Source organism: Streptomyces sp. AC555_RSS877 (assembly GCF_019049245.1).
Classification (GTDB): domain Bacteria; phylum Actinomycetota; class Actinomycetes; order Streptomycetales; family Streptomycetaceae; genus Streptomyces.
The window spans coordinates 1-57,158 of record NZ_JAGMUK010000044.1; the positions used below are offsets into that span (position 1 = coordinate 1).

A 57,158-nucleotide genomic window follows, 5' to 3' on the forward strand; every position below is an offset into this window, starting at 1 on the left:
GTGATGCTCAACGCCCTGCGCGAGACCCACGCCGCCGAGGCCGCCATCAACCAGGCCGTCAGCACCCTGCGCACCGCGCTGGGCACCGCCTGACGGCCGCTGGTTGTTCCGGACGGAACCAGGGGCGCGCCCGCACGGGCCGTGAGGGGCGGGTCTCGGTGGCGTGCCGGGTGCGGGTGCGTGGGGGCTGGTCGCGCAGTTCCCCGCGCCCCTGAGGTCGGCTCGGCGGGCTCGGCACGCCCGGCCACGTCATCGCCCAGTCGTACACCGACCCGGGTGCGGTGGGCGTACGCCCGCACAGTGATCCGTCACCAACGTGGCAGCCTGAGCTCGTACTCCGGCTGGAACCGCCGCATGTAGCCGGTGTCGTCCCGCGTACGCACGCCGGAGTCCACGTACAGCCGGTGCAGCCGGTCGAGGGCGTCGTGGTCGAGTTCCACGCCGAGACCGGCCCCGGTCGGCACCTCGACCGCGCCGTCGCGCAGCTCCAGCGCACCCGGGACGACCACGTCGTCGGCCGAGTTCCACGGGTAGTGCGTGTCGCAGGAGTGGTCGAGGTTCGGGATGGCCGCGGCCACATGGGTCATCGCGGCGAGGCTGATGCCCAGGTGCGAGTTGGAGTGCATGGACAGGGCGAGCCCGAACGCCTCGCAGAGCGCGGCCAGTTCACGGGTGCGGCGCAGCCCGCCCCAGTAGTGGTGGTCGGTGAGCAGGACCTGGATCGCGTTCTGCTCGACCGCCGGCTTCAGGTGTTCCCAGGCGATCACGCACATGTTGGTCGCGAGCGGCATCGGCGCGTCCCGCGCGACCGCCGCCATGCCGGGGATGCTCCTGGTCGGGTCCTCCAAGTACTCCAGAACTCCCTCCAGTTCACGGGCGACGTACGCCGACGTCTCGACCGTCCAGGCGGTGTTGGGGTCCAGGCGCAGCGACTGTCCGGGGAACGCCTCCGCCAGCGCCTTGATGGCGGCGATCTCCTCGTCCGGGGGGAAGACCCCGCCCTTCAGCTTGAACGAGCTGAAGCCGTACCGCTGTCGCATCAGCCGGGCCTGCTCGACGATCCCGGCCGGGTCGAGCGCCTCGCCCCAGTCGTCGCCGACGGCCGCGCGGCCGTCGAGCGCCGGGTGTTCGGCCCACTTGTAGAAGAGGTACGCCGCGAACGGCACGGAGTCCCGCACCGCGCCGCCGAGCAGGTCGACGACCGGGCGTCCGAGCAGCCTGCCCTGCGCGTCGAGGCAGGCGACCTCCACCGCGGAGGTGGTCCAGCCGCGCTCGTGAGAGCTCGGCACGGTCGGCAGCAGGGCGGCGTCGATCGCGGCCGCGACGGCCGTCGTGTCGAAGACGTCCATGCCGACGACCACCTTCGCCGCCGCCTGAAGCCGCTCCAGCCGGGCCGTGCCGCCCGGCGACTCGCCGAGACCCACCGTGCCGTCCTCCAGGACGAGTTGGAGGATCACCCGCAGGGCGAGGGGCTCGTGGACGCCGTTGGAGTTGAGCAGCGGCGGGTCGCGGAAGGCGATCGGGGTGACGATCAGCTCACGGATCCTCGTGTCACCGGACCTGCTCATGCGCCTGCCACCTCCAGACCGTGGTCGATGAGTTTCGCCAGCCGGGCGACGTGCTCCGGCGTCGGGTCGACGAGAGGCGCCCGTACGCCGCCCACGTCCAGGCCGCGCAGTGTCACCCCGGCCTTGACCAGTGCCACGGCGTATCCGGGCACCTCGTCACGGAGCTCGACCAGCGGGCCGTAGAACTCGTCGAGCAGCGTGTTGACCAGCTCTTCGCCGTTCTCGGCGAGCGCCCGGTGGAAGGCCAGGGCGATTTCGGGGGCGAAGGCGAACACGGCGGAGGAGTACAGCTCGACGCCGATGCCGCGGTAGGCGGGCGCGGTCATCTCGGCGGTGGGCAGGCCGTTGAAGAACTGGAAGTCCCGTCCGTTTGGGAGGGCGCGTACGGCCCGGACGATGCGGTGCATCCGCTCGATGTCGCCGAGGCCGTCCTTCAGGCCGACGACCCCGGGCAGGGCGGCGATCTCGGCGGCCGTGGACTCGGTGAGGCGGGCGGTGCCGCGCTGGTAGAAGACGACGGGCAGGCCGGTGGCGTCGGTGACCTCCCTGGCGTACCGGACGAGGCCCTGCTGCGGGGCGCTCACCAGGTACGGCGGCAGCAGCAGGAGGCCGTCGGCGCCGGCGCGTTCGATGCGGGCCGCCTGGTCGCGGGCGACTGGCATGGGGCCGCCGGCCGCGGCGAGGACCGGCACCCGCCCCGCGGTCGCCTCAACGGCGATCCGTGTCGCCCGTTCGATCTCCTCGGGCGTCAGCGCGTGGAACTCGCCGGTACCGCAGGCGACGAACACGCCGCCCGCGCCGGCCGAGACGCCCGCCTCGATGTGCCGGGCGAGCAGTTCCCCGTCCAGTGACCCGTCCGCGGCGAACGGCGTGACCGGGAAGAACAGTACTCCGTGGAACTTCATGTCTCCCTCAAACGTGGGGGTTGGTCAGCCCTTGGTGGCCCCGGCGGCGATGCCGGTGACCAGCGAGCGCTGGAGGAGCAGGTAGACGATGAGGCTGGGGATCAGGGCGATGACCGCTCCGGCGAGCACCACCCCGGAGCCGACCTCGGGGTCGGTGCGCAGGATGGACAGGGCGACGGTGACGGTGTAGTCGGTGGGGTCCTTGGAGGCGATCAGGGGCAGCAGGTACTGGTCCCAGATCATGACGAAGCCGAGCACGCCGGCCACGCCCAGGGCGGGCTTGCACAGCGGCAGGACGACCTGCCACAGCATCCTGAACTCGCCCACGCCGTCGAGGCGGGCGGCCTCCTCCATCTCGGTGGGGATGTCCTTCATGAACTCGGTCAGCAGCATCACCGAGAAGCCCCAGGCGCCGAGCGGCAGGATCACGCCCCACGCCGTTCCCTTCAGGTCCACGCCGACCACCGGGACGTGACCGAGGACCAGCGACAGCGGGATCGCGATGACCTCCTCGGGGAGCATCATCGTCAGCATGAACAGGGTCAGGATCAGCGCCTGGCCGCGGAACCGGTGCCGGGCCAGCGCGTACGCGGCGAGCACCGACACCGCGAGCTGGAGCAGCAGCGCGCCGCCCGCTATGACGAGGGAGTTGGTGAAGTAGTCCCAGATCCCGCGCTCGCCCGCCACCGTGAAGTTCTGCAGCGTGCTGTCGTGCGGGATGAAGGAGAGCGACGAGCCGCTGGCGTGCGCGGTGAAGGCGCCGGAGAGGATCGTCAGGAACGGTGCCGCGAAGACGCCGAGCGCGATCGCGCAGAGCAGGATCCGCAACGCCCGGCCCACGCCCGGCCGGTCGCTCCAGCCGAGGGCGGTGTCGAAGCGGGCGGGGGTGGTCCGCTGCCTGGCCGAGGCCTTCCGGGCCGGTGAACCGGCCGCCGGCGTGCGGACGGTGTCGATGGCGGGTGCGCTCATCGCACGTCTCCCCTCTTACGGAAGTAGTTGACCGTCACGGTCAGCAGCAGGGTCACGCAGAGCAGCAGCACGGAGGCCGCGGAGGCGCCGCCGATGTCGTTGCGGGTGAAGCCGAGGCTGTAGGCGCGGGTCATCCACACCTCGGTGGATCCGGCCGGACCGCCGCCGGTGAGGACGTACACCTCGGTGAACACGCGCAGTCCGCGGATCGCGGCGAGCGTGAGGACGATGCCGAGCGCGGGGCGGATGGCGGGCAGCGTCACGTAGCGCAGGCGCTGCCACAGGGAGACGCCGTCCATCGCGGCGGCCTCGTACAGGGTCCGGTCCACGCCGGCGAGGCCGGCGAGGATGATCACCATGTTGTAGGGGGCGAGCATCCAGATGCTCATGGCCATGGTCGCCCACAGCGCGGTGTCGGGGTTGTCGAGGAACGGTGTGGGCCCGAGCCCGAGGAAGCCTAGGCCGTGGTTGATCAGGCCGTCGGAGGTCGGGTAGTACAGCAGCCGCCACATCTCGCCGACGACGGCGGTCGCGGTGACGACCGGCAGGAAGACGGCCGTACGCATGATCTTCAGGGAGCGGGCCTGGCCCTCCAGCAGCAGGGCGAGGAGGAAGCCGACGAAGATGGCGCCCAGCGACTGGCCGAGGCCAAGGAGCAGGGTGTTGCCGATCGCGTCCTGGAAGCGGTGGTCGGTCAGGACCCGGGTGTAGTTGTCGAGGCCGACCCACTTGTCGCCGAGGAAGGGCCGTACGTCGAAGAAGCTGAGCCAGATGCCCTTGCCCATGGGCAGGAACTTGAAGACGAGGGCGAGGAGCAGGCCCGGGGCGAGGAACACCCAGGGCAGGGCCGCCCTCTTGGTGAGAACTCCGCGCCGCCGGGGCGTGGTGAGGGTCGCGGTCATTTCAACAGGTCCTGGTCCTTGAGGTCACCGGCGAGGGTGTCGTCGAGTTCCTTCAGGCTCGACGTGACGTCGCTGCCGCAGTACGTGAAGATCGCGTTGAGGCTGTCCGCGGTGTCCTGCTTGATCGGCGCGAAGTCCGGCGCGTTCGGGAACTGCTCCGAGGTGTCCTCGTAGGCCTTCTGTACGACGCTCCAGCGGGGGTCGTCGCGTACCGTCGCCGCGTCCAGGGTGGAGTTGACGGGGATGCGGACGACCGGCTGGTGGCCGTCGACGCTGGTCATGGCGATCCGCTGGCCCTCGGGCGAGATCAGGAACGCGGCCAGCGCCTGCTCCTGCCTCGCCTTGCCGGTCCTGGCGCCGAAGTAGACGTTCTCGCCGTCGGCCAGCACGTCGGCCCCGGCGGGCCCGGCCGGGGCGGCCACGACCTCGTACGTGGCCTTGCCGGGCGTCGCGTCGAAGGTGGTGATGTTGTACGGGCCGGTGAGGTACATGCCCGCGTTGCCGTCCTGGAAGTTGGTGGCGTTGCCGGTGATGGCCGTGAGTGCACCCGGCTGGACCACGTTCTCGGCTCCGCAGAAGAGGTTGTCCTTCAGCCAGGTGACGGTCCGTACGGCGGCGGCCGAGGCCATGGCGGGGCGGTAACGGCCGTTGCCGTCCGGCTCGATGATCTTCGCTCCGCCCTGCCACAGGTAGCTGGCGCCCCACCAGGCGGCGTAGCCGTTCTGGGCGCTGCCGGGGACGACCATGCCGTAGGTGTCGGCCCTGCCGTCGCCGTCCGGGTCCTCGGTGGCGAAGGCCTTGGCGACCTGCAGCATCTCCTGCCAGGTCGTGGGCGCGTCGAGACCGAGCTTGCGCAGCCAGTCCTTGCGGATCATCAGGGTCTGGGCCTGGCGGGAGTACGGGATGCCGTAGTGCCTGCCGTCGATGCCCACGGTGGAGGACCAGGACTTGTCGGTGATCTGGTCGTGGCCCGCGATCGTGTCCGGGGTGATGGGCTTGAGCAGCCCTTGGCTCTGGTAACTGCCCATCAGAGCCGTGTCGTTGATCATGACGTCGGGCAGGTCCTTGGTGGACGCCCGGCTCTGCAGCTGCTGGTCGAAGTTGACGACCGGCTGATAGTCGATCTTGATGCCGGTCTTCTTGGTGAAGGCGGCGAAGACACGGTCGTAGGTCGCGGCGGAATCCGGATTGCTCCGGGTCCACACCTCCAGCGTGTTCGGGTCACCGCCCCCGGCGCTGTCGGAACCGGAGCCACAGGCGGCCGTTCCGAACATCAATCCCGCGGCGGTGAGCGCGGCGGCCAGGCGGCGACTTCCTCGGCGATCGCCCATGGACACTCCCCGTTCATATCCGTGAACATGCTTCACGAATCTAAATGATCGCCAAGTTACGAATCGTTTCACCCAGATGTCAATGAGAAGCTGAAACATTTCACCAGCGTCACACACACTCGGGTGACGGCCCTGTGAGCCGCTTTCCACTGAGGACGCGTTGTCACGGGTGGGCCGGCGGCCTACCGTTTCGGACGTGCTGCGTGCTGCGTGCTGCGTGCGGTGGAAGCGGACGAGGAACGGTTCGGTACGACATGACACGCGAAGGGCCGGGTGCCGTGGCGGCGCGCCTGACCGGGCGACCGGTCACCGCGGTGCGCCCGCTGTCCGGGACGCTCGCCGAAGTCGCCCTCGACGGCGGGCCGGTGGTCGTGGTCAAGCCGGGGGAGGGGCCCGGCGCCGTCGAGGCCGAGGCGGCCGGGCTGCGCTGGCTCGCCGAGGCGGGGACGGTCCGCGTCCCGGCCGTCTACGGCCACGACGGGCGTCACCTGGTCATCGACCGGGTCCCGCAGGGCAGGCCCACGAGCGGCGCGGCGCTCCGGTTCGGCCGGGACCTCGCCGCCCTGCACGCCGCCGGGGCACCCGCGTTCGGCGCCCCGCCGCCCGGCGGCCCGAGGGACGCGTACATCGGACGCGCCCCGATGCGCAACGCCGACGGCACCGACTGGCCGGCCTGGTACGCCGAGCACCGGGTGCTGCCCTACCTGCGTCGCGCGGTCGACGACGGCACCCTGCGCCCCGCCGAGGCCACCGTGATCGAAGAGGTCTGCGCGCGCCTGCCCGAACTGGCGGGCCCGGCCGAACCGCCCGCCCGGCTGCACGGCGACCTGTGGAGCGGCAACGTCCTGTGGGGCGCCGACGACGAGGTCCATCTGATCGACCCGGCCGCGCACGGCGGCCACCGCGAGACCGACCTGGCGATGCTCCACCTCTTCGGCTGCCCCCACCTGGACCAGGTGCTGGACGGCTACCGGCAGGCGGCGCCACTCGTCGACGGCTGGGCGGACCGCATCGGCCTGCACCAGCTCTTCCCGCTGCTCGTGCACACCGTGCTCTTCGGCCGCGGCTACGCCGAACAGGCCCTCGCCCACGCACGAACGGCCCTGGCGCGCTGATCCGCGCACCCGGGCCGTCGTACGGACAACGCCTTTTGGCGCTGACGTCGAGGGCGAGGAAAGCGAAGGGACTATTTCAAGGAGTGTGAGAAGGAAGCCCCTTCATGGCCTCGCCGTGGTCAACGCTAGCAGTCAGTCGGTGATCACGTCGCGCAGATTTTCGAGGGTGATGACCCGGGAGTCCGGGTGCAGCCCCTCGGGGCGCTCCAGGCCGATGTACGTCACCGGCCCGTCCGGCACCGACGTGCCGTCCCACACCGTCACGCCGGTGGCGGCGCCGTCGGCCATCAGCTCCGTGAGGTACCGCACCGTCAGCTGCTCGCGCTCGACGATGCCGCGCAGCAGCGTGGCGACCGAGACCCGATTGCCCTCGACCCGGTTCGACGCCGGGGTGCCGTTCAGGTACAGGTGCAGCCACTTGGCACGCCACCGGCCGTCCTCGCCCCGCACGAACGCCAGCGGCAGCGCCACCCGGCCCGGCCCGCGCAGCTCCGACTTCATCCGCACCGTACGCGCCTCGAACGGCCGGCCCTTCTGCTCGCCGTCACGGAGCATGAACCCGAAGAACGACTCCTCGACCTCCTCGAAGCCCTCCCCGGAGAAGAGGTTGACCTGCGGCACGATGAAGGTGCCCCGTACGGCGCCGAGCCGCAGGTTGATGAACTCCGAGGCCCCTTCCGGCGCTTCGACGATGTCACCGGAGTGCTCGCCGTCCACGGCGGTGAGGTTCGTGTACGACAGCCAGGAGACCGTCTCGTAGTCGGCGCCCAGCATCAGCGCCGACAGGTCGTAGTCGGTGGTGCGCTCGGTCTGCTTCCAGTACACGAAGAAGCGCAGCAGCTCGCCGTCGACCGGGGACACCGAGCCGCGCGGGAGCACGCCGAGGCCCGCCGCGGTCGCCTTCCCGCTGAGCGGGAGCGCCACGTCGAGGACGTCGGGGTCGACCAGCAGGTGGCCCGGCGCGGGGAGCCGGCGGCGCAGCTCCGCGTCGAGCGCGGTGATCAGGCGGTCGCGTTCCGGTGCCGGCAGGGGTGCGCGGTCGTCGTCGTCGACCCAGGCGCGGCCGAGGCGGTTGATGAACACGCGTCGCCGGCCGGTGTCCCCGGCACGGTTGTGCAGGTGCTCGCGGACCGACAGCACGACCCGTCCGGAGACCTTGGGCACGACCTGCTCGGCGGCCGCCACGACGGACTCGCGCGCGTCCTGCGTGAATGCCGTGCGCAGCAGGTGGTCCAGGGCACGGAACAGCTTGCCCGGAGCGGACTTCAGCAACTCGGCCGCCGCCACCACGTCACCCGCGCCGAGCAGCTCCTCGACCAGGCTGTCGAACGACCGCGCCTCCTTCTCACCGCGGGCGACGGCGAACACCTCCGCGGCCTGCGGCCAGCGCGGGTACTCGTGCGGGTGCAGCCGCTCGCCGAGGCGCTTGAACTCCTCGCGGTGCGCATGGACGTCGGCGAGCTTGGCCGGGACCGCGGCGACGACGGCGTCCAGACCGGCGAGCAGCGCACGCCGCACCGGGCGCGACAGCGACCGGAACCGCGTCGGCTCCTGAAGGGTCACGTCACCGCCCGACAGGGCGCACGCCAGCCGCAGCACGTCGGTGACGGTGTCCAGCAGCAGGGCCGCGCCCACCTTCAGACGGGCCTCGTTGACGACGGCCCGGTTCTCCCGTACCGGAATCGCCTCCGGCTGGGGCCCGCGCGCGCAGTGCCCGGCGAGCGCCTTCAGGTCGCTCAGCCCTTCCTCGCCCAGCGGAGTCGCGCTGCCGGCCAGGGCCAGGTAGAGGCCGGTGACCTCGTCGTCGAGCGCGCCGCCGAGGTGCAGCACCGTCATCCGGTCGCCCGCCGCGCCGATCAGCTCGTCGTGGGCGGCGAGCATCTCGGCGTACGTGTGCTGGTAGCGGCCGTACGACGGGAGGGTGAGCAGGTCGACCACACCCCGGCGCAGCTGCGCCAGGACGCCGGCCCGCGCTGTGCTGTCGTCGAGTGCCTCGGTGATGCACTGCATCCAGAAGTCGAAGGTGTCCGGGACATTGGCCGGGAAGTCGACGAAGTAGACGTTGTGCCCGACGTGGTCGCCGGTCATCTCGCGGACCGTGCGCAGCGTGCGTACGGCGGTGTCGACGACCGTGCCCTCGGACAACCCCGACAGGCGCTCCAGCAGCGGTGCCGACAGCTTGAAGCCGACGGACATCAGCGCGGCGTCGAACTGCCGCGCCGCGACGTCCCCCGCACCGGCGGGTCCGGCGGGGGAGGGGAGGCGGTGGGTGTGCCGGACGACCAGCGGTTCCAGACTCTCGACCATTCCGGGATGATCGCAGAGTGGCGCACACCACCGCACCGGAGTTTTCGACCGGTGTTCGAGTCAGGAACGCTGGTCCTGATCGGCCTTCTTCTCCTTGATGCGCACGGCTTCCTTGCGCACGTCGGCCTGGGTGGCGCGCTCCTTCTCCAGCCACTCGGGCCGGTCCTTCTTGAGCGCTTCGATCTGCTCGGTGGTCAGGGGCTCCGTGACCCCGCCGCGCGCCAGGCCGGCGATGGAGACGCCGAGCTTGGCCGCGACAACCGGGCGAGGGTGCGGGCCGTTGCTTCGCAGCTCCTGCAGCCACGCGGGCGGGTTCGTCTGGAGCTCGTTCAGCTCGGAGCGGGTGACGACCCCGTCCTGGAACTCCTGAGGGGTGGCCGGGAGGTACACACCCAGCTTCTTCGCCGCGGTCGCGGGCTTCATCGTCTGGGTGCTCTGGTGCGACTTCATGGTGTCCAGACTATCGACCGCGCACGAGAGGTCCGACCACGGCGGGTAGCCTGGCGTGGTGACAGGCTCGCCAGCATCCCCCTCGTTCCGCCTCGCGTACGTCCCTGGAGTGACCCCCGGCAAGTGGGTGCGGATCTGGCAGGAACGCCTGCCGGACGTCCGCCTGGAGCTCATCGCCGTGCCGGCCGCCGAGGCATCCGACGTGTTGCGCGCCGGGGACGCGGACGCGGCGCTCGTACGGCTCCCGGTCGACCGTACGGTCTTCAGCGCGATCCCCCTCTACACGGAGACGACGGTCGTCGTGGTCCCCAAGGACCACGTCGTGACGGCGGCCGACGAGGTCTCCGCCGACGATCTCGCCGACGACGTCGTGCTGCACCCCCTCGACGACGTCCTCGACTGGGAGCAGCCGCCCGGGCAGCCCGCCTTCGAGCGCCCCGCCACGACCGAGGACGCCGTCGAACTCGTGGCGGCGGGCATCGGCCTCCTCGTGGTGCCCCAGTCCCTGGCCCGCCTGCACCACCGCAAGGACCTCACCTACCGCCCCCTCGTGGACGCCCCCCAGTCCGGCGTCGCCCTGGCCTGGCCCGAGGACGCGACGACCGACCTGGTCGAGGACTTCATCGGGATCGTCCGCGGCCGGACACCCAACAGCACCCGCGGCCGCACCAAGCCGGAGCCCGAGCCCCGCCCCGAGCGCAAGCGGACCGACCAGAAGGCCGGCGGCCGAAAGCCGACCCCGGGTAAGACGCCCCGGCGCGGATCCGGCGCCGCCCGCGGTTCGACCGGCACCCAGAGCACGCGCCGGGGCAAGCCCCGCCGCAGGTCGTAACGCAGCTTCTGATCATTGTCGCGCCGGGCTTCAGGCCGTGAAGGACGCCTTGCGCGCCGTACTCACCACCGTGTCGCCGTCGGCTTGGGCGAGCAGCCCGGCGGACACCCACGCGTCCACCGTGGACCGCACCCGGGACACCAGCGCGCCCTTGCTTCCGAACGGGGCCGCGGCCCAGATCTCGTCCAGCAGCGTGGTGCCGTCCGCCTTGGCGGGGTTGGCCACTGAGGAGTCGACGGTGCCGAAGACCACGCGCGGTTCGGCACGCCGGAAGTAGGCGTGCGTCGGGTCCTCCGTGCCCTCGAGGAACGGGGCGAACTCGGTTCCGTCCAGGGTGTAGTGGAGCGGCCTGCCGCTCACGGGCGTGAGGGTGGGCAGCAGGTCGCCGGAGAGGGCGGCGTTGCGGTACAGGCCGAACGGCAGGTGGTCCGTGGCCGGGTTGCGGCCGACGAGGTTGACCGGGCCGTAGAAGAGGGTCTGCAACGACGGGTCGTCGAGGGCCTTCTCCACGCGCAGCCGGAACGGTATGGAGACGCGCACGGTGTCGCCCCTGCGCCATGTCCGGGACACGGCGAAGTAGCTCCCGGGAGTCGGAGTACCGGACACCGCACGCCCGTTGACCGTGACGCGGAACCCGGCCGTCGCCCAGGACGGCACGCGCAGCCGGAGTTCGAAGGCGGCGGCACGGCCGCCGCCGATGGTCAGCGTGGTCCCCTGTTCCCTCGGGTAGTCGGTGGTCTGGGTGACCGTGACGCCCTTCTCCGCCCACGTCAGCGTGGACGGGCTGTAGAGGTTGACGTACAGGGCCGTGCCGTCGGCCTTCTTGAAGTACACCGAGTCCTGGTACTTCGTCGCGCTCTCCATGCCGGTGCCCTCGCAGCAGGTGGTGCCCTGCTTGGGCGTGTAGTCCCGCACATGACCGGGCGTCAGGCCGATGAAGTACGTGACGAGCGGCTTCTCCGCGTCGGCCTTGTCCTGCTTGGAGCCGAGCACCTGGTTGTAGAGCGCCCGCTCGTAGTAGTCCATGTACTTCGGCGACTGGTCGTGGAAGAACAGCATCCGGCTGAGCTTCAGCATGTTGTACGCGCAACAGGTCTCGGCGGTCGTCGAGTTGATCGTCCCCGCGATCACCCCGGAGGCCTTCCAGAACTCCGTGGCGCTGGTGCCGCCGATGCCGTACATGCGGCCCGGCACGACCATGCCCCAGAAGTTCTTCGCGGCGGTGAGATAACGCTCCTCGCCCGTCGCGTCGTACAGCCGGACCAGCCCGGTGAAGATCGGGATGTGCTGGTTGGCGTGCAGCCCGTCGAGGATGTCGGTGTTGGCCGCGCAGGCGTCGATGAGCTTGTCGAGGTCGAACAGCTTGGCCAGCGCGAGGTGTTCGGCCTTGCCGGTGAGCGTGTGCAGGTCGACGATCGCCTCGACGATGCCGCCGAACTCGCCGCTGGAGAAGATGCCCCACATCCGCTGGAGGGTGGCGTCGGGCAGCTTGGACAGCCGGGAGTACATCCAGTCGCACATGCCGGACGCCAGGTCGAGTGCCCGCGCGTCGTCGGTGGCGCTGTACGCGTCCAGCAGGCCCCTGAGGATCTTGTGCGCGGTGTAGTAGGGCGCCCACACCTTGGTGTAGTCGGGACTGGTCCTCGACTCCAGGTCGATGAACTGCGTCTCCGGGTACGCCGCCAGGAACCCGGGATGACTGGGGCCGCCCCAGGTGCGGCGCAGGGTGGCGGTGAGGCCGCGGCCGGAGGCGTCCGCGAAGGCCGAGCCGGTGGTCTCGTCGAAGGCGTACGAGGCGAGGTCGCCCCGGCCGGCGGAGACCTCGGCGGCCCGGCCGGCCTGCAACTCGCCGACCTCGGCGGCGGTCAGGGCACGCGACCAGACGTTGAACTCGTCGAAGGCGCCCGCGAAGACCGGGTCGGCGGAGTAGTTCGAGCGGCCGAGCCAGTTGTGGGCGAGGGCGCCGAGGGCCGCCGGGGTGAGGGACATCGAGGTGTTCTGCGCGACGGCCGTGCCGTTGACGTACAGCGTGCCCGTGCCGCCCGCGATCGTCACCGCCAGATGGCTCCACTGGTTCAGCGGCAGCGCGGCGGTGCCGTTGAGGCCCTGTTCGCCGCCGGCGCCGCTCGTCGTGATGGCGAAGCGGGGCACGCCGCCCGCGTTGCGCGCGGCCAGGTACAGGTAACGCGTGGTGTCGTCGCCGAAGTCGAAGATCCGGGTCCAGTTGGCGTCGTGCGTCGGCTTCACCCAGGTGGAGAGGGTGATCGCGGAGGCGCCGTCGAGGACGCCGGCGGGGAGATCGACGTACTGGTAGGAGCCGCGGACGTTCTCCGCCGAAGTCCCGAACCTGCCGGGGGAGTTCAGCACGACCGGGTCGTGACGCAGCGCCTCGCGCACCTCGGTGAGCGCCTTGACCATGGTGAGGGTCTTGTCGACGAACACCTGCTCGCCGGTGCCGGCGTAAGCCTGGGCCAGCATGGTCAGGAAGTGACCCGGGTAGTGGCCGCGCAGGTTGCCGTTGGCTTCACCGTCCAGGCCCTCCCAGCCGCCGGGGGCGACGGCACCGCCCGTGGCGAGGCCGGCGTTGGCGCGAAAGACCTGGAGCAGCCGGTTCACGTCGTAGCCACGGGCGTGGTCGAGCATCAACTGCCGCTTGTCGGCGAAGACGCCCTTCCCCAGTTTCACGTCCTCGAGCGAGAACGGCCGCACGGTCCACATGGACGGTTCCTCCGAAACTGCGGCGACTGCCCGGCTCGTCGCGGCGACTGCCCGGCCGGTGGCCGCGTACGAGATCGCGGGGGCCACCGCGGTGAGCGCGGCGGCCTGGAAAAGGTGCCGTCTGGAGAGGGGCGGTGCCATGTGTGCGCCTCCATGGGTCCACGATATGCGGATGTTCGGAATGACGAACGTCGTACGAATGATCGACCAGACGATAGGCATGGTGAGGGTGGGGGTCAACGGGGCGGGAGCTTCCAGTTCCGGCCGTTCTCCACGAAACCCAGTCGCCCGGCAGGCCCGAGCCGGGCGACGGACACGGATACCCGGTCAGCCCGGTTACGGTGACCGTCGGTACCCGCGAGCGCCGGTGGCACCGGCCGTGACGGGGGAGGTGGGCGGCGGAACCAGGCCGCCGGCCGAGGCGTCGGCCCGCGGTCGGCTACCGCGGCCCCGGCGAAACCGTCCGTACGAGCCAGTCGTACGCGGCCCGTGCCGTGAACTCCGCCTGTCCACCGCGCAGGAGAAGGTCCGCCGTGGCGAACGCCGGGTCGTCGGCCTGGGCGGCGATGTACGGGATCGCGATGCAGCGCATGCCGGCCGCGTGCGCGGCGGCGGCGCCCGGGGCCGCGTCCTCCACGACCACACAGTCGGCCGGGTCCGCGCCGAGCCGGCCGGCCGCCTCCAGGAACACGTCCGGGGCGGGCTTGCCGTGCGCGACCTCGTCGGCGGAGACGACGGTCCGGAGGTGCTTGTCCAGGCCCGTGCCGACCAGGATGGCCTCGATGGCCTCGGGCGACGATCCCGAGGCCACGGCCATCGGGACGTTCTCGCCCGCCAGCAGCTCCACGAACGTGCGCATCTCCGGGTAGGCGGAGGCGGAGGCGCGCGCCAACTCCAGATAGCGGCGGTTCTTGGCGGCCAGAAGCTCCTCCACCGGCGCGCGCAGCCCGTACAGCTCCTTCCAGTGGGCGACGGTCTCCTGCGTACTGATGCCGACGTACCGCTCGTGGTCCGCCCAGGTGAAGTCCGGGACGCCGTGCTCGGCCAGGGTCTGCCGGCCCGCCTCGTAGTAGTTCGGCTCGCTGTCCACGAGCGTTCCGTCGAGATCGAAGATGACTGAAGTGCCGCCGAAATTGCTCATGACTTCACGATCTCAAAGGTCATTTCCGGGCCGCACGCCCGATCGACTCCACCAGCGGCAGCAGTCGCTGCGGAACGCGTTCGCGCAGGGCCACCTCGGTGCGGGTGCGGACGACACCGGGCAGACCGATCAGCTTCTGGATCACGTCCTCCAGGTGCGCGTTGTCCCGCGCCACGACCCGTGTCAGCAGATCCCCGCCGCCCGTGATCGAGAACGCCTCGACGATCTCCGGTACGGCGGCCAGCGCGTCGCCCACGTCGTCCAGGTTGCCCTGGGTGACCTCGATGTGCACGAACGCGAGCACCGGGTGGCCGAGCGCGGCGGGGGACAGCGACGGCCCCGTCCCGGTGATCACCCCGTCCCGCTCCAGACGGTCCAGCCGGGCCTGGAGCGTGCCGCGGGCGACCCCGAGGATGCGGGCGTACTCGCGCACGCTCGTGCGAGGCTGCTCCAGCAGCAGCCCCAGGATGCGGGTGTCGAGCTCGTCCACGGCCATGGTGTCCGGCCTCCTCGTGCATGGTCCGTTGGCTCGCCGGTGGACGAGCCAAAGCCGTTCCGGCTGTGCCAATGGCCCAGCATTCCAGGCGGTACTTGAGCAACGGAGCGGGGCGTCCCTGACGACGCTGCGGTCACGGCCGGTTGGTCCCGTGGGAGGCAAGGGGACCAACCGGGTCGGTGGGCGTGGTGCTGGTTCGCCGGTGCGGGCCGAGGGTGACTCATTCCGACCCCTTGACACCTTCTGGCGACGCCACCTAACGTTCGCGAAAGTTTCAGTCAACCGGTTTCCTCGGATGGGAATTACCGATACATCCGGGCAGAGCCTGAGAAACCGGTCATTTCAGTGACAGTGAGATGTCGGCCATGGCTGACGTTGAGTCAACTGGTCAGTAGAGCCGCCCCTGCGACTCACCGCGGACGCGACCACCGTCGTACTCGCGGTCCCCTGGCACCGGTACGGGCGCCCGTCCACGCAGACGGGCGCACCCGGTCCAGACCGTCTCGCACCAGTGCCGAGCGATCCGGCGTCACCGCCGGCCGCCTTCCTCCACGTTTCGCTCCCGCGGCACCCCCGCATGCCGCCTCGCATGGGCCGTACGTGCCCCACGAAAGGCCCTCACCCATGCCCGAATCGCCCACGACGTCTCCCGGCATACGCCGCTTCCCCGCCGTATCCACCAGTGCCGCGCTCGGCGCCTCCGGGCTGTCCGCCTGCGGCACCGCCTCCGTCGACCGCGGATCGGGCATCGGCGGAAGCAGCTCCGAGACGACGTTCACCGAGGACCGGCCCGACCGCGTCACCCCGCGCACCGCCACCGGGGCCAATTCACCGACGGTGTCCTTCGCGCCGATCTCGAACCGCTCTCTTGCACATGCTCCGCCTGACGCGCCGGCAGAGCTGAGGACCTCGTCGTACCGACCGCCCACGACTCCTGGGACGAACCGATGACAGCCATTGACCGCCCCCTGTTCCGAGACCCCCTTCACGACGGCGCGACAGACCCCACCGTCATCTGGAACCGGCACGCCGGCGAGTGGTGGATGTTCTACACGAGCCGTCGCGCCGACGCGCCACCGATGAACGACGTGAGCTGGGTGCACGGGACCGACATCGGGATCGCGTCCTCCTCGGACGGAGGAGCCACCTGGCTGTACCGGGGCATCACCGAGGGGTTGGACATCGAGCCCGGGCGGCACACCTACTGGGCGCCTGAGATCGTCGACGACGGAACCGAGTACCACATGTTCGTCAGCGTGATCCGCGGTGTTCCGACCCGGTGGGAGGGGCACGCACGCGTGATCCGTCACTACACGAGCCACGACCTCTTCTCATGGACCTACCGTTCCACCTTGTCACTCTCGTCCGAAAGAGTGATCGACGCCTGCGTCCTGCGGCTCCCCACAGGCGGCTACCGCATGTGGTACAAGGACGAGGCCGATGACGCGCACACCTACGCGGCGGACAGCGACGATCTGGCGCGGTGGACCGTCCGGGGGCCGGCCGTCGAGTGCTCGAAGCACGAAGGCCCGAACGTCTTCGAGCTCGGCGGCGGCTACTGGATGCTCGTCGACGAGTGGCACGGCCTGCGGGTGCTGCACTCGCGGGACCTGGAGACATGGGAACCGCGAGGACTCATCCTCGATCGTCCCGGGCGGGGCCCGGACGACGGCGGGTACGGCTACCACGCCGATGTCGTCACCAGCGAACTCGGCGCGTTCGTCTTCTATTTCTCGCACCCCGGGCGATCCGACGACGGATCCGGACCCCACAGCGGCCACAACGACCGTCGGAGCTCGATCCAGGTCGCCCGCCTGCGGGTGAGCGGAGACACCCTCGTCTGCGACCGCGACGAAGCCCTTGAGGCCCCCATCCTGCCTCTCGAAGGGCCGGGCCGGTGAGTGGAATCCGACGCGTGACAAAAGGGGCCCGTCGGGCGGGGACGATTCCGTTCGTCGCCGCGCTCCTGTTCGTTACCGCGTGCCAGGCCGAAGAACGGGCCGGCTCCGGTGTGACCCTGCTCGACGGGAACCGGATCGCCGTCACCGGCCCGACCGTCATATCCGCCCTGCCCGTCGACGACCAGGGAAACGTCGACGCCGCGCACGCACGCAGCCAGATCCCGTCACTCAAGAGCGTGGCGGTGCAGTACCCCGACGTCCGGGTCCTCATCACCGACTCCGACGGCCACACGACCGACGCCGCCCTGAGGAACTTCGCGGCCAACTGGTCCATCCCGCCCTCACTCGTGGTCGCCGCGGACTCGGCCTCCGCCGGCGCGGAACTGCCCAGGGACGGCCGGCTCCACACACTCCTGATCGGCGGCAACGGACAGGTCACCGCCGACTGGCCGAACCGCGCCGCTCCGACGCAGGCGATCGTCGCCGCGCTCCGCAAGGTCACGGCGAGCTCACCCACCCATCCCGACAGCGCTGTACGGGGAGAGGCATCATGAGACATTTCGCAGAGATAAGACGGTTCATCGCCGGCACGGTCGTCACCATGCTGCTCGCCTGCGCCGCGGTGGCGCTGACGCCGGCCGCACCGGCGCAGGCGGCAGGAACGAATTACTACGTGGACTGCTCGGCGGCAGCCAACGGCACCGGCACCTCCGACTCGCCGTGGAACTCACTGGCGGGCCCGAACGCGAAGACCTTCGCACCGGGGGACCAGCTGCTACTGAAGAGAGGGACGACCTGCTCAGGCACCCTGCACCCGCTGGGCTCGGGAAGCGCGGCAGGCGGGTCGATCACCATCGACGCCTACGGCACGGGCGCCCTGCCGATCATCGCCGGAGGCGGTGGCACGGACGCGATCTATCTGCACAACCAGGAGTACTGGGAGATCTCCAACCTCGAGGTGACGAACACCGGCGCCGTGAAGGGCGCGAACGCGCGGCGCGGTGTCTACGCGGTGCTCGAGAACTACGGCACCGGTAACCACTACAAGATCAGCAACCTCAACGTCCACGACGTGAACGGAAACAACTCGAAGGAAGTCGACGGCAGCGCGGGCATTCTCTTCGCCGTTCTCGGGACCACGACACCCAGCGCCTTCAACGACGTCGTCATCGACGGCAACACCGTGGCCAACATCGCCCGCAGCGGCATCAACATGTCGAGCACCTGGCTGTGCCGCCCGTCCGTCGGCTGCAACAACCCGGCCTGGACGCCCTGGACCGGTGTCGTCGTCAAGAACAACACCGTCCATGACACGGACGGCGACGGCATCGTCGTACAGATGTCGAAGGACGCCCTCATCGAGCACAACGTCGTCTACAACGCGGCGAAGGGGAACTCCGCGAACGCAGGCATCTGGGCCTGGGACTCCGACGGCACCGTGATCCAGTACAACGAGGCATACGGGACCAAGAAGACCTCCGGAAACCCCGACGGCCAGGGCTTCGACGTCGACTACGGGCAGGACGGCACCATCGTCCAGTACAACTACAGCCACGACAACGAGGGAGGGTTCCTCCTCTTCTGCGGCTGCGGCGGCGGATCACGTCTCAGTAGCAACGCGGTGGCCCGCTACAACGTCAGTGAGAACGACCGTCTCCGCGTCGTCAACATGCTCGGGTCCCAGGACTCGACGTTCTACAACAACACCATCTACGTTCCCTCCGGATCCACCGCGAACATCTTCGAGGTCTCCGGCGCCTGGAACGACCTGACGCTCGCCAACAACCTCATCTACAACCTGGGCAGCGGCGGCTACGTCTACACCACCGGCCAGCCGGCCTCGAACTTCTCCTGGCGGAACAACCTCTTCCACGGCAACCACCCGGCAAGCGAGCCGACCGGCAACGGAAACATCACCGGAGATCCTTTGCTGGCCTCGCCCGGCAGCGGCGGCACCGGCATCGGCTCCGTCGCGGGCTACCAGCTCACCGCGTCGTCTCCGGCCATCGGTGCGGGAGTCGTCATGCCCGACAACGGCGGCCAGGACTACTGGGGATCGCCCGTCCCCTCGGTCTGCGCACCCGACATCGGCGCCGACCAGTTCAGCTCGCCCTCCGACGCGACCTGCCTCGCGAACGAGAACCTCGGCTTCGAGAAGGGTTCGCTTTCGGCGTGGAGCGCGTGGAACTCCGCCTCGGTGGTGAACTCGGGTGCCCACAGCGGAACCTACGCTGCCCGGGTCGGGCCGTCGCCCGCCTCCGTGGAACAGTTCGTCCCCGTCGCGCCCCGGACGACCTACCGCGTCTCGGGCTGGGTGAAGTCCGCTGTCGCCGGTGAGGTCATGAACATCGGCGTCAAGAACACCGGTGGCCTGGAAACGGTGGCAAGCGCAAGCGGCACCGGGTGGACCTTCGTGTCCGCCGACTTCACCACCGGGGCGGCGAACGGAACCGTGCGCCTGTACTGCTACAAGAGCACGGGCAGCGGGAACGGCTACTGCGACGATCTCGCCGTCACCCCCGTCAAGAACCACGTGATCAACGGCAACTTCGAGTCCGGCCACACCGTGCCCTGGCGCAATGGCGACTTCTCGCTCACGGGCACGTCGTCCAACGGCAACGCCGCCGGACTGGCGAACTCGTCGCTGAGCGGCAGCACCCTGTGGCAACTGATCTACACCCTCAAGCCGAGCACCACCTATCGGCTCAGCGGCGCGATCAGGAGCCAGACCGCCGGCACCACGACGGCACTGGAGGCCAAGCTCTACAACGGCTCCGCCGTCACGAGCGCCTCGACCACGTCGAGCACCTACTCGAAACAGTCGACGACCTTCACGACCGGGGCGGGTGTGACCACCGCTCGCATCTACTGCCACCTCGTCTCCGGAACCGGCGACGGCTACTGCGACGAGGTCACCCTGACCGAGCAGTGAACGACATCGACGTGAACGGCATCGACCCACGCGACCCTTCGGTGGTCGTGTGAGACCTGGGCGTGGGTGTGCCCGGCTGATCATGGACCGAGTCCGTGCGGCACGCCCACGCTCCCCCCTCGTTCGACCGGGCGCGACTCACTCAAGGGAGAGATGTACCAATCATGGAAACGTCACGACGTCGGGAACAGAGTCGGGAACAGCTCGGCCTGCATGAAGCTGCCCGCCTGGGGGCGCTGTCCCGGCGAGGAGTCCTCAAGGGAGCGGCGGTCACGGTGGGGGCCGCCTCACTGGGCCTCGTCGGCATGGGCGAGGCCCACGCGGCCGACGCCGCCATGACCGCCACGTCACCGGACGGCAGCAACAAGATCACGGTGTCGCTGGCCGGCGGAGCGCTCTCCTGGTCGGTCAAGCGCGCCGGCACGACGGTCATCGACACCTCGGTGCTCGGACTCGCGATGAGCGACGGCACCACACTGGGCACCGCCGGCACCGTGATGACGACCTACCAGCACTGGACCAAGGACAGCACCTGGTCCCCGGTGTACGGCCGCAACGCGACGATCCGCGACCACTACCAGGAAATGCGCTGGAAGCTGCAGGACACCGGCAGCGGCGTCTTTTTCGGCATCCAGATACGCGCCTACAACACCGGAGTCGCGCTGCGCTACACGCTGCTCGACACCGGGAGCGCCACCATCTCGGACGAGCTGACCGGTTTCGTGTTCCCCGGCAGCACTCTGGTCCACAGCGCCCGGGACGAGAACGTGTACAGCGCCGTCGCGCCGGACGCGATCCCCTCCACCGGCACGTCCGGCACGGACGTCGGCCCTCTGACCGACCTGCCGCTGCTGGTCACCCTGAACAGCGGGCTGCGCGCCTGCGTCTGTGAGTCCTCCCGAGTCAACTACCCCCGAGCGATGCTCAGTTCGGTCGCCGGGCAGAGCAACACACTCAAGACCTACCTGCTGAAGAAGACAGCCCGGGGGAGCGGGCCGGTGCAGACCACGTCCACCGTCACCACGCCGTTCGCCACCCCGTGGCGGGTGCTCGTCCTCGGATCCTCCGACACCGACCTGGTCGACAACGCGGACCTGGTGCTGAACCTGGCCCCGGCCAACGTCCTGACCGACACGACGTGGATCCGGCCCGGCAAGGTCTTCCGCTGCAACCTGACCACCGCCGCGGGAATCGCCGGCGTGGACTTCGCCGTCGCCCGCAGCCTGGACTACATCGAGTACGACGCGGGATGGTACGGGCCGGAGTTCACGACCACCAACGCGACCGCGGCGATCCCGGAGATCGACCTGCCCATGGTGATCAACCATGCCACGTCGAACGGCATCGGCGTCTTCCTCTACGTCAACCGTCTGGCCCTGACCGACCCCGACACCCTGTTCGCCCTCTACAAGAGCTGGGGCGTGGCCGGAATCAAGCTCGGCTTCATCAACGACGGCACCCAGACCATGACCAACCAGATCATCGCCTGGGCCAGGACCGCCGCCAAGTACAACCTCCTGATCGACATGCACGACAACGTGCGGCCGTTCGGCTACGAGCGTACCTACCCCAACTGGATCAGTCTGGAGGGCGTCCGGGGCAACGAGCAGTTCCCCACCGCCACCCACAACGTGACCCTGCCCTTCGCCCGCAACGTCGGTGGCCCGATGGACTACACCATCTGCTACGGGCAGTCCCGCAACCTGACGACCAACAACCACCAGTTGGCGATGGCGGCGGTGTACTACCAGCCCCTCAACTTCCTCTACTGGTACTCCACACCGTCGTCCTACGTCACCACCGCCAACTGGCCCGGACTGTCGTGGTTCGACGCGGTCCCCACCACGTGGGACGAGAGCAGGACCCTCGCCGGGGTGATCGGCGAGTACGTTGCGGTGGCCCGCCGCAGCGGCACCACCTGGTTCCTCGGCGCGATGACCAACGAGACCGCCCGCACCCTGACGGTCCCGCTGGACTTCCTCGACGGCGGCGTCAGCTACACCGCCACCATCTACGCGGACGGAACGGCGGGAACCGTCCCGCGTGCCACGCCCACCGTGGTCAGCGACCGGACGGTCACCTCCTCGTCGACTCTGAGCATGGTGATGACCAGTGCGGGCGGTCAGGCGGTCATCCTCAGGCCGAGCTGACGCCGTGTGATCGCAGACGGGCGTGGCGCGTGGCTGCCGGAGTCCGGTGGAGTAGGTCAGGTGCTGCCCAGGGCCGTGGGTGAAGTCTGATCCATTGGCCTCCCACCGGTCGACGTCGACGCCGATTGGCTGTGCCATTGGCACAGCCAATGGGGCGACAGTTGAGCCATTGGGTCCCGAGCTGGTTATCTTTGCCATATCCATGTACTTGGGGCGCCGCGTAGCGCCGGACGGCGACGAGGCCGGGTCCGGACCGCGGCGCCGTCGTCGTGCCTGCTTGTTGTCCGCCACCCGGGACGACCGTGGGCGGGACGCATACCACCGCGAGGGGGCGGCGCACCGCCGTGAAGAGGATGTTCGTGGCTCCGGACCCGGGGCGCTCGAGGCTGCGGAACGCGATCCGCGCTGTCATCGGTGTCGCCGCCGCCGTCGCCGTTTCCGAACTCTGCGGGCTGTCGCTCACCGCATCGATCACCGGAGGGCTCGCGGCACTGCTCGCCCTCTTCACGGTCACCGATGCGACCGTCCATGACCAGCGGGTCACCACCGTCCTGCTTCCCATCGCCGGATTGCCCGTGCTGGCGCTTGCCACCGCACTGCACGGCATCACCCCGGCCCGTGACGCCGCGTTCCTGGCCGTCGTCTTCTGCGGGGTCTATGCCCGCCGCTGGGGGCCGCGGGGCCACGCGCTCGGGATCTTCGCGTTCATGAACTTCTTCATCACGCAGTTCCTGCACGCGGCTCCCGCTCAGCTGCCCGAGCTGTACACCGCCGTAGGTCTTGCCATCTTCGCGGCCGGCGCCACGCGCTTCGTGCTCTGGCCCATCGAGCGTGGTACCTCACCGGCGGGAGCCCCGCCGGCCCTGGCCGGCAGCGGATTGGCACGGTCCACCACCCGGCAGGCCTTCCAGGCCACTGCTGCCTCGGCTCTCGCGCTTCTGGTCGGGCAGGTGCTGTCCGAAGAGCGCTGGTACTGGGCTGTCGGTACCGCCTGGTGGATCTTCGTCAATACGGCTTCTCGCGGCGAAACCCTGGTGCGCGGCTTCCGTCGGGTCGTCGGAACTGTGATCGGTATCGCCGTCGGCCTGCTGGTCGCCATCCCGCTGCACGGCGCGCCCGCACCGACGGCCGCCCTGGTCGCCGCCTGTGTTTTCGGCATCTTCTACACCGCCGCCGTGTCCTATTCATGGATGATGCTGGCAGTGACGGTCATGGTCAGCTTGCTGTACGGCCTGCTGGGCGTGCTGGACCCCAGCCTGCTCGGGCTCCGTCTGGCAGAGACCGGTGTCGGCGCGTTGTGTGCCGCGCTGGCGGTGCTCTTCGTGCTGCCGGTCACCACCCACACCGTCACCGACGCCTGGATCCAGCGCGCGCTGCGGTGCGTCCACGCGTGCACCGCGGAGGCCGCCACCCGCCTGGCGGGTTCGACGAGCGCCGACCCGGTGTCCCGGGTGGCCGAACTGGAGCAGCTGCTCGGCCGGGTACGGCTGTCGGTCGCCCCGCTCGTCCACCCGCTCAACCCGATGCTCGGCCGCAAGCGGCGCGCCCGCCGGGTGCTGTCCCTGCTCGACGACTGCGCCCGCGAGATCCGGGGTCTGGTCGCCGTGGCCGCCGACCCGGAGGCCTCGCACGACGCCCGCCTCGCAGCGGCCTGCTGGCGCGTCGAGGCCGCGGTGGAGGCGCTCGTCGGCGACGGGCTCGGCGCGGGCGCGCGCGACCACATCACGGTGCCCGCGCCCCGGCCGCCCGCCGGGGAACCCGCACTGGCCCACCTGCACGGCCTGGAGCGCGCCCTCGCGGAACTCGCCGCGCCCCTGCGGAAGCCGTCGCGGTCGCCGCTGGTGGGCGCCTGAGGGCCCGGCCCCGGCGCGGTCCGACGAATTCCACTCTTTTGGTCTAGACCTTGCGTGATCGGCTGCTACCGTCACCCGGAACGGCACCGGACCGAGAGGGGACCGCGGTGGCAGTCGGCGGCAGGCGGAGACAGCGGGCCTTCATCGGGTCCTTCACGGCGGCCGGAGGCCCCGGGATCGTGACGGCGGACGTGGACGCGTCCACCGGCGCACTCACCGTCCTGAGCAGCCTGGACGGCCTTCCCGACCCGTCGTACCTGGCCCTGTCGCCGGACGGGGACATGTTGTATGCGGTCAGTGAGACGGCCGAGGGCGCGGTGGCCGCGTACCGCGTGCAGGGCGACAAGCCCGAACCGGCCGGCCGGCCCGTGCCGACCGGCGCGAACGGGCCCACCCACCTCACCGTCCACGGCGGCCACGTCCTGACCGCCGACTACGGCTCCGGCAGCGTCACCGCCGTGCCCGTCCGCCCCGACGGAAGCCTCGCGGACGCGCCGTCCGGCGTGCTCCGGCACACCGGCTCGGGCCCGCACACGCCTCGCCAGCACGGACCGCACGCGCACCAGGTGCAGCCCGACCCGAGCGGCCGCTGGACCGTCAGCGTCGACCTCGGCACCGACTCCGTGCGCGTGTGCACCCTGACCGGGGGCGCTCCCGTCCTGCACCGGGAGACCGCCCTGCGGCCCGGCTCGGGGCCGCGCCACCTCGCCTTCCACCCCGACGGCTCGTACGCCTACGTCGTCAACGAACTCACCCCGACCGTCACCGTCTGCCGCTGGGAGGCCGCGGACGGCACGCTGAAACCGCTGGTGGAGACGGCGATCCTGCCCGGCTCTCCGAGCGGCGACGCCTACCCGTCGGGCATCGCCGTCTCGCCCGACGGCCGCTTCGTGTGGACCGCCACCCGGGGCGAGGACGTCCTGTCCACGTTCGCCGTCGAGGGCGACGGTGGGGGCCTGCGGCTGATCGGCACGGTGCCCTGCGGTGGCCGCTGGCCGCGGGCGATCACCGCCTCGGGCGGCTTCCTGTACGCCGCGAACGAGCGCTCCGGCGACGTGTCCTGGTTCGCCGTCGACCCGGAGACGGGTCTGCCGTGCCGCGGCGGCTCGGTCGAGGTCCCCGCGGCGTCCTGCGTGGTCGTCGGCTGAGCCCGAGGCCGCCGCCGGAGCCCGCCGTGGCACCGGCCACCTCCGGTCCCGGACGCGGCGAGGGCCCGCTCCCCGTGTGTGGAGCGGGCCCTTCGCCGTACCGTCGTGCCGTGCGCGTCAGCGGACCGGCGCGCCCTGCGGCTGCTGCGGGGCGATGCCCAGCGCGGTCGTGTACTTCGCCAGGGCCAGCTTGCCGATGGCCGGGTACGGGCCGAGCGCGTCGGCGGCGGAGCAGTCCGCCTCCCTGGCCGCCTCCGCGACCAGCCCCGGGTCGATCTCCGGCCCTATCAGGTACGGCGCCAGCGCCAGCTGCTGCGAGCCCGAGGACCGCAGCTGCTCTGCGACGGAGGCGATCGAGCCCTCCTGGTCCAGCGCCGCGGCCATCACCGGCACGGCCAGGCGCGCGGCGAGCAGCATGCCGGTGATCCCGGCGGCCTGCACGGCCTCGTCACCGCCCACCGAGGCCAGGATGATGCCGTCCGCGGCGGTCGCCACCGTGAACAGACGGGCACGGTCGGCGCGGGCCAGGCCGGCCTCCGACAGGCGCACGTGCAGTGCCTCGGCGAGCAGCGGGTGCGGGCCCAGCACGTCGGTCAGGTCGGCCGCGATCCGGCTGTCCATCACGGCCTGACGGATCCGGCGCAGCAACGCGCTGTCCGGGCCGGCGAGCAGCGGCACGACGACGGCCACGGGGCCTTCCGGCTCACGGACGTCCACACCGGCGGCCTTGGCCTGCTCGTAGCGGGCGGCGCGCTCCTCGGCGGCGTGCACCAGCACGGCCTGCAGCGTGGGGAACTCCGCGTCGTCCCCGTCGAGGTACCCGATCCGGGCGTCCAGACCGGGCAGCTCGGAGCGCGCGATGCTCACGACCTCGTCGGCGAGACTGCGCGTGGCGATGCCCGGGGTGCCCGGCACCGCGAGCACGAGCGCGGGCGCGCCCTCGGGAGCCGCCAGCGGCTCGGGTCGGCGGTGCCGCCCGGGCTGGCGAGGTCGCGGCATTCGTACTGGCAGGCCGGACGCGGGCCCAGTGGGGGAGCTCATGGCGTCGCATGTTACTGGCTTCCTGGGCTCCCCTGTTCGGGGAGGGTGCAGGTGAGCGGTATCCGTCCGGTTTTGTCTGATGAGTTACGTACGGATCAGAAGTGTTCATCGGGTTTCGCGGCGGCCGGGCACAAGTCCCCGGGAGCGAAGCGTTACTTGTCGGACACCTGTGGCGCGATGGGATCAATCACCCTTCACGGTCACCACGTACAGCATTCTCTCGTCACCCGGCAGAGTGAGCGAACCCGCGGCCAGGTCGGTCGCGATACGCACCGAGCCGTGCAGCGGATCGCCCTCGGCCGCCACCCGCCGCGCGTGCGGCAACCGCTTCGCCAGCTCCTCCTCCAGCGGTACGACGAGAGGGGCGCCCAACTTGAACAGGCCGCCGGTGAGCGCCACTCGGGGCTGTCCGGCCGACGGGCAGACGGCGGCCGCGGAGTCGGCCATGTGCCGGGCCGCGGACCGCAGGATGTCCGCGGCGATTGGGTCGTCGGCGGCGCACGCGGACACCTGGGGCGCGAACGAGGCGAGGACGGCGGGGCGGTCGGGGCGCGGATACAGCTTGCCGGGCAGCTCCGGCATCGGGCCGAACAGCTCCTCGGCGCACGCCAGCAGCCGTGCGGAGCCGCCGTCCCGCCCGTCGTGAGCGCGCAGTGCCGCCTCCAGCCCGGCCCGGCCGATCCAGGCGCCACCGCCGCAGTCACCCAGGAGATGGCCCCAGCCGTCCGCGCGACGCCAGCGCGCGAGGTCGGTGCCGATCGCGATCAGTCCGGTACCGGCGGCGACGACCGCCCCGGCGTGCGGACCGAGGGCACCGGTGTAGGCGGTGACGGCATCGGCGACGAGGGCGGTCCTGCGGACCCCGAACTCCCGCGCCAGGGCGCTCGGGAGTTCGGCGCGCATCGCCTCGCCGAGGGTGGCGATCCCGGCGGCGCCGACGACCGCCGTGCTGAGCCCGGCGACGCCCGTCTCGACGGTCAGCGCACGCACCATGGGCGCCAGTTGCTCCATGAAGTGCCCGGGATCGATTCCCCGGTCACCCGTGCGCACCGGTACCCGGGACTCCCGCTGGACGAGCGGACCGCGGCCGGGGGCACCGACGACGACGCGGAGGCCGGAGCCGCCGGAGTCGACGGCGAGGAACCCGTCCCCCGCACCGGTCACGGCAGGCGCCAGTCCACCGGCTGTCCGCCCAGCCCGACCAGCAGGTCGTTGGCCCGGCTGAAGGGACGGGAACCGAAGAAGCCGCGGTCGGCCGACATCGGCGAGGGATGTGAGGACTCCACCGACGGCAGGCTGCCGAGCAGCGGACGCAGATTGCGGGCGTCGCGGCCCCACAGGATCGACACGAGCGGCTTGCCGCGCGCCGCCAGGGCGCGTATCGCCTGCTCGGTGACCTCCTCCCAGCCCTTCCCGCGGTGTGCCCCCGGACTGCGCGGCGCCGTGGTGAGCGCCCTGTTGAGCAGCAGCACGCCCTGCTGGGTCCATGGCGTCAGATCACCGTTGGACGGCTGCGGCAGCCCCAGGTCGGTGTTCAGCTCGCGGAAGATGTTGATCAGGCTGCCGGGCAGCGGACGGACGTCCGGCGCGACCGAGAACGACAGACCCACCGCGTGTCCCGGCGTCGGATAGGGGTCCTGTCCGACGATCAGGACCCTCACCTCGTCGAAGGGCTGCTGGAAGGCCCGCAGGACGTTCGGTCCGGCCGGGAGGTAGGTGCGTCCCGCGGCGATCTCCGCGCGCAGGAAGCCGCCCATGTCGGCGATCCGCCCGGCGACGGGTTCGAGGGCCTGCGCCCAGCCCGGTTCGACGATTTCATGCAGGGGTCGTGGAGCCACGGGCGTCACCCTACTGCCGTACAGGCGGCGGAGATCAACCAGTGGCCAAGGCCCTTCGGTAACCGACTCCTGTTCATCCGACGACCGCGGCCCGCACGCACAGCACGTCCGGCAGGTGCGAGGCCAACTGCCGCCAGCTGTCGCCGTCGTCCGCCGACGCGAACACCTCGCCGTTGCGGTTGCCGAAGTACACGCCCGCCGGGTCGGAGTCGTCCGTGCACATGGCGTCCCGCAGGACCGTGCCGTAGTGGTCCTCATGGGGCAGGCCCGCGGTGAGCGGCTCCCAGCTCTTGCCCGCGTCGGCCGTGCGGAAGACCCGGCAGCGCCGGTCGGCGGGCACCCGGTCGGCGTCCGCGGTGATCGGGAACACGTACGCCGTGTCGCCGCGGCGGGGGTGGGCGGCCACCGCGAAGCCGAACGTGGACGGCAGGCCCTCGCCGATGTCCGTCCAGTGCGCGCCCGCGTCGTCGCTGCGGTACACCCCCCAGTGGTTCTGCAGATACAGCCGGTCCGGGGTCGCCGGGTCCTGGGCGATCTTGTGTACGCACTGGCCGAACTCCGGGTTCGGGTCCGGGAGGAACACCGCGGAGACGCCGGAGTTCGACGGCTCCCAGCTCGCGCCGCCGTCCTTCGTACGGAACACGCCCGCCGTCGAAACGGCCACCGTCACCGCGCGCGGATCCCGCTTGTCGGTGAGCACGGTGTGCAGACCCTCACCGCCGCCGCCCGGCACCCACTTGGACCGCGTGGGGTGCTCCCACAGCGGGCGGACCAGCTCGAAGCTCTCGCCGCGGTCCTCGGAGCGGTACAGCGCGGCCGGTTCCGTGCCCGCGTACACCACGTCCGGCTCGGCCGCCGCCGGGTGCAGCTGCCAGACGCGCTCCAGCGAAGCGTCCGTGTCCTGCGGGAACTTGACGGCCGGCTGCGACGGCTCGGTCCAGGTCCGGCCCAAATCGTCGGAGTGGAACACGGACGGCCCCCAGTGCGCGCTGTCGCCGCCGGCCAGCAGCCGCGGACGCTCGCCCCGTGTGTCGATGGCGACCGAGTACACGGCCTGCGCGTTGAAGTAGGGGCTCTCGTCGAACTCCCAGGCGCCACCCCGCCTGCGTCCGATGAACAGGCCTTTTCGTGTGCCCACGGCGAGCAGTACCTCGGTCATGCCGGTCACCTCCGCGACGTCTTCGTCTCAGACACCCGCCAGTCTGCACCCCACCACTGACAGTCACCCCCGGAAAGGCTTCACCGCAGGTCAGCGCGGCGAGGGTAGCTCGCCGGGGAGGTCCATGGGTTCGTTTCGGGCGGATTCCGCCCCGTCGGGGGACCCGTGGACGGGCAGAGCGGAGAACTTGGCGTGAGCATAGAAGGGGCGTCTCCCGTATGGGAGTGCGAGTGCGGTACGGCGTGTTCGTGCGCTCACTTCTGGCGCTGATGAGGAGGATGCCTTCGATGGCGTTCCGTGGTCCGAGGGTGTGGCTGTGGCGCTGGCGGCGCAATCCGCTCAAACGCGGGGCCGACGTGCTGGAGGCCTGGGTGGTGCTCGGCGCCTGGGTGCTCACCGCCCTCGCCGGAGTACTCGCGGGCCTGGCGGTGACCTGGTCCGTCGAGCACGAACTGGCCCGGGAGCGCGCCGAGTGGCGGCCCGTCGCGGCCCACCTCACCGAGCAGGCGCCCGGAACCTCCGACGCGTCCTCCGAGACGTCGTCCGGCGAGCGGGTGTGGGCCGAGGTGCGCTGGCTTACGGCGGACGGCTCCGCGCACACTGGCCAGGTCCGGGTCCCGCCCGGCAGTACGTTCGGGGCCCCGGTCACGGTGTGGACGGATCCGGAGGGCCGCCTGGTCACGAAGCCGGCCACCGAGTCCCAGGCGCGGTTGCGTGCCGCGCTGATCGGCGGCCTGATCGGGGTGAGCGCCGGGGGCGTCCCCTTCGTCTGCGGACGGGTGGTGTGCGGCCGCCTGGAGCGCCGGCGCATGGAGCGGTGGGACGCGGAGTGGGCGCTGCTCGGCCCGCTGTGGGGGCGTACGACGGGCTGACCCGCTCGGGTCGCGTGCCTATGACGCCGGGTCGACGTGCCCATGACACGCCCGCGGGGGCTCTGCCGACCGGGCCGAGAAGGCGCTGCACTGCCAGGTGCGGTGGGCCGAGGACGCGGGCACCACGCGGCGCCCCCGACCGTCAGTGTGCCCGGTGTGCCGGACACCGTTGAGGCCGCGGTCCATCCCGGTCGGCAGGCGTCGGCCGAGGAGCGGGCGCGGTCACCGCGGCGGTGGGCCGAGCGCACCGACGCGGCGTGAATGATCTCCACCGCACAGCGAGGGTCCACCCCGCCTGCCTATCCGTGGGCCGGCGCCGCGCGGCACAACCTCAGCAACCGCTCGTCCTTCCGGATGTCGTCACTGCCACAGCGTCCGGGCAGCGCCAGATGGCGCCGCCGCCCGGCCAGCTCGGCCTCCATCAGGTCACGCAGGGGCGCCCCGGCCCGACCCGTCCCGACGAGGCACTCGGCGATCGTGCCACGCGTGTCCGGGCTCTCCGCCCAGGCCGTTCGCAGCGTGGGAAGGACGGTCTCGGGGTCCCCGTCGATCCGCCACAGGGCACACGCGGCCGTGGCCCGCTCCCACGGGTGACCGGACTTCATCAGAGACCGCAGCGCCGGCACCGCGGGGCGCGCCTGCGCACCCATGCGCGACAGCGCCCCCACGGCCGACCGGCGACGACGAGGCTCCGCGCCCGTCAAATCCCCCAGCAGGACAGGCAGCACGGCCGTCGCGTCCCCCTCCACCTCCCACAGCGCACGCGCCGCCCCGCTCGCGTACTCGGTGTTCAGCAGCCCCCGCAGCAGCGGCCCCGCCTCCCGCGCGGCGGACCCGAACATGCCCACCGCCCGGGCCGCGGCCTCGACGCAGGCGTCACCCGACCGCGGCCCGAGAAGCGATCCCCGCACCAGCCGCAGCACGTCCGGCAAGGCCTCCTGGGCGCCTCCGGACGGGTCACCCGAGTGGGTGTCCCCCAGTGCGCCGAGCACCGACAGCAGTGGCACGGCACGGGCGGACGTCTCAGGCGAGTCCAGGGGTATCTCCGCGAGCCCGCGCCGCACCACGGGCACCAACGGCGCCACGGCCCGCCCCAGATGGCGGACCGTCTGCCCCAGATCACCGGGCACGACCGGCCCGGCCAACACCTCGGCCAGCACCGGCACCGCCCGCGGATCACCGCTGAGGGCGAGGGCCTTGAGCGGACCGCCGAGCATCGGCACCTCCTGCCCCCACCGCCGTACCCACAGGTCAGGCCGGTCGGACACCAGCGCGGCGAGGTCTTCGGCGGCGGGGACGGCCAGTTCGCAGAGGTCCGTGAGGACGAACACCGCGGCATCGCGCAACCGGTCCTGGGCGGCACCCAGTTGAGCCCCGATCAGCGTGACGAGCCTCGCGCAGTCCGCCCGCCACTCGCGCATCAGCGCCGCCGACATCCACACGGCGTTGCACCGGTCGGTAGCATCCGGGCAGGTCAACTGCCCTTCCAGGAGGGCGATCCGGTCGTCCACCCGGTCGTTGAGCGCCCTGTGGAGGGTGCGCACCAACTGCGAGCCCTCCTCGTCCGAGGGCCGCAGCCGACGCAGCCGGCCGACGAGCGTGTCCGTGCCGGGAGCCTCTGACTCCTCCGGCCGCGAGATGCGCGCCGCGGACCTCTCTCCGAGCAGCCGGACGGCGAGGGGGACCAGGTCGGACGGCAGCCGGTCGGGGGCGCATTCCGCCAGCCGGCCGAGCGCGGCGAGCCGTACGGCGGGTCCGCAGGGCGCCGCGCTCTGCGCGACCAGCAGCTCCAGCGCCTCGGCGGAGTGACCGGGGTGCCGTCGTACGAACCGGCCCAGGCTCTCCGCCAGGGCGATCAGCACCCGGTCGTCCCGCTCCACGGTGATCCGTTCCCGCAGCAGGTCCAGCACCCGGTCCGGCTCGCCGACGAACCGCACGACAGCGCCCACGGCGGCCCCGCGCACCGCCGCGTCGGCGTCCCCGCTCAGGCCGGCGAAGACCTCGGCGCGGGCGCGGACCGCGCGACCGGCCGACTCGGCGGGACCGCCCGTTCCCCGTTCCCCGCTCTCCTGTCCGATGCTCACCAGGAGTTCGACGATGCCGCCCCGGTCCGGCACCTCCGCGTTTCCGGCGAGCGCGAACAGAAACGGAACGCAGGCCAGCGTCGAGTCGTACACGTCTCCCTGGGGGTGCACCGTGCCGTACATCCGGTCCAGCGCGGCCTCCCGTTCGGCCGGGTCCGCCGAGGCGAGCCCCAGTAGCCAACCGGGCACGTCCTCCGCACTGCCGTACGCATGCTGCAGTGACGCCCAGTCGACCTCGTCGATCCCCGTGAACACGTTGTCCTCCCCAGGCGAAGTCCCCACTGATCGTGAGTCTGCACCACGGCACTGACAACGAAGCGGAATCGCGGGGCTACTGTGTGCGAACCGGCCGAGAAGGCCCCTGCGGGCGGCGTTTCAGCCGCCGTCGGGCAGCGCTCGGGCGAGGACGGCGTCCAGGTCGGCGGCGTCGGGGAGCGTGCCGAAGGCGTGCCCCCAGTCGCCTCCGAGCCGGCTCGCGCAGAAGGCGTCGGCGACGGCGGGCGGGGCGTGCCGGACCAGGAGTGAGGCCTGCAGCGTCAGGGCCATCAGCTCCACCAGCCGCCGCGCACCGGCCTCGGAGGTCTGCGCCATCCGTCCTTTCAGCCGCGTCACCGCCGCGTCCAGGCGGGCGTCCGCGCCCTGGGCCGAGGCGAGTTCGGCGAAGAGGGCCTGAGCGCTGCGGGACTCGCGCCGCAACGCCCTCAGTACGTCCAGTGCGTTGACGTTCCCCGAGCCCTCCCAGATCGACAGCAGGGGAGCCTCGCGGTAGTGGCGGGGCATGCCCGACTCCTCGACGTACCCGTTGCCGCCTAGGCACTCCAGGGCCTCCGCGGTGAAGGCAGGGCCCCGCTTGGTGACCCAGTACTTGCCGACGGCGGTCGCGATCCGGCGGAACGCCGCCTCGTCGGCGTTCCCGCGCACCGCCCGGTCGGCCGCGCCGGCCAGCCGCAGGGCGAGCGTCGTCGCCGCCTCCGACTCCAGCGCGAGGTCGCCCAGGACGTTGCGCATCAGCGGCTGGTCGACGAGCCGCGCGCCGAACGCGCTGCGATGGCGCACATGGTGGCCCGCCTCGACGAGCGTCCTGCGCATGAGCGTCGCCGACATCATCACGCAGTCCAGGCGGGTGCAGTTGACCATCTCGATGATCGTCTTGACGCCCTGCCCCTCGGGACCGACCAGCCAGGCGACGGTCCCGTCGAACTCGGGCTCGGAGGAGGCGTTGGACCGGTTGCCCAGCTTGTCCTTCAGCCGCTGGATGCGGAACGTGTTGCGGCTCCCGTCGGGCAGCACCCGTGGCACGAGGAAGCAGGACAGTCCGTCCGGGGCCTGCGCCAGCACCAGGAACAGGTCGCACATCGGCGCCGACGTGAACCACTTGTGCCCGCGCAGCGTGTACACGCCCGGTTCGGCGGTGGGCGTGGCCGCCGTCGTGTTGGTGCGGACGTCGGAGCCGCCCTGCTTCTCCGTCATCCCCATGCCCGCCAGCAGCCCGCGCTTCTCGGCCGGCACCCTGAGCTCCGGGTCGTACGCGCGGCCGGTCAGCAGCGGTTCGTAGACCTTCGCGAGTTCCGGCTGGCGGCGCAGCGCGGGAATCGCCGCGTACGTCATCGAGGTGGGACAGCCGTGGCCGGCGTCCGTCTGCCCCCACACCAGCCCGCCCGCGGTACGGGCGACATGGGCTCCGGGCCGGTCGTCCGCCCAGGGCGCGCCCGCCAGCCCCTCGCCGACCGCGACCCGCATCAGGTGGTGCCAGCTGGGATGGAAGTCGACCTCGTCGACACGGTTGCCGTACCGGTCGTGCGTCCGCAGCTCGGGTTCATGGCGGTTGGCCAGTTCGGCCCACTCCTGGGCCTGCACGCTGCCGGCCCTGAGGCCGAGCCGCCGGATGCCCTCCTCGGCCCATCCGGCGCCCTCCCGGCGCAGCCCCTCGAGGAGGGCCGTGTCCTCGGACGCGTCATAGGGGGCCAGGGGAGGGGGCTGGTTGGTGACGTCGTGCGTGGCGTGCCGCTCGTGCTCGGGTGTGAGGACCATACGCGGAGTGTTGCACTTTCGCTGCGGTCGCAGCAATGGTGCAACATGAAGGCCGCCCGTAAAGTACGTGCCCATGCGGATGAACGCGACGGCGCAGCCCGGCGAGGCCGACCTGCGCCCCCTGTCCGCGCGGTCGGTCGTCCTGAGCCTGCTGCTGGGTGTGCATCCACCGGAGCTGGCGGCGAAGGACCTCGTGCGCGCAGTGGAGCCGTTCGGCGTCGGCGGGTCCACCCTGCGGGCGGCGCTCAGCCGGATGACGGCCGCGGGGGATCTGCGGCGCACCGACGGCGGCTACCGCCTGAGCGACCGGCTGCTGGAACGCCAGCGCCGCCAGGACGACGCCGTGCACCCGCACACGCGCGCGTGGGGCGGTGACTGGGAGATGGTCGTGATCACCGCGACGGGTCGCGGCCCCGCCGAACGCGCCGATCTGCGCTCCCGGTTGGCCGCTCTCCGGCTCGCCGAGCTTCGCGAGGGCGTCTGGCTCCGGCCCGACAACCTGCTCCGGCCGCTGCCCGGCGGCCTCGACCAGGTGGCCCAGCACTACGTGGCCCGCCCTGATCGGCCCGCACGTGAACTGGCGGCGAGCCTGTGGCCGCTCGACTCCTGGTCCGGCACGGCTCGGGCACTGCTCGCCCACGTCGCCCGCGCGGACCGGCCGGCCGGCCGCCTCACCGCCTTCGCGGCCGTCGTGCGCCACCTGCTCGCCGACCCCGTGCTGCCGCCCGAACTCCTGCCCGCCGACTGGCCGGGCGCGGATCTGCGCGCCGCGTACGCGGGCTACCAGCGGGAGATCACCGGGGCGGCGTGGGCGCGCGGGCACCGGGCATGACACGGCGGCCGTGCGAAGCGCCGTGCGGGGACGCTTCGTACGGCCGCCTTCACCAGGGGGCTGACTACCTGTAGGTGACGTCCGAGGTGCTGTACAGGCAGTTCGTGCTGTCGGGACCTGTTCCGACAGCGGTGTTGTTGTTGTACTTCTGGCAGGGAACGACCTTCCGGCTGGAGTCGTTCAGGATCGTGATGTTGCGCAGGGTGGCCACGTCGTTGCGGTTGACGTTGATGCCGACGAGCCGGGCGGTGGTGCCTGTCCCGGTCACCTCGATGGTGTTGAGGTTGACCTTCCGCGTGTACTGCGTGGAGCAGTCACCGCAGGAGCGGTAGAGCGTCTTGAACTCCTGGACGGCGAAGTTGGAGATGTTCAGCGTGCCGCCGCCGTTGTGCTGGAAGACCTTGTCCGCGGCCTTCTTCGCGCCTCCACCGATCACGTGGTAGGTGGCACTCGTGCCGCCCCGGAAGGTGGCGGCGTCCTCGCCGACGTCCTCCCACCAGACGTTCTGCAGCGTGCAGCTGCCCTCGCAGTGGATGCCGTCGGCGGCCGGGCCGCCGAGGATGACGTTCTTCAGCACCGCGCCGTTCGCGAGCCTGAAGATCGGGTCCTGTCCCTCCTCCTGGCCGTCGCCGGCCAGGGCCCCGGTGCCGTAGAACCGCTTCATCGCGTAGTCCTTGGTGCCGGACACAGCGATGGTGGCGGAGGTGCCCTGGCTGCCGTTCGCGGTGGGCCAGGTGGCGGCGTTCGCCGGAGTGGAGAGGGCGCCGTCTGTCATGATCATGCCAACTGCTAAGCCGAGAGCGGCCAGCATGCCGGTCAGCGGGCGCACGCGGGTGCGCGGATGTGCCGAAGAAGTCATGTCCCGAATCCTTCTTCCGTGTCGGGGGTGGTCAGAGCTTTCCGGTGCCCGCGCCGCTCGTCACCGAGGCGACGACGGAGGAGGCGGGCTCGGCGGTGTAGCTGTACGGAGCGGTGGTGAAGGTGCCGACCCGCGAGATCTCGGTGGCGGCTCCACCCAGGTCGTTGCCACGCAGGTTGGCGAATCCGTCGACGTCACTGCTGCGGTTCGTGGTGACCGCGACCTTCGTCGAACGGAAGACGTTGTTCTCCACGAGCATCTGAGCGCCCATACGGGAGTGCACGGCGGTATCGGCGCCGACGACGTAGTTGTCGTAGAAGTGTCCGGTGCCGAAACGCAGGCTCGGGATGCGCGAGTAGACGTTGCTGAACTGGTTGTGGTGGTACGTCACCTTCAGGTGCCCGGTGTCCTCGCTCGCGTTGTTGTCGCTGTGACCGGCGAGCGAGCCCTTGAAGTGGTCCTTGAAGGTGTTCCAGGACACCGTGACGTTGTCGGAGCCGTGGTTGATGTCCAACAGCCCGTCGTAGTAGTCCTTGTCGTGGTCCCGGTCGGCCGAGAAGGAGTTGTGGTCGATCCACACCTTCGTCGACGCCTCGACGGTGACGCCGTCGGCCGGCGCGAGCGGCTTGCTGATGTTCAGGTTGCGGATCACCACGTTCGTGACCTTCTTCAGGCGCAGCCCGCCCCCGGTGAACCCGGACGACGAACCGACGCCCAGGACCGTGGTGTTGGAGCCGACGTCGACCTGACCGCTCAGCGGGATCAGGCCGTTGACCTTGACGACCTTGGCCGAGTTGCCGGTCACCGCCGTCTTGAAGGCGGCCAACGACGAGACCGTGACCGCCGTGGCGCCGCCGCCGCCGGTCGCGCCGGCGCCGAAGCCGATCGGTGAGTTCTCGGCGGCGCCGGCCGGCTGGGGGACGGCCAGCACGGCGACCGTCGCGAGAGCGACCGCGCCGGCCGCTAACACTGATCTTTGCGTGTGTGTATGTGGGGGGAGAGTACGCATGCGGGTGCGTCCCTTCACGGTGCTTGACGGTTCATGTGCGTGACCGTTGTTCGTCATGATGATCGCCATGGGCGTACAGAGTGGCCGTGTAGGCGTGGGGTGGTCCGACGCGGTCACACTGCTGAACGGAACGTAGAGGGCAAGCGCTTTCTAGTCAACGCTTTGCGCAGAACACATTCGGTCGCCCTGGTGGGCGGGCGAGCGAATTCTTTCGTTGCGTGGGAGCGCTTCCACGTCAGCCATGTGCATGCCACGATGCTCGGCGGGTGCTTTCCTTCCGTGAGAGGCCGGTCGATGACGACTCCACGTATACGTACGTACGTCAGTGGGCTTGTGCTCGCCTTACTGGCCGTCGGTCTGGCGGCCCTGTCGCCCGGCCCGGCGGCCGCCGGTGACCTGGGGGCCGGTCGGCCGGACCCGCTGCCCGGCTCCTTCACCTGGTCCTCGACCGGCCCGCTGATCGCTCCCCAGCCGGACGCCGGTCACCCGATCGTCTCGGTGAAGGACCCGACGGTCTTCCGCTACAAGAACCGCTGGCACGTCTACGCGACCACCGCCGACACCGCCGGCCGGTGGAGCCTGGCCTACAGCAGCTTCAAGGACTGGTCCCAGGCGGCGGCCGCACCGCAGACCTTCCTGGACGCCAACCCGAACATCGGCAACCGCTACGCCGCCGCGCCCCAGGTGTTCTACTTCGCCCCGCAGAAGCTCTGGTACATGGTCTACCAGACGGGTCCGCCGTCCTACTCCACCACCACCGACCCCTCCAAGCCGGAGAGCTGGAGCGCCCCGCGCCACTTCTTCGACAGCGAGCCCCCCGTACTCACGGAGAACAAGGGCAACGGGTTCTGGCTGGACTTCTGGACGATCTGCGACAAGACCGACTGCTATCTGTTCTTCTCGGACGACAACGGCCACCAGTACCGTTCGCGGACCACGCGCGCCGAGTTCCCGAACGGGTTCCGCGACACCGAGATCGTGCTGGCCGAACCCAACCGCTTCGACCTCTTCGAGGCGAGCAACGTCTACCGTCTCGGCAAGAGCGGCAAGTACCTCATGCTCGTGGAGGCGCTGGCCACCAAGTCCGACTGGCGGCGCTACTTCCGGGCCTGGACGGCCGACAGCCCGGGCGGCACCTGGACCCCGCTCGCGGACACCGAGGCCAACGCCTTCATTCGCGCGAACAACGTGACCTTCGAGGCCGGGCAGCCTGCCTGGACCAAGGACTTCAGCCACGGCGAGCTGATCCGGGACGGCGTCGACCAGACCCTCACGATCGACCCCTGCCGACTGCGGTTCCTCTATCAGGGCATGGACCCGTCGGCCGGCGGTGACTACTCGCAACTGCCCTGGAAGCTGGCCTTGTTGACCCAGACGAACTCCGCCTGCTGAACGGCCACAGTCAAGGAAACGCCGTACCACGTCCCCTGAGCCGCGACCAGAAAGGGACAAGGACGTGCCCAACACCCCCCGTAACCCCCGTAGAAGGCCCCTGCGTTCGGTGCTCGTGACGCTGCTCGCGGCACTGGTGCCGTTGCTCGCGGCCACCCTCCTCACCGCGCCGACGGCCTCGGCCCGCCCCGAACGGGCAGCCGCGGCCCCCACCGCGACGCTCACCGAAGTCACGGACTTCGGCCCCAATCCCAGCAACCTCCAGATGTACCTGTACGTGCCGGACAGCGTCACCGTGAAGCCCGCGGTCGTGGTCGCCGTGCACTACTGCACCGGCTCCGGACCGGCCATGTACTCCAACACGGAGTGGGCCTCTCTGGCCGACCGCTACGGGTTCGTGGTCGTCTACCCCTCGGTCACCCGCGCCAGCAAGTGCTTCGACGTCTCCTCGCCCCAGGCGCTGAAGCGGGGCGGCGGCAGCGACCCCGTCGGCATCAAGTCGATGGTCGACTGGGTCAGCCGCACCTACTCCGCGGACCCGGCGAGGATCTTCGCCACCGGCATCTCGTCCGGCGCGATGATGACGAACGTCCTGCTGGGCGACTACCCCGACGTCTTCTCGGCGGGCGCCGCCTTCTCCGGCGTACCGTTCGGCTGCTTCGCCACCACCGACGGCTCCGAGTGGAACAGCGCCTGCTCGGGTGGCACGGTGACCCACACCCCGCAGGAGTGGGGCGACCTGGTGCGCGCCGCCTACCCCGGCTACACCGGGCCCCGGCCGCGCATGCAGGTCTGGCACGGCACCGAGGACGACGTGCTGCGCTACCCCAACTTCGGGGAGGAGATCAAGCAGTGGACGAACGTCCTGGGCGTCAGCCAGACCCCGGCCGCCGGCGACACGCCCGTCGCCGGCTGGAACCGCACCCGCTACGGCGCCACCGGTGACCGTGCCCCGGTCGAGGCGATCAGCCTCCAGGGCATCGGCCACAACCTCTACGTCACCGGCATGGCGGCCCGCGCCCTCACCTTCTTCGGCCTGGACAGTTCGGGGCCGGCGCCCCAACCCCAGCCCGGCTCCTGCAAGGTGACGGCCTCCACCAACGCCTGGAACACGGGCCTCACCGCTTCCGTCACCCTCACCAACACCAGCACGACGGCGATCAACGGCTGGACGCTCGGGTTCACGCTTCCGACCGGCCAGACCATCACCAACGGATGGGGCGCCACGTACACGCCGTCCTCCGGGGCGGTGACGGCGACGAACGTCTCGTACAACGGCACGCTTGCCCCGAACGCGAGCGTCACGCTCGGCTATCAGGCCAACCACACCGGGAACAGCGCGGCTCCGGGTGCGTTCACGCTCAACGGGACGGCCTGCACGGGGTGACGTTCCGGGGCGCAGGGCGGCCGGGGTCCCCGGCCGCCCCGCGACCGTGTCGTTGTCAGTAGGGCAGAAAGCGCCCCCTGCGCCAGGCCGGCGATGCTCAGACCGACCGGTGGTACTGGTCCGGCACGTGCACGTCCCCGCCCAGTTCCCGCGCCGCGAGCCTGGCCCACGAGGGGTTGCGCAGCAGCTCGCGGCCCAGGAACACGGCGTCGGCCTCCTCGTTGACCAGGATCTTCTCGGCCTGTTCGACGTCGGTGATGAGGCCGACCGCGGCGACCGGGAGGGACGTCTCGGCCTTGACACGAGCGGCGAAGGGCACCTGGTAGCCGGGGCCGGTCGGGATGCGGACGCCGGAGGCGTTGCCGCCGGAGGAGACGTCGAGCAGGTCGATGCCGTGGGCCCGCAGATCGCGGGCGAAGCGGACGGTGTCGTCCGGCGTCCAGCCGCCCTCGGCCAGCCAGTCCGTCGCCGAGACGCGGAAGAACAGCGGCTTGTCGTCCGGCCACACCTGCCGTACGGCGTCGACGACTTCGAGGGCGAAGCGGGTGCGGTTCTCGTACGAGCCGCCGTAGGCGTCGGTGCGGTGGTTGGAGTGCGGGGAGAGGAAGTTGCCGATCAGATAGCCGTGGGCGCCGTGGATCTCGGCGATCTCGAAGCCGGCGGCGAGGGCGCGACGGGCCGCGTCCGCGAACTGGCCGACGGTCTCCCGGATCTGGTCGACCGTCAGCTCGGTCGGCACCGGGTGGTTCTCGTCGAACGCGAGCGGGCTGGGACCCACCGGCTGCCATCCGTACGCGTCCGGCGCGAGCGGCGCGCCGCCCGTCCAGGGCCGGTCGGTCGAGGCCTTGCGGCCCGCGTGGGCGAGCTGGATGCCCGGGACCGTGCCCTGGGACACCAGGAAGCGGGTGATCCGGCGGAACGCCTCGACCTGGGTGTCGTTCCAGATGCCGAGGTCGTACGGGGAGATCCGGCCCTCGGGGCTGACGGCGGTGGCCTCGACGACGATCAGGCCCGTGCCGCCGGCCGCGCGGGCCGCGTAGTGCGCGAAGTGCCAGTCGTCGGGTGCACCGGCGTCCGGTCCGTCCGGTGCCGCCGAGTACTGGCACATCGGGGGCATCCACACTCGGTTGGGGATGGTCACGTCACGCAGGCTGAGGGGCTGGAAGAGGGCGCTCATGAAGAACTGCTCCGATCGTCGCGGGCCGATGGACGACTCGTACGATAGGCATCGTAGTACGGTGGATGTCAAACTACGAGACCCCTCGTACAATGGGACACCCCGAGCATGTGGAGCAGCCGTGACCTCCCCCGCCGTCAGTAGCCGTGACCTCCCGCATCCGGCACGCGAGGAGGTCCGGCTCGAAGCCGTGCTGCACGCGTTGTCGGACCCGATGAGGCTGCGGATCGTGCGAGAGCTCGCCGCAGTCGGCGACGAGCTCTCCTGTTCGCGCTTCGACCTGCCCGTCACCAAGTCCACGACCACGCACCACTTCCGGGTGCTGCGGGAGGCCGGAGTGATCCGGCAGGTCTACCGGGGCACGGCCAAGATGAACGGCCTGCGCCGGGACGACCTAGACGACCTCTTCCCGGGACTTCTCGACGCCCTCCTCGATGCCGCCGCCCGGCAGGCCGTCCGCGTCGGAGGGTGACCCCGCCCTCGCCGGCAGGTGGTTGAAGAGCAGGTTCAGGACGATCGCCGTCAGGCAGCCCGCGCTGATGCCGCTGGTCATCACCGTCTGGAACCAGTCCGGGAACTTCTCGTAGATCGTCGGCACGCCGACCGGCAGCACACCCATGGCGACCGAGACGGCCACCACGGTCAGGTTGTTGTTGCCCCTGAAGTCCACCTGGGCCAGCGTCCTCAGGCCGCTCGCCGCGACCGTCCCGAACATCACCAGGCCCGCTCCGCCGAGGACCGGCGCCGGGACGGCCGCCACCACCGCGCCCAGCTTGGGCAGCAGGCCGAGCAGGACGAGGATGCCGCCCGCGACGGCGACGACCCAGCGGCTGCGGACCCGGGTCATGCCGACCAGGCCGACGTTCTGCGCGTACGCCGTGTACGGGAAGGTGTTGAAGACGCCGCCCAGGACGGTGGAGAGGCCGTCGGCGCGCAGGCCGTCGGACAGGGAGCGCGAGTCCACCTTCCGGCCGGTCATCTCGCCGACCGCGATGAAGTCACCGGTCGTCTCGGTCATGCACACCAGCGCAACCACCAGCATCGAGATGATCGCCGACGCCTCGAAGGTGGGCGTCCCGAAGTGGAACGGCGTGCTGATTCCGACCCAGTCGGCGTCCCCGACCCCGTCGAAGTCGGTGAAGCCGAAGGGCACGGCGACCGCCAGTCCCACGGCGATGCCGATCAGCACCGCAATCCGGCTCAGGAACTCCGGCCCGAAGCGCTGGACGCCCAGCACCACCGCGAGCACGAAGGCGGCCAGAGCGATGTTCTTCGGCTCCCCGAAGTCCTCCGCGCCGACGCCGCCCGCCACCCAGTTGCCCGCGACCGGCAGCAGCGAGATGCCGATGACCAGGATGACCGTGCCCGTGACGAGCGGCGGGAAGAACCGCAGCAGCCTGCCGAAGACCGGCGCGAGCAGCACGATCGCGAGCCCCGCGACGATCACCGAGCCGTAGATCGCGGGCAGTCCGCCGCCCGTCGTACCGATGAGCACCATCGGCGACACGGCCGCGAACGTACAGCCCTGCATGATCGGCAGCCGCACACCGAACCGCCAGAAGCCGATGCACTGGATCAGCGTGGCGATACCGCACACCAGCAGGTCGGCGGTGATCAGGTACGCCAAATCCGCGGCCGACAGCTTCATCGCACCGCCGACGATCAGCGGCACGGCCACCGCGCCCGCGTACATCGCGAGCACGTGCTGGAGGCCGAAGGCGGCCAGTTGGCGTACGGGTGGGACCTCGTCGACGGGATGCGCGGGTGCGGTCGTTGCCATGGGCACTCCAGAGCGGCGGATGGCTGGGGACATGCGAACAGCACGTGACCGTACGAGGCTTGAACAGTTTGTTGATTTCTGTGCTGTTGCCGACGTGTGTCATGCCCACCCAGTTGTCCGCGAAGCCGCTAAGGAGCGGTCGAGCGCGCCGCCATCAGCAGGGACTCCCAGTCCGGCAGCTTCACCACGCCCCGCCCGAGAGACGCCCCGAGCTCGGCCTCGGCCCGCTCGATCGCCTGCCAGCCCGCCCACTGGACGGGACGGATCCCTTCGGCGCGCAGCGCCTCGAGCGGGTCGCCGGGGAGATCTTCGTGTACGAGCAGGGGGGCGTCCTCCAGCAGCGACGTCACCGTCTCCTTGGCGCACGGACGGTTGGTGCCGATGACGCCCGTCGGGCCTCGCTTGATCCAGCCCGCCACGTACTCGCCCGGCGCGACCGCGCCCTCGCGCAGCACCCGCCCGGCGACATTGGGTACCGTGCCGCTCGCCGGATCGAACGGCAGCCCCTCCAGCGGCACCCCGCGATAGCCCACCGAACGCAGCACCAGCTGGGCCTCGATCTCCTCGAAGACGCCCGTGCCCGTGACCCCGCCGCGCCCGTCCGGCGCCGTCCGCTCGAACCGCACCGCGCCCACGCGCCCCGCGTCGGCGAGGAGTTCGACGGGCCGCAGAAAGAACCGCAGCCGGATCCGATGGGGTGCGGGCTGCTGTGCCCCGCTCTCCGCCCAGCCGCGCAGCACCTCCACGTTGCGACGCTGCGCCGCGGGCAGCCCGGACGGGTCGACGTAGGCCGGGTCCAGGGCCAACTCCGCCGGGTCGACGGCGACTTCGGTGCCCGGCAGGGCGCCCAGCTCGCGCAGCTCCTTGGTGGTGAAGCGGGCCTGGGAAGGGCCGCGCCGCCCCACCATGTGGACCTCGCTCACCTGGCTCGCGGCCAGCGCGGTGAGCGCCGCCTGCGGCATGTCGGTCGGGCTCAGCTCCGCGAGGCCCCGGGCCAGCATCCGCGTGACGTCCACGGCGACGTTCCCCACGCCGATGACCACCGCCGAGCGGGCACCGATCACGAAGCCGTCGGCCGCGGAGTCGGGGTGCGCGCTGTACCAGGACACGAACTCCGTCGCCGACCAGCTGCCGGGCAGGTCCTCACCGGGGATCCCGAGGTGCCGGTCGGTCGCGGCGCCCACGCAGTACACGACGGCGTGGTACAGCTCGCGCAGTCGGGCGGCCGGCACGCCCCCGGGGCCGACCGGGACACCGCCCAGGAAGCGCACCCGCTCGTGCTCCAGGACCGTGCGCAGATTGTTCTGCAGCGACTTGATCTTCTCGTGGTCCGGCGCCACGCCGTACCGCACCAGGCCGTAGGGGCACGGCAGCCGGTCCAGGACGTCGACACGCACTTCGGGGTCCTGCTGGACCAGGTTCTGGGCGGTGTAGCACCCGCTCGGTCCCGAGCCGACGACGGCGACATGCAGCACGGCGGAACTCCTCACCCAGGGACCCGGGGGGTCGACGGGAGATCGCTGTCACCTCCAGCATGGCACCGCCGCCGCTCCGCTGACAGGGTGCGGTGCGCCGGATGAGCACGCGTGTCCGTTCGTATGGAATGTGATCATGCGGTTACGTTGCGTGTGTGCTAGAAGCATCCTTTCTTCATCTTTCCGATCGGTGTCCGACGGACGGCACCGTGTCCGTGTGGCCCGCGTGGGAAGTGCGGGAGAACGAGGGCGCCGTGACGACGGCATGGTTCGACGTCCGGCTGGAGTTCGGCGACGGCGCCCGGGTCGACGCGCTCGCCGTGGTGTCCCAGGGGCGCGTCCGCCTGGAGGACGTCCGGGCCCAGCCGGCCCTGTCCCTCGACGACCTGGCCGTGCTCGCGGACTGGATCGAGGACCCGCTCGCCGAGGTCTCGGGAGCCGGACCCGAGCCCGAACCCGAGGCGGCCGGGTCGCGCCGCGCCCGCCCCGCCTGGCCGCGCGGCGTCGAGGGGCGCCGGCTCGTCGCGCAGGAGTACCGGACGGCCCAGGAGCGGGGCGTCGACCCCGTGCTCGCGGTGATGTGCGCGACCGGGCACAGCCGCCGCAAGTCGCTGCGGCTGATCGCCCAGGCACGTGACGCCGGCTACCTGACGCCACGTCACGCACGCCGCTGAAGCGGCCCGCTGGGCGGTCGGCCGCTCAGCAGGCAGGCCGGGCCGCGGCCCGCAAGAGGGTCACCCCATGTCCCGCATCCGCGTGATCTCGCTGGTCTGCTGAGCCACCACCTCGTCGGCCATCTCCTCGATCCGGATGTTGTTGCCCTGTCCCTTCACGTCCGTGGCCATCGTGATCGCGCCCTCGTGATGCGTGATCATCAGGGTCAGGAAGAGCTCGTCGAACGCCTCGCCCTTCGCCGCGCGCAACTTCTTCAGCTGGGCCTCGGTCGCCATGCCGGGCATCGAGGCGTGCGTGTGGCCGTCGCCCTTCTCGTCCTCGCCGTGCTCCGACAGCCAGGCCCGCATGCTCTCGATCTCCGGCCCCTGGGCGGCGGCGATCCGTTCGGCGAGCTTTCCGAGCTTCGACGACTCGGCGCGGTCCGGGACCAGTTCGGTCATCGCGAGGGCCTGGGCGTGGTGCTCGATCATCATCCGCGCGTAGGCGATGTCGGCCGAGTTGGGGGAGTCGTCGTCGGTGCGCTGCTGCGCGGCGTCCTCGGCGGACATCGTCCGGTTCGCCTCCCCGGGCTGCCCGGGCACGAGCACCGAAGGGCCGGTCCGGGAAGCCGACTTCGCATCCGACCCGGATTCGCAGCCCCCGAGGCCGAGCACGGCGAGGGTGGCCAGCGAGGCCGCGGCGAAGGGTGCGCGGTACGCACGGGGGAAGGGCACAACGACCTCCTGTGGCAGGCGGGGCGGGGGACACCTCGTGAGTGTCGAAGACCGTCCTAACACGCTTGGAGGTGTGACTGATCAAAAACCTTCATTACGTCTTCGTTGCCCCCTGTTGATATGTGCATGGTGAAGACGATACTTCGGTGGTGCGTGAGCCGTTCCCCCGCGAACGGAACTAGGGAGGAAACAGTGATCCTGTTGAAAGAACCCCGAACGCGTCACAGACGACTGGGAGTTGCCGCCACAGCGGTGGGCCTCCTGGCAGCGCTGCTGACGGCCGGTCCGGCGGCCGCGACCCCCGATCCCGGGGACGCTCCGGCCGCGAGCGAGGAGGTGTCCAGGAGCGACGAGGCCAAGGTCCGTGCGGCGATAGCCGAGGGCGAGATACCGGGCCAGGACGAGATCGTCCACTCCGGCAACATCGAACACCTCGCCAACATCCCCAAGGACGTCCTGCCGGGCACCAATTCGGACCTGGCCTTCCAGGGCAGGTACGCCTTCTCCGGCAACTACGACGGCTTCCGCATCTTCGACATCAGCAACCCGAAGGCGCCCAAGACCGTCTCCCAGGTGCTGTGCCCGGGCTCGCAGAACGACATCTCCGTATCCGGCAACCTGCTCTTCCTGTCGACCGACTCCTCGCGCAGCGACAGCAGTTGCAACAGCACCACGCAGCCCGCCACCGAGAAGTCGTCGTGGGAGGGCATGAAGGTCTTCGACATCAGCGACAAGACGAACCCGAAGTACGTCGCCGCCGTCGAGACCGCCTGCGGCTCGCACACCCACACGCTGGTGCCCGAGCGCAGGAACGTCTACGTCTACGTCTCCTCGTACTCACCGAACGCCACCTACCCGGACTGCCAGCCGCCGCACGACGGCATCTCCGTGATCAAGGTGCCGCGCAACGCCCCCGAGAAGGCGGCGGTCGTGGGCTTCCCGGTGCTCTTCCCCGGTGAGGGCCCGGACGGCGGCGGCAACCCCGGTGCGCCGACCAACCCGGGCGTCTCCAAGACCACCGGCTGCCACGACATCACCGTGCTGCCCTCGAAGGACCTGGCCGCGGGCGCCTGCATGGGTGACGGCATCCTCTTCTCCATCAAGGACCCGGAGAACCCGAAGGTCATCGACCGGGTGCAGGACAACGTGAACTTCGCGTTCTGGCACTCGGCGACCTTCAACCAGAAGGCCAACAAGGTCGTCTTCACCGACGAGTTGGGCGGCGGCGGCGCGGCCACCTGCAACGCGGAGATCGGCCCGAACAAGGGTGCCGACGGCGTCTACGACATCGTCGGCAAGGGCGACTCCCGCAAGCTCGTGTTCCGCAGCTACTTCAAGATCGCCCGCCACCAGGCGGCCGTCGAGGTCTGCGTGGCCCACAACGGCTCGATCATCCCGGTCAAGGGCAAGGACATCATGGTCCAGGCCTGGTACCAGGGCGGCGTCTCCGTCTGGGACTTCACCGACTCCGCCCGCCCGAAGGAGATCGCCTACTTCGAGCGCGGCCCGGTCAACACCGAGCGGCTCACCACGGCCGGTTCCTGGTCGGCGTACTACTACAACGGCTACATCTACTCCAACGACATCGCCAAGGGCTTCGACGTGCTGAAGCTCAACGACCGGCGCACCGACCCCGCGAAGCGGGTCCGCCTGGGCGAGCTCAACGTCCAGACGCAGCCGGACTACTTCGACTGAGTCGTCGTACCGGTCCCGGGGTCGCACTCCGGTGCGGCCCCGGTGGCGAAGAACCGTGACAGCTCCCTGTCGCAGGTCCCGCCGGACGCCGGCTCGGTGTCCGGCGGGAGCCCCGACTCCCGCTCGAGCCGGTACCGCTTGAACAACTCGGCCCGCAGCACCGGCACGGACATCGGCACCCCCGGCACCAGGGCCGCGAAGACCGCACCCATCAACAGGGCGCGCAGCATGGCGTAGTCCGCGTCGACGTCGTCGGAGCCGTGGCGGGCGACGGTGTCCCGCAGCAACTGGGACAGACGCTGCTGCTCCGGGCACTGCACGAAGCCCTCGGACTGCAGGATTCCGGCCATGTGCTGGCGCATCAGCACCGGGTGATCCCGCGCCAGCCCCAGGATCGCGTCGATGGCCCGTGCCATCCGCTCCCGTCCGTCCTCGGTGCGCGGCTCGCGCTCCAGGGCCTCCTCCAGCGTGCGGTGCATCAGCCGGTGCACGGCGGACTGCACGAGTCTGCGCTTGCCCGGGAAGTAGTACGACACCAGACCGCGCGCCGAATGGGCTCTGTCCGCGATGTCGCCGAGTGTGGTCGCCTCGTACCCGCGCTCGCCGACCAGTTCGACCGCCGCCTGCAGAAGCCGCTCCCGGGAACGTCGGCGCAACTCTTCATTGACCGAGGCGCTGCGCGGGGACATGCTGTAACTCCTGCGTTGACTGGCTATCAGCCAACTATACTCAGCGCGTCCGGTCCGGCCCCCGAAAGGGCCTGACCGGGTTGCCGCCGTCCTGGGCGACGCGGGGGATCGTCCAGGACGGTCGGGCACCACCCGATGGTGGCCTTGGGCAACGTACAGGGGCGGGGTGCCCGCCCTCGGATGCCGAGGTCAGCCCGCCAGATCCAGCACCGGCCGCAGTCCGTCCGGCCGTTCGGCCACCGGCAGGTGGTCCACGAAGTGCACCCCGCAGCCCAGGGCCGCCGCGCCGCCGTCCGCCCGCCGGTTGTCGCCGACCATGAGGGTTTCCTGCGGTTCGACGCCGAGTGCGGCGCAGGCGGTCGCGAACAGCCGGGGATCCGGCTTCTGGATGCCGTGTTCGTACGACAGGACGTACGTGTCGACACAGGAGTCGAGGCCGTGCTCGCGGAACACCGGCCGCAGATCCCAGCCGATGTTGCTGACCACGCCGACGCCGATCCCGCGCTCGCGCAGCGTCCGCAGCACCTCGAGGGCGTCGGGGTACGGCGACCAGGCGGCCGGGGTCATGTGCCGGTCGTACAGCGCGTCGTACAACCCGGGTTCGGGCAGCGGTACTTGGCGGGCCACGCCGGTGTACGCGGCCCGGTGCAGCTCGGCGCTCTTGTCGCGGGCCTCCCAGAGGTGGGCGAGCTCGTCGGGGATCCGCTCGACGGGATGGGTCCCGCCGGGCAGCGCGCCGACCCTTTCGAGGGCCCGCGCTTTCCGGCGGAACTCGGTCTCGTCGAGGGAGGGTTCGATCTCGGCAAGGACGGCTCGCAGCCAGGACTCGGCGGACTCGATGCGGAAGAGCGTTCCGGAGAAGTCGAACAACACGGCGGCCATGAGGTGATCTTAAGGGGCGAGGTTCCACGCCGAGGGAAGAGCGCTGCCGCGGAACACGCGGGCGAAGCTGCCCTCGCCTCAATCGGAGCACTCCCGGCATCGGCTGTCCCGGCCGCCTCACGCACCAGGTCGTGTTCCGCCGGCAGGACCCCAAGTCGCGGTGGATCCGAGCTCGCCCCCGGCCGGTGCATCGCCGTCGCCCGGGCACGCCACCTGTGCGCGCTGCTGCGGAGCGCGAGCCGCAGCAGGGCGTCGACGGCGACGACGAAGGCGGCCGGCTCGGCACTCTCGGCCGTCCCGGGCGGGGACAGTCAGGCCGCGGGATCGTCGGCGGAGCGGACGACCCGGCCCCTGGCGTCAGGCCGAACCGTCGGCCTCGGCTCGGGCGGGCCGATGCGCCGGTAGCCGCGCGCGGGTGGGTTCACGGGCGTTGCCGATGGTGGACCGCGACCGCCAAAGCCACGAGCGTCGCGCCCAGCAGCCAGCCGCCGACCACGTCCGAGGGCCAGTGCACGCCCAGCCAGATGCGGGTCAGGCCGACGCCGACGACGGAGATCACGGCCACGGTCACGGCCGTACGCCACAGGAGGCGGTCGACGCCGTGGCGGTGCAGCAGCCACAGCAGAAGGCCGCACACGAGCATGGCGGTCATGGCGTGACCGGAGGGGAAGGCGGCGTAGTGCGCGGAGTCGACGGGGTCCGGCCAGACGGGCCGCGGGCGCCCGACCGCGGCCTTCAGGGACTGCTGGATCAGCGAGCCCAGCGCGCAGGTCAGCGCCAGCCACCCCGCCGTCCACCAGGCGGAACGGCGCCACACCAGCCATACCACGACGACCGCGCACAGGATGCGCATCGTCCACGGGTCCCAGACCCAGTCCGTCAGGATGCGGAAGGTCTGGGTGACGTCCGGGTCGTCCACGGCCCAGCGGTGAGTGGTGCGGGAGATGTCACCGTCCAGCGTGAACAGGGGATGCCAGTCGGCGGCGACCAAGGCGATCAGCAGCGCGGAGCACAGCGCGAGGATGCCCGCGGCACGGGCGGCGCTGCGATGCGCCGACGGGCGGGGCGGGGAGCCGACGGGCGGAGTGTGCATGCTGCGATCCTCGCCGAATCGTGGGCCCGGAAGCCAATCCCGGGGCGGACGAACCCGCTCGGCCGGGTGCTATCCGAGCGCGCGCAACCCCGGCACGAAGGCCACCAGCAACGGCACGACCGGCACCAGCGCGGCCGCCGCCGTCAGCCGCAGCCGACGGGCCGCGGTGAGCCGGTCCGGGGGTGTGAGCAGCCGGTGGACCCGCTGCGGCACGTGGGCCTGCGGGGTCGGGCACGGGCCGAACACGCCCCGGTCCTCGTTCAGTCCGACCAGGGCGAGGGCGGTGGTCAGCCGGCCGAAGCGGCGGGAGGCCATGTCGTCGGCGGCGAGCTCCACCAGCCGGTGCATCTCGTCCCGGAACCCGGCGAAGACCCGCACCTGTGGGAACCCGGCGGCCAGCGCGGCCGAGCAGTGCAGCAGCCAGTCGTGCCGGGCCTGCGCGTGACCCTCCTCGTGGGCGACGAGGGCGTCCAGCTGGCGGCCCTTGAGGCGGCGCAGCGCGGCCGTCGTGATGACGAGCCGGGGAGCCGTGCTCGGCAGCCACCAGGCGTCGGGCCGCTCGCCCTCAAGGATCACGAGCCGGCTGCCGGCGGCCTCCTCGCCGGGCAACAGGGGAGCGCGCACCAGAAGTTCGGACCGGCGCCGCCGACGGCGCGCACGCGCCCGGAGGACCTCCCGGACCAGCATCGCCGCGCTCCACGCCCCGCCGCACGCGAGCGCCACCGCCGTCGCCGCGGCCCACGGCTCGGCCGTGCCGAGGGTGTACGCCTCCACGACGACGTGCGGTGCCGGGGCGAACACATGGCCGCCCACCGCCTGCCAGGCGGTCGCCGCGCTGAGCGTCATCGACAGCGCGCAGCAAAGGAGTACGGCCGCCACCGCGCACTGCCACGCCCACAGAGCGAGCACCGGTTCACGGTCCGCCCAGTCGGCCCGGGCCAGCAGCCGGGGCGCGACGACGGCGGTCAGGGCGCCGAGCAGCAACAGTGCCGCGGGGAGCATCATGGGGGGCAGCTTATGAGCGCCGGGCCGCTCGAAGGTACGGCCTGCCACGGGAAGTGACGCAGGCAACGGCTGCGTACGGCGTTCCGCGCGACCCGAGCCTCGGCGCCCACGCCCCTCACCATCGGGCACGCCGCTTCAGAGCGTCAGCAGCATCGCGACCATCCCGATCCCCATCGACAGCCGGCACGCCCGCACCAGCTCCGGCCGGTCGCCCCACCCCGCGGCGCCGCCCCCCGCGGCGACGGGCACCAGACGCAGGCCGGACAGCAGCACGTATCCGGTGAAGTAGACGAGCAGCGCCCCCGTCAGCAGCGGGACTCCGCCGCCGGATCCGGTGTGGTGTCCGGGGGAGGCGGCCATCACCACCGCCATGTAGACCATGGCGGCGGAGCCGACGAGGTGGTGCAGGTGGTGGGCGCTCGCCCGGGCCGCCCACAGGGCGTGCAGCGCCGCAGCGCCGAACACGACCGCGTAGGCGGGCCAGGCCCACGACGGGGGTGTGAACACCGCGGCGGGCACGGCCATCGCGGCCATGCCGAAGCCCATCAGCGCCTCGCCGCCCGCCGACCGGCGCTGCGCCTCCACGGTGCTGCGCATCCGCAACAGGCAGTACGCCCCGGTCGCCGCACACAGCGCCACCAGCAGCCAGCCGGGCGAAGCCGGTCCGTGCACGCCCACCTCCCCGCTCGACGATCGGTACCTGACGGTCGGTGCTCGACGGTCGGTCAAGGGATGCCCCCGGCATGCGGCGCGCAAGCGAGCGCAAGGATGTACACGGGGAGCATTCGGCGGAGCACAGCACGTGACCGGGTGTCTTTTACAGGTAAAACACCTGCTAATCTTGTGTCCATGAGCCGTCCCACCCCCGCCTCCGCCGCGTCGCCCGCCCGACGCCTCCCGCTCGCCGGCGTGCTGCGGCTCGGCCGGCCCTCCGACATCTGGTTCAAGCCCGCCCTGAGCGTGGTCGTCGCGGTCGCCCCGCCCAACCTGCTCCTGCTGGCCCTCGACCGGCTCGACCTGGCGATGTACGCGATGGCCGGATCCCTCTGCGCGCTCTACGCCCACAACCGCCCCTACGCCGCCCGGGCCCGCGCCCTGGCATGGGTGGTCCTCGGCATGATCAGTGGCCTCGCCGTCGCCCTGCTCGCGGCCTCCCTCACCACCGGCGCCGTCGTCCTGGTGGCCGTCGGCGCCGCCCTGGCCGCCGTACAGAAGGTGCTGTGCGACGCCACCCGTATCGGACCGCCGGGCAACGTGGTCCTCACCTTCATCAGCTCCGCCGCCCTGTTCACGCCTCAGACCCTCGGGCAGATCCCGGCCCACCTGGCGCTGGCCACCGCGACGGGCGCCTGGGCCTGGCTCGTCGGCATGGCTCCCGGCCTGCTGCGCCCGCACGGCCCCGAGCGCCGCGCCACCGCGCACGCGCTGAACGCCGCCGCCGCGTACGCCGCCACGCACGGCACCGGCGACGGACACGCCAAGGCCCGCGCCACGGCGGCCGCCGCCGTGCAGGCCGCCTGGCAGACGCTGCTGTCCGCCGGAGCCTCCACCGAGCCCCGGCGCGCCCTCGAACGGCTCGTCGTGCGCGCCGAGGTCGCACTCGCCGCCCCCGCGGACACGGACCCCGAGCCGCTGCGCACCTGGGGCCGCGCCCTGCGCGGCACCAAAGCGGTCCCGCGGACCGGGCAACTGCCCGCCGAGACCGACGAACTCCTCGGCGTGGACGCCGAACTCGCCTCCCCGGTCCCCCCGTGGTGGAGCCGGCTCGGACCACTGACCCCGCTCGCCGTGCGCACCGCCCTCGGCTGCGCCCTGGCCGGCTACGCCTCGCTCGCTCTCGGCGTCGGCCGCCCCTACTGGGCCCTGGTCACCGCCGCCTCCCTCTACCAGGCCAACCTCACCCTCACCTGGAGTCGGGGCGTCCAGCGGGTCGTCGGCAACCTCGTCGGTGTCCTCCTCTTCGCCGCCGTGGTCCCGCTGGCCCACCTCGGCCCGGCGGCACTGGTCCTGTGCTGCCTCGCCTTCAACTTCGGCACCGAGGCCCTGATCAGCCGCAACTACTGGCTCGGCAGCGTCTGTGTGACCCCGATGGCCCTGCTCATCACCGAGTTCGCCGGCTACCAGCAGCCCGGCCGGCTCATCACCGAGCGGATCGTCGACACGGTCGTCGGCGCCCTGGTCGGCTTCGTGGCGGCCGTCGCCGTCACCAACCGGCGCGCGGGCACCGGCGTCGAGCACGCACTGACCGCCGTGGAGCGCGCCCGCGAGCGCGCCGCTCGGCTCCTGGCGGAGCCGCGGCCCGCGTCCGCAAGCCTGGAGTCCGCCCGCCGCGCCCTCGCCGCCGCCCTGGTCGATCTGCGTGCCACCGTGGAGGCCGCGTCCGGCGAATGGTGGCAGCGCGCCCTGCCCCACGAGAGGGTCGTGCTCGCCGAGCAGTCCGGACACCGTACGCTCGCGGCGACGGTACGGCGCCAGGGACCGCACCTGGGCCTGGACCGTCACACCCACCAGGCGACGGAGGACGTACGGCCATGACGGCGAGCAACGGAGCGGGCGCCCCCGGAACGACGCGGAGCGACACCGTCGCCGCGGTGGTCCGGCAGTGGCAGACCGTCCACCCCGACCTCGACACCGGCCCGATGGAGATCATCGGCCGCGTCAACCGCTGCGCCGCGCTCCTTCAGCAGGCCGAGGACGCCCCGCTGCGGCGGGCGGGCCTGAGCCGCCCCGAGTTCGACCTGCTGGGCGCGCTGCGCCGCACCGGACACGAACTCACCCCCGGTGAACTGGCCCGCGAGACCTTCTCCTCCGGCGCCGCCGTCACCAAACGCCTCAAGGCCCTGACCGAGCGCGGCCTGGTCGAGCGCCGCGGCGACAGCCGTGACCGCCGGGTGGCCCACCTCCGCCTCACCGACGCCGGGCGCGACCTGGTCGACGGCATCATGCCCGCGCAGCTCGCCTACGAGACCACCGTGCTGTCCGGCCTGGACCCGGCCGAGCGGGACGAACTGGCCGTCCTGCTCTCCGGGTTGCTGGGCCGACTGGAGGGGCTCGCCGGGGTACTGCGTCCCTGATCCCCTCCCGCGCGCCGGTCGCGGCCGTTTCCGACGTGCGCGCGCCCATGGACGCGACCGGCACCCGCTTCCTCCCGAGCCCCCCGCCCCCGACACGCTCACCGGGGACCCGGCACCGAGACCGGCCCCTATCACGGCGGCGCGAGCGGAACTCTCCACGGCCTGGACGGCGACGGGGTGCCCAGGCCGACCCGGTACGGGAGTTTCGGCCCCGCCAACGTCTCCCTGCGCGTCGACAGCGAGGCGCCGCGCGAACTGCGGCTGCCGCGAGCCACAAGTGGGCGGCGTGAGGCCATACCGACACCCGAGTGGAGCTGACCGCCGGCAGGCGCCGCATCACCCTCGCCGCGCAGGACGCCGGCCTGGGCTTCACCAGGGGCGGCGCGGTCGTCGACGAGCTGGACCCGACCCGGCGCGACGACGACAACACCGCCCTGTACGCCGCGTTGCGCCGACCGCCGCCGGGACCACGTTCCGGTGGCTCAGATGGCGGACCGGTACCGCAGCGGATGGTCCGGCGGAACCTCCACCAGCACGATCCGCGTCCCGTCGGGATCCGCGATCCACATCTCGATCAGCCCCCACGGCTCCTTCACCGGCGGCCGCACGATCTCGACCCCCTTGGCCCGCAGCTCGTCGTGCGCGGCGGACACGTCCTCGACCTGCATCCACAACCGCACGGCCGGTGACGGCGCCACGTCGGACCGCCCGGACACCTCCAGGAATCCGCCCCCGAGGAAGTAGACGGTCCCGCGCTCCGGCCCCGTACCGAACTCACGGGAGACCGCGAGTCCCAGCTGCTCGCCGTAGAAAAAGCGGGACCGTTCCGGATCGGTGGGCCGCAGCAGGGTGCGGCCACTCAGTACATGCACCATACATCCGGAGCGTAGTGGCAGGGGGTTACTCTCGTCGGGCCCGAGCCGCGCGAGAACCGGAGAGCCGACCATGGAAACCGCCCTGACCTTTCGCGACGCCACCGACGCCGACGTGGACGCGCTGGTCGTGCTGATCGAGTCGGCGTACCGGGGAGACGCCAGCCGCAGCGGGTGGACCACCGAGGCGGACATCCTCGAAGGGCAGCGGACGGACCCGGAGGGCGTGCGGGAGGTCATCAAGTCGCCCGACAGCAGGCTGCTCACGGTCGAGCGCGAGGGACGGATCGTCGCCTGCTGCCAGCTCGAACACCGCGGCGCGCACGCCTACTTCGGGATGTTCGCGGTCAGCCCGGTTCTCCAGGGTGCCGGCCTCGGCAAGGTGATCATCGCGGAGGCGGAGCGGACCGCCCGCGAGACCTGGGGCGTCACCGAGATGCACATGACGGTGATCTCCGTACGCGACGACCTCATCGCCTGGTACGAGCGCCGCGGCTACCGCCGTACGGGACGGATGACCCCCTTCCCGTACGGCGACGAGCGTTTCGGCGTGCCGCAGCGCGACGACCTGCAGTTCGAGCTGCTGGTCAAGGAGCTCGCATGAGCGTCACGCCGTGAAGCGGCCGGTGCGTTTGATCTCCGGATAGTCGGTGGTGGCGCCGTCCAGCCCCAGCGCCCGTACCAGCCGCAGCTGGTCCTGCGTGTTCACCACCCAGCCGATGATCTTCAGGTCGGCCTTCCGGGCGTCCTCGACGACCTCCAGGGTGAGCCGGCGGATGTTCAGGCAGACGGTCGAGGCACCGGCCGCGACCGCGCGGTCCACGATGTCGGGGCCGAACCGGCTGGCGATCAGCGCGGTCCGTACCCCTGGCACCAGCCGGGCGATCTCGGCGATCGCCTCGTCGTGGAACGAGGAGACCTCCACGCGGGCGGCCAGGTCCCGGCGGTGCATGACCTCCGCCAGCGCGCGCGCCGCCGCCACGTCCTTGATCTCGGCCTGCAACGGCGCGTGCACGCCGTCCAGGACCTCCTCGAACACGGGGACCCGCTCACCGCGGCCCGCGTCCAGGGCACGCAGCTCGGCGAGGGTCTGCTCGGCGATCGCGCCGGTGCCGTCGGTCGTACGGTCCACGTCGGTGTCGTGCATCACGACGAGGGCGCCGTCCTTGCTCAGGTGCAGATCGAGTTCGATGACGTCGAGGCCCGCCTGCTCGGCGGCGACGAAGGAACGGAGAGTGTTCTCGGGCTCGACACCCATGACTCCGCGGTGACCGATGGTGAGGAAGTTCAAGATGCGACTCGCTTCCGTCGGGGGTGGCGGTGGGGGAACCACGCGCGGCCGGGGCGGACGGCCGTGTGGGCAGGTCCGAAGCCTAGCGGCCCGGCCGCGCGATGAACCCGCGCCTGCGACGGGAGCGGGTGTGCGAAGCGGAAGCGTTTGCCGAACAGGTGTCCGACAGGAAAAAATCCTGTGACCATCAGGGTGGCGCAGGATAATTTCCCGAGGCTCCACTTGCTGGGAGAATCCTCGTATGCATACGGTGTCCTGACGTGAGGTTTTCCCGTGGAGGATGGGACATGACGGAAATTCTTGTGCAGGTGGGTTCGGGGGACCAGGTTCCTCCCGCGGCCAGGGTGGTGGAGCATCCGGCGTGGCCCGTGCTCAAGGATGCCGTGGAGCAGATCCGGCCATGGCAGTCCAAGGACGGATCGATCGACTTCGACGCGGAGGGCGCCCCGGACCCCGCGGAGGCGGAACGCGCCGTCCGGCGTGTCGTGCACGCCGTCGAGGAACTGTCCCCGCTGCTCCCGCACGACAGCGCCTACCACCAGGCCCTCGTGAAGGACCTGCACCACTGGGCGGAGGGCGGCTTCCAGGTGCCGGACTTCCTCGACTCGCTGCTGGCCTTCCAGCCCGCCGCGAACCGCGCGGACGGCCTGCAGCACCTGGTCGTCTTCCCGATGTACACGCAGAACGGCAATCCGGACCGCAACCTCGAGGCGGTCGTGCTGCGCATGGTCTGGCCCCAGTGGCTGGCCGAACTGGAGCGCACCCGTTACGACAACCCGCTGTTCTGCGGCATCCGGTTCGAGGACTTCACGGCCGGCTACGACACCAACTCCGCCGTCCTCTTCCCCGAGACCATCGCCGTGCGCGAGGCGCCCGAGCGGTTCAGCTGGGGCGGCATCTTCTGCGACCGCGAGGCGGCCCGCTTCCGCCGGGTCACCGACGCCGCCGTGGACATCCTGGGTCTGGAGCTGCCCGAGGACATCGCCGCGATGGTCCACGACCAGAAGCGCTGCGAGGAGGCGTTCGTGCTGTGGGACATGGTCCACGACCGCACCCACAGCCACGGCGACCTGCCCTTCGACCCGTTCATGATCAAGCAGCGCCAGCCGTTCTGGATGTACGGCCTCGAAGAGCTGCGCTGTGACCTCACCGCCTTCAGGGAGGCCGTGAAGCTGGAGGCCGACGGCGTCCCGCAGGCCCGTGACGTGCAGTACGCGGTGCTGTTCGACCGCATGTTCCGCTTCCCGGTCACCGGTGAGCGCGTGCGCAACTACGACGGCCTCGGCGGCCAGCTCCTGTTCGCCTACCTCCACAAGCACGACGTCGTCCGCTGGACCGACAACCAGCTGTTCATCGACTGGCAGCGCGCGCCCCAGGTCACCAACGAGCTGTGCGCCGACATCGAGCAGCTGTACCGCGACGGCATCGACCGCCCCAAGCTCGTCCACTGGTTCGCCGGATACGAGCTGGTCTCCACCTACCTCGCACCGCACCCGGGCTCCCGCTGGGCCAAGG

The 57,158-nt window shown here is 71.1% G+C and carries 49 protein-coding genes (1 of these 49 running past the window's edge); 20 read left to right on the forward strand and 29 right to left on the reverse strand.

Features of this window, described 5'->3' with window-relative positions; all coding sequences use genetic code 11:
* Window positions 1-308: 308 nt before the first annotated feature.
* Genes KUM49_RS20220 through KUM49_RS20240 form a run of 5 tightly spaced genes read right to left on the reverse strand, consistent with a single transcriptional unit; the run spans window position 309 to window position 5,675 of the window.
* Complete coding sequence (locus KUM49_RS20220; RefSeq protein WP_217238291.1) at window positions 309-1,568, reverse strand: glucarate dehydratase family protein; 1,260 nt, start codon at window positions 1,566-1,568, stop codon at window positions 309-311.
* A complete protein-coding gene (locus KUM49_RS20225) occupies window positions 1,565-2,473 on the reverse strand; it encodes a 5-dehydro-4-deoxyglucarate dehydratase (RefSeq protein WP_217238292.1) in 909 nt (302 codons plus the stop codon). The genes KUM49_RS20220 and KUM49_RS20225 overlap by 4 nt, the downstream gene beginning before the upstream one ends.
* Before the next feature lie 24 nt (window positions 2,474-2,497).
* Entirely contained in the window at window positions 2,498-3,442 is a 945-nt protein-coding gene (locus KUM49_RS20230; protein WP_217238293.1) for a carbohydrate ABC transporter permease, read from the reverse strand.
* Complete coding sequence (locus tag KUM49_RS20235; RefSeq protein WP_217238294.1) at window positions 3,439-4,344, reverse strand: carbohydrate ABC transporter permease; 906 nt, start codon at window positions 4,342-4,344, stop codon at window positions 3,439-3,441. The genes KUM49_RS20230 and KUM49_RS20235 overlap by 4 nt, the downstream gene beginning before the upstream one ends.
* Window positions 4,341-5,675 carry an extracellular solute-binding protein gene (locus KUM49_RS20240; RefSeq protein ID WP_217238295.1) on the reverse strand — a complete coding sequence of 445 codons (1,335 nt, stop codon included), beginning with the start codon at window positions 5,673-5,675 and terminating at the stop codon, window positions 4,341-4,343. Before KUM49_RS20240 ends, KUM49_RS20235 begins: the two co-directional genes overlap by 4 nt.
* A gap of 254 nt (window positions 5,676-5,929) precedes the next feature.
* Here KUM49_RS20240 and KUM49_RS20245 point away from each other — a divergent pair, with 254 nt between their 5' ends.
* The gene (locus KUM49_RS20245) at window positions 5,930-6,790 is read left to right on the forward strand and encodes a fructosamine kinase family protein (protein ID WP_217238296.1); all 861 of its coding nucleotides are present in this window, start codon (window positions 5,930-5,932) and stop codon (window positions 6,788-6,790) included.
* Window positions 6,791-6,922: 132 nt separating this feature from the next.
* Here the strand turns inward: KUM49_RS20245 and KUM49_RS20250 are convergent, their stop codons facing one another.
* On the reverse strand, window positions 6,923-9,097 hold the full coding sequence (locus KUM49_RS20250; RefSeq protein WP_217238297.1) for a hypothetical protein: 2,175 nt from the start codon (window positions 9,095-9,097) through the stop codon (window positions 6,923-6,925).
* A 60-nt stretch (window positions 9,098-9,157) separates the two neighbouring features.
* A complete protein-coding gene (locus tag KUM49_RS20255; RefSeq protein WP_217238298.1) occupies window positions 9,158-9,547 on the reverse strand; it encodes a DUF5997 family protein in 390 nt (129 codons plus the stop codon).
* Window positions 9,548-9,605: 58 nt separating this feature from the next.
* On the opposite strand from KUM49_RS20255, the gene KUM49_RS20260 reads away from it, so the two are divergent.
* Window positions 9,606-10,379, forward strand: coding sequence for a LysR substrate-binding domain-containing protein (locus KUM49_RS20260; protein WP_217238299.1), 774 nt, complete (start codon window positions 9,606-9,608; stop codon window positions 10,377-10,379).
* A gap of 30 nt (window positions 10,380-10,409) precedes the next feature.
* On the opposite strand, the gene KUM49_RS20265 is transcribed toward KUM49_RS20260, so the two are convergent.
* The 3 genes from KUM49_RS20265 to KUM49_RS20275 form a co-directional block, all read right to left on the reverse strand.
* Window positions 10,410-13,238, reverse strand: a complete 2,829-nt coding sequence (locus KUM49_RS20265) for a beta-L-arabinofuranosidase domain-containing protein (protein WP_217238300.1) — start codon at window positions 13,236-13,238, stop codon at window positions 10,410-10,412.
* Between the two features lie 298 nt (window positions 13,239-13,536).
* Complete coding sequence (locus KUM49_RS20270) at window positions 13,537-14,238, reverse strand: HAD family phosphatase (protein ID WP_217238301.1); 702 nt, start codon at window positions 14,236-14,238, stop codon at window positions 13,537-13,539.
* Between the two features lie 19 nt (window positions 14,239-14,257).
* On the reverse strand, window positions 14,258-14,734 hold the full coding sequence (locus KUM49_RS20275) for an Lrp/AsnC family transcriptional regulator (protein ID WP_217238302.1): 477 nt from the start codon (window positions 14,732-14,734) through the stop codon (window positions 14,258-14,260).
* A gap of 624 nt (window positions 14,735-15,358) precedes the next feature.
* On the opposite strand from KUM49_RS20275, the gene KUM49_RS20280 reads away from it, so the two are divergent.
* The 7 genes from KUM49_RS20280 to KUM49_RS20310 all read left to right on the forward strand — a co-directional run bounded on the left by KUM49_RS20280 (window position 15,359) and on the right by KUM49_RS20310 (window position 24,718).
* Entirely contained in the window at window positions 15,359-15,685 is a 327-nt protein-coding gene (locus tag KUM49_RS20280; protein ID WP_217238303.1) for a hypothetical protein, read from the forward strand.
* Window positions 15,682-16,635, forward strand: a complete 954-nt coding sequence (locus KUM49_RS20285) for a glycosyl hydrolase (RefSeq protein ID WP_217238304.1) — start codon at window positions 15,682-15,684, stop codon at window positions 16,633-16,635. Before KUM49_RS20280 ends, KUM49_RS20285 begins: the two co-directional genes overlap by 4 nt.
* A 14-nt stretch (window positions 16,636-16,649) precedes the next feature.
* Window positions 16,650-17,189, forward strand: a complete 540-nt coding sequence (locus KUM49_RS20290) for a hypothetical protein (RefSeq protein WP_217238305.1) — start codon at window positions 16,650-16,652, stop codon at window positions 17,187-17,189.
* Window positions 17,186-19,567, forward strand: a complete 2,382-nt coding sequence (locus tag KUM49_RS20295) for a carbohydrate binding domain-containing protein (RefSeq protein WP_217238306.1) — start codon at window positions 17,186-17,188, stop codon at window positions 19,565-19,567. Before KUM49_RS20290 ends, KUM49_RS20295 begins: the two co-directional genes overlap by 4 nt.
* Before the next feature lie 164 nt (window positions 19,568-19,731).
* Window positions 19,732-21,717, forward strand: a complete 1,986-nt coding sequence (locus tag KUM49_RS20300; protein ID WP_217238307.1) for a glycoside hydrolase family 97 protein — start codon at window positions 19,732-19,734, stop codon at window positions 21,715-21,717.
* Window positions 21,718-22,070: 353 nt separating this feature from the next.
* A complete protein-coding gene (locus KUM49_RS20305) occupies window positions 22,071-23,570 on the forward strand; it encodes an FUSC family protein (RefSeq protein WP_217238308.1) in 1,500 nt (499 codons plus the stop codon).
* A 107-nt stretch (window positions 23,571-23,677) separates the two neighbouring features.
* Window positions 23,678-24,718, forward strand: coding sequence for a lactonase family protein (locus tag KUM49_RS20310; RefSeq protein ID WP_217238309.1), 1,041 nt, complete (start codon window positions 23,678-23,680; stop codon window positions 24,716-24,718).
* A 117-nt stretch (window positions 24,719-24,835) separates the two neighbouring features.
* Here the strand turns inward: KUM49_RS20310 and KUM49_RS20315 are convergent, their stop codons facing one another.
* The 4 genes from KUM49_RS20315 to KUM49_RS20330 all read right to left on the reverse strand — a co-directional run bounded on the left by KUM49_RS20315 (window position 24,836) and on the right by KUM49_RS20330 (window position 28,756).
* Window positions 24,836-25,759, reverse strand: coding sequence for a sirohydrochlorin chelatase (locus KUM49_RS20315; RefSeq protein ID WP_217238310.1), 924 nt, complete (start codon window positions 25,757-25,759; stop codon window positions 24,836-24,838).
* Between the two features lie 183 nt (window positions 25,760-25,942).
* Window positions 25,943-26,923 carry a BadF/BadG/BcrA/BcrD ATPase family protein gene (locus tag KUM49_RS20320; RefSeq protein WP_217238311.1) on the reverse strand — a complete coding sequence of 327 codons (981 nt, stop codon included), beginning with the start codon at window positions 26,921-26,923 and terminating at the stop codon, window positions 25,943-25,945.
* Window positions 26,920-27,597, reverse strand: coding sequence for a uracil-DNA glycosylase (locus KUM49_RS20325; protein WP_217238312.1), 678 nt, complete (start codon window positions 27,595-27,597; stop codon window positions 26,920-26,922). Before KUM49_RS20325 ends, KUM49_RS20320 begins: the two co-directional genes overlap by 4 nt.
* A gap of 73 nt (window positions 27,598-27,670) precedes the next feature.
* Complete coding sequence (locus tag KUM49_RS20330) at window positions 27,671-28,756, reverse strand: sialidase family protein (RefSeq protein WP_217238313.1); 1,086 nt, start codon at window positions 28,754-28,756, stop codon at window positions 27,671-27,673.
* Between the two features lie 287 nt (window positions 28,757-29,043).
* Here KUM49_RS20330 and KUM49_RS20335 point away from each other — a divergent pair, with 287 nt between their 5' ends.
* Window positions 29,044-29,628, forward strand: coding sequence for a hypothetical protein (locus KUM49_RS20335; protein WP_217238314.1), 585 nt, complete (start codon window positions 29,044-29,046; stop codon window positions 29,626-29,628).
* A 299-nt stretch (window positions 29,629-29,927) separates the two neighbouring features.
* Here the strand turns inward: KUM49_RS20335 and KUM49_RS20340 are convergent, their stop codons facing one another.
* Complete coding sequence (locus KUM49_RS20340) at window positions 29,928-31,967, reverse strand: HEAT repeat domain-containing protein (protein ID WP_217238315.1); 2,040 nt, start codon at window positions 31,965-31,967, stop codon at window positions 29,928-29,930.
* Window positions 31,968-32,087: 120 nt separating this feature from the next.
* On the reverse strand, window positions 32,088-33,743 hold the full coding sequence (locus KUM49_RS20345; protein WP_217238316.1) for an acyl-CoA dehydrogenase family protein: 1,656 nt from the start codon (window positions 33,741-33,743) through the stop codon (window positions 32,088-32,090).
* A gap of 73 nt (window positions 33,744-33,816) precedes the next feature.
* Here KUM49_RS20345 and KUM49_RS20350 point away from each other — a divergent pair, with 73 nt between their 5' ends.
* Window positions 33,817-34,575, forward strand: coding sequence for a PaaX family transcriptional regulator C-terminal domain-containing protein (locus KUM49_RS20350; RefSeq protein ID WP_217238317.1), 759 nt, complete (start codon window positions 33,817-33,819; stop codon window positions 34,573-34,575).
* Window positions 34,576-34,639: 64 nt separating this feature from the next.
* Here KUM49_RS20350 and KUM49_RS20355 read toward each other — a convergent pair whose 3' ends face one another.
* Both KUM49_RS20355 and KUM49_RS20360 read right to left on the reverse strand, forming a co-directional pair.
* A complete protein-coding gene (locus KUM49_RS20355; RefSeq protein WP_217238318.1) occupies window positions 34,640-35,434 on the reverse strand; it encodes a pectate lyase in 795 nt (264 codons plus the stop codon).
* A 31-nt stretch (window positions 35,435-35,465) separates the two neighbouring features.
* Window positions 35,466-36,443, reverse strand: a complete 978-nt coding sequence (locus KUM49_RS20360) for a polysaccharide lyase family 1 protein (RefSeq protein WP_217238319.1) — start codon at window positions 36,441-36,443, stop codon at window positions 35,466-35,468.
* 294 nt (window positions 36,444-36,737) lie between these two features.
* Between KUM49_RS20360 and KUM49_RS20365 the strand changes: the two genes are divergently transcribed.
* Complete coding sequence (locus tag KUM49_RS20365; protein WP_254401534.1) at window positions 36,738-37,835, forward strand: non-reducing end alpha-L-arabinofuranosidase family hydrolase; 1,098 nt, start codon at window positions 36,738-36,740, stop codon at window positions 37,833-37,835.
* A gap of 64 nt (window positions 37,836-37,899) precedes the next feature.
* Window positions 37,900-39,222, forward strand: coding sequence for a PHB depolymerase family esterase (locus tag KUM49_RS20370; RefSeq protein WP_374200182.1), 1,323 nt, complete (start codon window positions 37,900-37,902; stop codon window positions 39,220-39,222).
* 97 nt (window positions 39,223-39,319) lie between these two features.
* Here KUM49_RS20370 and KUM49_RS20375 read toward each other — a convergent pair whose 3' ends face one another.
* Window positions 39,320-40,399: an NADH:flavin oxidoreductase/NADH oxidase gene (locus KUM49_RS20375; protein WP_217238320.1), complete on the reverse strand. Its 1,080-nt coding sequence runs from the start codon at window positions 40,397-40,399 to the stop codon at window positions 39,320-39,322.
* Between the two features lie 121 nt (window positions 40,400-40,520).
* Between KUM49_RS20375 and KUM49_RS20380 the strand changes: the two genes are divergently transcribed.
* Window positions 40,521-40,871 carry a helix-turn-helix transcriptional regulator gene (locus KUM49_RS20380; protein ID WP_217238321.1) on the forward strand — a complete coding sequence of 117 codons (351 nt, stop codon included), beginning with the start codon at window positions 40,521-40,523 and terminating at the stop codon, window positions 40,869-40,871.
* Here the strand turns inward: KUM49_RS20380 and KUM49_RS20385 are convergent.
* Together KUM49_RS20385 and KUM49_RS20390 are read right to left on the reverse strand one after the other, a co-directional pair.
* Complete coding sequence (locus KUM49_RS20385) at window positions 40,794-42,179, reverse strand: nucleobase:cation symporter-2 family protein (RefSeq protein ID WP_217238322.1); 1,386 nt, start codon at window positions 42,177-42,179, stop codon at window positions 40,794-40,796. The two genes, KUM49_RS20380 and KUM49_RS20385, sit on opposite strands and share 78 nt — an antisense overlap.
* A 128-nt stretch (window positions 42,180-42,307) precedes the next feature.
* The gene (locus KUM49_RS20390) at window positions 42,308-43,654 is read right to left on the reverse strand and encodes an FAD-dependent oxidoreductase (protein WP_217238323.1); all 1,347 of its coding nucleotides are present in this window, start codon (window positions 43,652-43,654) and stop codon (window positions 42,308-42,310) included.
* Between the two features lie 209 nt (window positions 43,655-43,863).
* Here KUM49_RS20390 and KUM49_RS20395 point away from each other — a divergent pair, with 209 nt between their 5' ends.
* A complete protein-coding gene (locus KUM49_RS20395; RefSeq protein WP_217238324.1) occupies window positions 43,864-44,328 on the forward strand; it encodes a DUF6214 family protein in 465 nt (154 codons plus the stop codon).
* Between the two features lie 60 nt (window positions 44,329-44,388).
* On the opposite strand, the gene KUM49_RS20400 is transcribed toward KUM49_RS20395, so the two are convergent.
* Window positions 44,389-45,042: a DUF305 domain-containing protein gene (locus KUM49_RS20400; RefSeq protein WP_217238325.1), complete on the reverse strand. Its 654-nt coding sequence runs from the start codon at window positions 45,040-45,042 to the stop codon at window positions 44,389-44,391.
* 192 nt (window positions 45,043-45,234) lie between these two features.
* On the opposite strand from KUM49_RS20400, the gene KUM49_RS20405 reads away from it, so the two are divergent.
* Window positions 45,235-46,737 carry an LVIVD repeat-containing protein gene (locus KUM49_RS20405; RefSeq protein WP_217238326.1) on the forward strand — a complete coding sequence of 501 codons (1,503 nt, stop codon included), beginning with the start codon at window positions 45,235-45,237 and terminating at the stop codon, window positions 46,735-46,737.
* On the opposite strand, the gene KUM49_RS20410 is transcribed toward KUM49_RS20405, so the two are convergent.
* The 5 genes from KUM49_RS20410 to KUM49_RS20430 form a co-directional block, all read right to left on the reverse strand.
* Window positions 46,725-47,426 carry a TetR/AcrR family transcriptional regulator gene (locus KUM49_RS20410; protein ID WP_217238327.1) on the reverse strand — a complete coding sequence of 234 codons (702 nt, stop codon included), beginning with the start codon at window positions 47,424-47,426 and terminating at the stop codon, window positions 46,725-46,727. The two genes, KUM49_RS20405 and KUM49_RS20410, sit on opposite strands and share 13 nt — an antisense overlap.
* A 189-nt stretch (window positions 47,427-47,615) precedes the next feature.
* Window positions 47,616-48,308, reverse strand: a complete 693-nt coding sequence (locus KUM49_RS20415; protein WP_217238328.1) for an HAD family hydrolase — start codon at window positions 48,306-48,308, stop codon at window positions 47,616-47,618.
* A 421-nt stretch (window positions 48,309-48,729) separates the two neighbouring features.
* On the reverse strand, window positions 48,730-49,401 hold the full coding sequence (locus KUM49_RS20420) for a phosphatase PAP2 family protein (RefSeq protein ID WP_217238329.1): 672 nt from the start codon (window positions 49,399-49,401) through the stop codon (window positions 48,730-48,732).
* 69 nt (window positions 49,402-49,470) lie between these two features.
* Entirely contained in the window at window positions 49,471-50,406 is a 936-nt protein-coding gene (locus KUM49_RS20425; RefSeq protein ID WP_217238330.1) for a M56 family metallopeptidase, read from the reverse strand.
* A gap of 135 nt (window positions 50,407-50,541) precedes the next feature.
* Entirely contained in the window at window positions 50,542-51,078 is a 537-nt protein-coding gene (locus KUM49_RS20430; protein ID WP_217238331.1) for a DUF5134 domain-containing protein, read from the reverse strand.
* Between the two features lie 177 nt (window positions 51,079-51,255).
* Here KUM49_RS20430 and KUM49_RS20435 point away from each other — a divergent pair, with 177 nt between their 5' ends.
* Both KUM49_RS20435 and KUM49_RS20440 read left to right on the forward strand, forming a co-directional pair.
* Window positions 51,256-52,941 (forward strand): FUSC family protein, encoded by a 1,686-nt coding sequence (locus KUM49_RS20435; protein WP_217238332.1) that lies wholly within the window; start codon window positions 51,256-51,258, stop codon window positions 52,939-52,941.
* Entirely contained in the window at window positions 52,938-53,480 is a 543-nt protein-coding gene (locus KUM49_RS20440; RefSeq protein WP_217238333.1) for a MarR family winged helix-turn-helix transcriptional regulator, read from the forward strand. The genes KUM49_RS20435 and KUM49_RS20440 overlap by 4 nt, the downstream gene beginning before the upstream one ends.
* Window positions 53,481-53,962: 482 nt before the next feature.
* On the opposite strand, the gene KUM49_RS20445 is transcribed toward KUM49_RS20440, so the two are convergent.
* Window positions 53,963-54,355 carry a VOC family protein gene (locus tag KUM49_RS20445; protein WP_217238334.1) on the reverse strand — a complete coding sequence of 131 codons (393 nt, stop codon included), beginning with the start codon at window positions 54,353-54,355 and terminating at the stop codon, window positions 53,963-53,965.
* A 70-nt stretch (window positions 54,356-54,425) separates the two neighbouring features.
* Here KUM49_RS20445 and KUM49_RS20450 point away from each other — a divergent pair, with 70 nt between their 5' ends.
* Window positions 54,426-54,956, forward strand: a complete 531-nt coding sequence (locus tag KUM49_RS20450; RefSeq protein WP_217238335.1) for a GNAT family N-acetyltransferase — start codon at window positions 54,426-54,428, stop codon at window positions 54,954-54,956.
* A 3-nt stretch (window positions 54,957-54,959) separates the two neighbouring features.
* Here KUM49_RS20450 and KUM49_RS20455 read toward each other — a convergent pair whose 3' ends face one another.
* A complete protein-coding gene (locus KUM49_RS20455) occupies window positions 54,960-55,643 on the reverse strand; it encodes a glycerophosphodiester phosphodiesterase family protein (protein WP_217238336.1) in 684 nt (227 codons plus the stop codon).
* A 287-nt stretch (window positions 55,644-55,930) separates the two neighbouring features.
* On the opposite strand from KUM49_RS20455, the gene KUM49_RS20460 reads away from it, so the two are divergent.
* Window positions 55,931-57,158 carry the 5' portion of a DUF6421 family protein gene (locus tag KUM49_RS20460; protein ID WP_217238337.1) on the forward strand. 170 nt of this gene lie beyond the right edge of the window, so the window shows 1,228 of its 1,398 coding nt (coding positions 1-1,228); the start codon lies at window positions 55,931-55,933; the stop codon falls past the right edge of the window.

Coding starts and splice junctions, on each gene's coding strand:
- KUM49_RS20345 (WP_217238316.1), bottom strand. CDS start 33,743: ATGGTCCTCACACCCGAGCACGAGCGGCACGCCACGCACGACGTCACC.
- KUM49_RS20330 (WP_217238313.1), bottom strand. CDS start 28,756: ATGACCGAGGTACTGCTCGCCGTGGGCACACGAAAAGGCCTGTTCATC.
- KUM49_RS20240 (WP_217238295.1), bottom strand. CDS start 5,675: ATGGGCGATCGCCGAGGAAGTCGCCGCCTGGCCGCCGCGCTCACCGCC.
- KUM49_RS20435 (WP_217238332.1), top strand. CDS start 51,256: ATGAGCCGTCCCACCCCCGCCTCCGCCGCGTCGCCCGCCCGACGCCTC.
- KUM49_RS20255 (WP_217238298.1), bottom strand. CDS start 9,547: ATGAAGTCGCACCAGAGCACCCAGACGATGAAGCCCGCGACCGCGGCG.
- KUM49_RS20270 (WP_217238301.1), bottom strand. CDS start 14,238: ATGAGCAATTTCGGCGGCACTTCAGTCATCTTCGATCTCGACGGAACG.
- KUM49_RS20335 (WP_217238314.1), top strand. CDS start 29,044: ATGGCGTTCCGTGGTCCGAGGGTGTGGCTGTGGCGCTGGCGGCGCAAT.
- KUM49_RS20360 (WP_217238319.1), bottom strand. CDS start 36,443: ATGCGTACTCTCCCCCCACATACACACACGCAAAGATCAGTGTTAGCG.
- KUM49_RS20250 (WP_217238297.1), bottom strand. CDS start 9,097: ATGGTCGAGAGTCTGGAACCGCTGGTCGTCCGGCACACCCACCGCCTC.
- KUM49_RS20365 (WP_254401534.1), top strand. CDS start 36,738: ATGACGACTCCACGTATACGTACGTACGTCAGTGGGCTTGTGCTCGCC.
- KUM49_RS20285 (WP_217238304.1), top strand. CDS start 15,682: ATGACAGCCATTGACCGCCCCCTGTTCCGAGACCCCCTTCACGACGGC.
- KUM49_RS20295 (WP_217238306.1), top strand. CDS start 17,186: ATGAGACATTTCGCAGAGATAAGACGGTTCATCGCCGGCACGGTCGTC.
- KUM49_RS20300 (WP_217238307.1), top strand. CDS start 19,732: ATGGAAACGTCACGACGTCGGGAACAGAGTCGGGAACAGCTCGGCCTG.
- KUM49_RS20415 (WP_217238328.1), bottom strand. CDS start 48,308: ATGGCCGCCGTGTTGTTCGACTTCTCCGGAACGCTCTTCCGCATCGAG.
- KUM49_RS20355 (WP_217238318.1), bottom strand. CDS start 35,434: ATGACTTCTTCGGCACATCCGCGCACCCGCGTGCGCCCGCTGACCGGC.
- KUM49_RS20410 (WP_217238327.1), bottom strand. CDS start 47,426: ATGTCCCCGCGCAGCGCCTCGGTCAATGAAGAGTTGCGCCGACGTTCC.
- KUM49_RS20425 (WP_217238330.1), bottom strand. CDS start 50,406: ATGATGCTCCCCGCGGCACTGTTGCTGCTCGGCGCCCTGACCGCCGTC.
- KUM49_RS20350 (WP_217238317.1), top strand. CDS start 33,817: ATGCGGATGAACGCGACGGCGCAGCCCGGCGAGGCCGACCTGCGCCCC.
- KUM49_RS20225 (WP_217238292.1), bottom strand. CDS start 2,473: ATGAAGTTCCACGGAGTACTGTTCTTCCCGGTCACGCCGTTCGCCGCG.
- KUM49_RS20440 (WP_217238333.1), top strand. CDS start 52,938: ATGACGGCGAGCAACGGAGCGGGCGCCCCCGGAACGACGCGGAGCGAC.
- KUM49_RS20280 (WP_217238303.1), top strand. CDS start 15,359: ATGCCCGAATCGCCCACGACGTCTCCCGGCATACGCCGCTTCCCCGCC.
- KUM49_RS20230 (WP_217238293.1), bottom strand. CDS start 3,442: ATGAGCGCACCCGCCATCGACACCGTCCGCACGCCGGCGGCCGGTTCA.
- KUM49_RS20275 (WP_217238302.1), bottom strand. CDS start 14,734: ATGGCCGTGGACGAGCTCGACACCCGCATCCTGGGGCTGCTGCTGGAG.
- KUM49_RS20220 (WP_217238291.1), bottom strand. CDS start 1,568: ATGAGCAGGTCCGGTGACACGAGGATCCGTGAGCTGATCGTCACCCCG.
- KUM49_RS20315 (WP_217238310.1), bottom strand. CDS start 25,759: ATGAGCTCCCCCACTGGGCCCGCGTCCGGCCTGCCAGTACGAATGCCG.
- KUM49_RS20450 (WP_217238335.1), top strand. CDS start 54,426: ATGGAAACCGCCCTGACCTTTCGCGACGCCACCGACGCCGACGTGGAC.
- KUM49_RS20445 (WP_217238334.1), bottom strand. CDS start 54,355: ATGGTGCATGTACTGAGTGGCCGCACCCTGCTGCGGCCCACCGATCCG.
- KUM49_RS20420 (WP_217238329.1), bottom strand. CDS start 49,401: ATGCACACTCCGCCCGTCGGCTCCCCGCCCCGCCCGTCGGCGCATCGC.
- KUM49_RS20375 (WP_217238320.1), bottom strand. CDS start 40,399: ATGAGCGCCCTCTTCCAGCCCCTCAGCCTGCGTGACGTGACCATCCCC.
- KUM49_RS20385 (WP_217238322.1), bottom strand. CDS start 42,179: ATGGCAACGACCGCACCCGCGCATCCCGTCGACGAGGTCCCACCCGTA.
- KUM49_RS20245 (WP_217238296.1), top strand. CDS start 5,930: ATGACACGCGAAGGGCCGGGTGCCGTGGCGGCGCGCCTGACCGGGCGA.
- KUM49_RS20305 (WP_217238308.1), top strand. CDS start 22,071: ATGTTCGTGGCTCCGGACCCGGGGCGCTCGAGGCTGCGGAACGCGATC.
- KUM49_RS20265 (WP_217238300.1), bottom strand. CDS start 13,238: ATGGCACCGCCCCTCTCCAGACGGCACCTTTTCCAGGCCGCCGCGCTC.
- KUM49_RS20235 (WP_217238294.1), bottom strand. CDS start 4,344: ATGACCGCGACCCTCACCACGCCCCGGCGGCGCGGAGTTCTCACCAAG.